Annotated in this window: 50 protein-coding genes and 7 tRNA genes (1 of these 57 running past the window's edge); 39 read left to right on the top strand and 18 right to left on the bottom strand. The window is 56.7% G+C overall.

Annotation, left to right across the window (positions count from 1 at the left end; genetic code table 11):
- The first annotated feature begins 130 nt into the window (after window positions 1–130).
- The 7 genes from J1G35_RS14750 (at window position 131) to J1G35_RS14780 (ending at window position 3,547) form a co-directional block, all read left to right on the top strand.
- A tRNA-Glu gene (locus J1G35_RS14750) sits at window positions 131–206 on the top strand.
- 49 nt (window positions 207–255) lie between these two features.
- A tRNA-Ala gene (locus J1G35_RS14755) sits at window positions 256–331 on the top strand.
- Window positions 332–411: 80 nt separating this feature from the next.
- A tRNA-Glu gene (locus J1G35_RS14760) sits at window positions 412–487 on the top strand.
- Window positions 488–669: 182 nt separating this feature from the next.
- Window positions 670–1,209: a TetR/AcrR family transcriptional regulator gene (locus J1G35_RS14765; RefSeq protein WP_053128830.1), complete on the top strand. Its 540-nt coding sequence runs from the start codon at window positions 670–672 to the stop codon at window positions 1,207–1,209.
- A 15-nt stretch (window positions 1,210–1,224) separates the two neighbouring features.
- On the top strand, window positions 1,225–2,058 hold the full coding sequence (locus J1G35_RS14770) for an alpha/beta fold hydrolase (protein ID WP_223015282.1): 834 nt from the start codon (window positions 1,225–1,227) through the stop codon (window positions 2,056–2,058).
- Window positions 2,059–2,097: 39 nt separating this feature from the next.
- Complete coding sequence (locus tag J1G35_RS14775; protein ID WP_053128832.1) at window positions 2,098–2,532, top strand: thioesterase family protein; 435 nt, start codon at window positions 2,098–2,100, stop codon at window positions 2,530–2,532.
- A 55-nt stretch (window positions 2,533–2,587) separates the two neighbouring features.
- Complete coding sequence (locus J1G35_RS14780) at window positions 2,588–3,547, top strand: tRNA-dihydrouridine synthase family protein (protein WP_223015283.1); 960 nt, start codon at window positions 2,588–2,590, stop codon at window positions 3,545–3,547.
- A gap of 622 nt (window positions 3,548–4,169) precedes the next feature.
- On the opposite strand, the gene J1G35_RS14785 is transcribed toward J1G35_RS14780, so the two are convergent.
- Complete coding sequence (locus J1G35_RS14785) at window positions 4,170–7,448, bottom strand: EAL domain-containing protein (RefSeq protein ID WP_223015284.1); 3,279 nt, start codon at window positions 7,446–7,448, stop codon at window positions 4,170–4,172.
- A 66-nt stretch (window positions 7,449–7,514) separates the two neighbouring features.
- Window positions 7,515–8,405, bottom strand: coding sequence for a LysR family transcriptional regulator (locus tag J1G35_RS14790; RefSeq protein ID WP_053128837.1), 891 nt, complete (start codon window positions 8,403–8,405; stop codon window positions 7,515–7,517).
- A gap of 140 nt (window positions 8,406–8,545) precedes the next feature.
- Between J1G35_RS14790 and leuC the strand changes: the two genes are divergently transcribed.
- The 19 genes from leuC (at window position 8,546) to J1G35_RS14885 (ending at window position 27,429) form a co-directional block, all read left to right on the top strand.
- Window positions 8,546–9,964, top strand: coding sequence for a 3-isopropylmalate dehydratase large subunit (gene leuC, locus J1G35_RS14795; RefSeq protein ID WP_053128838.1), 1,419 nt, complete (start codon window positions 8,546–8,548; stop codon window positions 9,962–9,964).
- Window positions 9,965–9,974: 10 nt separating this feature from the next.
- Window positions 9,975–10,619: a 3-isopropylmalate dehydratase small subunit gene (gene leuD, locus J1G35_RS14800; RefSeq protein ID WP_053128839.1), complete on the top strand. Its 645-nt coding sequence runs from the start codon at window positions 9,975–9,977 to the stop codon at window positions 10,617–10,619.
- Window positions 10,620–10,746: 127 nt separating this feature from the next.
- On the top strand, window positions 10,747–11,511 hold the full coding sequence (locus tag J1G35_RS14805) for a class I SAM-dependent methyltransferase (protein WP_223015285.1): 765 nt from the start codon (window positions 10,747–10,749) through the stop codon (window positions 11,509–11,511).
- Window positions 11,512–11,563: 52 nt separating this feature from the next.
- The gene (gene leuB / locus J1G35_RS14810; protein ID WP_017530190.1) at window positions 11,564–12,646 is read left to right on the top strand and encodes a 3-isopropylmalate dehydrogenase; all 1,083 of its coding nucleotides are present in this window, start codon (window positions 11,564–11,566) and stop codon (window positions 12,644–12,646) included.
- 64 nt (window positions 12,647–12,710) lie between these two features.
- On the top strand, window positions 12,711–13,823 hold the full coding sequence (asd, locus tag J1G35_RS14815; protein ID WP_027604071.1) for an aspartate-semialdehyde dehydrogenase: 1,113 nt from the start codon (window positions 12,711–12,713) through the stop codon (window positions 13,821–13,823).
- Window positions 13,824–14,072: 249 nt separating this feature from the next.
- Entirely contained in the window at window positions 14,073–15,083 is a 1,011-nt protein-coding gene (locus tag J1G35_RS14820) for an aspartate-semialdehyde dehydrogenase (protein WP_223015286.1), read from the top strand.
- 163 nt (window positions 15,084–15,246) lie between these two features.
- Window positions 15,247–17,811, top strand: coding sequence for a FimV/HubP family polar landmark protein (locus tag J1G35_RS14825; RefSeq protein ID WP_223015287.1), 2,565 nt, complete (start codon window positions 15,247–15,249; stop codon window positions 17,809–17,811).
- A gap of 150 nt (window positions 17,812–17,961) precedes the next feature.
- Entirely contained in the window at window positions 17,962–18,786 is an 825-nt protein-coding gene (gene truA / locus J1G35_RS14830; RefSeq protein ID WP_053128844.1) for a tRNA pseudouridine(38-40) synthase TruA, read from the top strand.
- Window positions 18,787–18,850: 64 nt separating this feature from the next.
- Window positions 18,851–19,483, top strand: a complete 633-nt coding sequence (locus tag J1G35_RS14835; RefSeq protein ID WP_223015288.1) for a phosphoribosylanthranilate isomerase — start codon at window positions 18,851–18,853, stop codon at window positions 19,481–19,483.
- A 243-nt stretch (window positions 19,484–19,726) separates the two neighbouring features.
- On the top strand, window positions 19,727–20,647 hold the full coding sequence (accD, locus tag J1G35_RS14840) for an acetyl-CoA carboxylase, carboxyltransferase subunit beta (RefSeq protein WP_027604076.1): 921 nt from the start codon (window positions 19,727–19,729) through the stop codon (window positions 20,645–20,647).
- Window positions 20,644–21,951 (top strand): bifunctional tetrahydrofolate synthase/dihydrofolate synthase, encoded by a 1,308-nt coding sequence (folC, locus tag J1G35_RS14845; RefSeq protein WP_223015289.1) that lies wholly within the window; start codon window positions 20,644–20,646, stop codon window positions 21,949–21,951. Before accD ends, folC begins: the two co-directional genes overlap by 4 nt.
- The gene (locus tag J1G35_RS14850) at window positions 21,935–22,594 is read left to right on the top strand and encodes an SPOR domain-containing protein (RefSeq protein WP_027604078.1); all 660 of its coding nucleotides are present in this window, start codon (window positions 21,935–21,937) and stop codon (window positions 22,592–22,594) included. The genes folC and J1G35_RS14850 overlap by 17 nt, the downstream gene beginning before the upstream one ends.
- Before the next feature lie 181 nt (window positions 22,595–22,775).
- On the top strand, window positions 22,776–23,333 hold the full coding sequence (locus J1G35_RS14855; protein WP_003192538.1) for a CvpA family protein: 558 nt from the start codon (window positions 22,776–22,778) through the stop codon (window positions 23,331–23,333).
- Between the two features lie 41 nt (window positions 23,334–23,374).
- Window positions 23,375–24,880 carry an amidophosphoribosyltransferase gene (gene purF / locus J1G35_RS14860; protein WP_027604079.1) on the top strand — a complete coding sequence of 502 codons (1,506 nt, stop codon included), beginning with the start codon at window positions 23,375–23,377 and terminating at the stop codon, window positions 24,878–24,880.
- Window positions 24,881–24,945: 65 nt separating this feature from the next.
- Complete coding sequence (locus tag J1G35_RS14865; protein WP_053128853.1) at window positions 24,946–26,157, top strand: O-succinylhomoserine sulfhydrylase; 1,212 nt, start codon at window positions 24,946–24,948, stop codon at window positions 26,155–26,157.
- Window positions 26,154–26,933 (top strand): SDR family oxidoreductase, encoded by a 780-nt coding sequence (locus J1G35_RS14870; protein ID WP_223015290.1) that lies wholly within the window; start codon window positions 26,154–26,156, stop codon window positions 26,931–26,933. The genes J1G35_RS14865 and J1G35_RS14870 overlap by 4 nt, the downstream gene beginning before the upstream one ends.
- Before the next feature lie 107 nt (window positions 26,934–27,040).
- A tRNA-Val gene (locus J1G35_RS14875) sits at window positions 27,041–27,116 on the top strand.
- Window positions 27,117–27,171: 55 nt separating this feature from the next.
- Window positions 27,172–27,248 (top strand) — tRNA-Asp (locus J1G35_RS14880).
- Between the two features lie 104 nt (window positions 27,249–27,352).
- Window positions 27,353–27,429, top strand: a tRNA-Asp gene (locus tag J1G35_RS14885).
- A gap of 157 nt (window positions 27,430–27,586) precedes the next feature.
- On the opposite strand, the gene J1G35_RS14890 is transcribed toward J1G35_RS14885, so the two are convergent.
- Window positions 27,587–28,870 carry an FAD-binding oxidoreductase gene (locus J1G35_RS14890; RefSeq protein WP_053128857.1) on the bottom strand — a complete coding sequence of 428 codons (1,284 nt, stop codon included), beginning with the start codon at window positions 28,868–28,870 and terminating at the stop codon, window positions 27,587–27,589.
- Window positions 28,871–29,054: 184 nt separating this feature from the next.
- Here J1G35_RS14890 and J1G35_RS14895 point away from each other — a divergent pair.
- The 3 genes from J1G35_RS14895 (at window position 29,055) to J1G35_RS14905 (ending at window position 35,585) form a co-directional block, all read left to right on the top strand.
- Window positions 29,055–29,131, top strand: a tRNA-Val gene (locus J1G35_RS14895).
- Window positions 29,132–29,702: 571 nt separating this feature from the next.
- A complete protein-coding gene (locus J1G35_RS14900; RefSeq protein WP_223015291.1) occupies window positions 29,703–33,641 on the top strand; it encodes a hypothetical protein in 3,939 nt (1,312 codons plus the stop codon).
- A gap of 402 nt (window positions 33,642–34,043) precedes the next feature.
- Complete coding sequence (locus J1G35_RS14905) at window positions 34,044–35,585, top strand: AAA family ATPase (protein WP_223015292.1); 1,542 nt, start codon at window positions 34,044–34,046, stop codon at window positions 35,583–35,585.
- Window positions 35,586–35,831: 246 nt separating this feature from the next.
- Here the strand turns inward: J1G35_RS14905 and J1G35_RS14910 are convergent, their stop codons facing one another.
- The 8 genes from J1G35_RS14910 to J1G35_RS14945 all read right to left on the bottom strand — a co-directional run bounded on the left by J1G35_RS14910 (window position 35,832) and on the right by J1G35_RS14945 (window position 42,850).
- Window positions 35,832–36,119: a helix-turn-helix transcriptional regulator gene (locus J1G35_RS14910; RefSeq protein WP_223015293.1), complete on the bottom strand. Its 288-nt coding sequence runs from the start codon at window positions 36,117–36,119 to the stop codon at window positions 35,832–35,834.
- A gap of 907 nt (window positions 36,120–37,026) precedes the next feature.
- Window positions 37,027–37,596, bottom strand: coding sequence for a recombinase family protein (locus J1G35_RS14915; protein ID WP_198712308.1), 570 nt, complete (start codon window positions 37,594–37,596; stop codon window positions 37,027–37,029).
- Between the two features lie 137 nt (window positions 37,597–37,733).
- Window positions 37,734–37,955 carry a hypothetical protein gene (locus J1G35_RS14920; RefSeq protein ID WP_223015294.1) on the bottom strand — a complete coding sequence of 74 codons (222 nt, stop codon included), beginning with the start codon at window positions 37,953–37,955 and terminating at the stop codon, window positions 37,734–37,736.
- Between the two features lie 1,028 nt (window positions 37,956–38,983).
- Entirely contained in the window at window positions 38,984–39,817 is an 834-nt protein-coding gene (locus J1G35_RS14925; RefSeq protein WP_223015295.1) for a helix-turn-helix domain-containing protein, read from the bottom strand.
- 65 nt (window positions 39,818–39,882) lie between these two features.
- Window positions 39,883–40,170: a hypothetical protein gene (locus J1G35_RS14930; RefSeq protein ID WP_223015296.1), complete on the bottom strand. Its 288-nt coding sequence runs from the start codon at window positions 40,168–40,170 to the stop codon at window positions 39,883–39,885.
- A 50-nt stretch (window positions 40,171–40,220) separates the two neighbouring features.
- Window positions 40,221–40,697 carry a hypothetical protein gene (locus tag J1G35_RS14935; RefSeq protein WP_223015297.1) on the bottom strand — a complete coding sequence of 159 codons (477 nt, stop codon included), beginning with the start codon at window positions 40,695–40,697 and terminating at the stop codon, window positions 40,221–40,223.
- Window positions 40,697–40,924 carry a hypothetical protein gene (locus tag J1G35_RS14940; RefSeq protein ID WP_223015298.1) on the bottom strand — a complete coding sequence of 76 codons (228 nt, stop codon included), beginning with the start codon at window positions 40,922–40,924 and terminating at the stop codon, window positions 40,697–40,699. Before J1G35_RS14940 ends, J1G35_RS14935 begins: the two co-directional genes overlap by 1 nt.
- 969 nt (window positions 40,925–41,893) lie before the next feature.
- Window positions 41,894–42,850, bottom strand: a complete 957-nt coding sequence (locus J1G35_RS14945; RefSeq protein WP_223015299.1) for a site-specific integrase — start codon at window positions 42,848–42,850, stop codon at window positions 41,894–41,896.
- A gap of 282 nt (window positions 42,851–43,132) precedes the next feature.
- Between J1G35_RS14945 and J1G35_RS14950 the strand changes: the two genes are divergently transcribed.
- Window positions 43,133–43,567: a hypothetical protein gene (locus J1G35_RS14950; protein ID WP_223015300.1), complete on the top strand. Its 435-nt coding sequence runs from the start codon at window positions 43,133–43,135 to the stop codon at window positions 43,565–43,567.
- Between the two features lie 30 nt (window positions 43,568–43,597).
- Here the strand turns inward: J1G35_RS14950 and J1G35_RS14955 are convergent, their stop codons facing one another.
- Entirely contained in the window at window positions 43,598–45,028 is a 1,431-nt protein-coding gene (locus J1G35_RS14955; RefSeq protein WP_223015301.1) for a DHA2 family efflux MFS transporter permease subunit, read from the bottom strand.
- 428 nt (window positions 45,029–45,456) lie between these two features.
- Here J1G35_RS14955 and J1G35_RS14960 point away from each other — a divergent pair, with 428 nt between their 5' ends.
- The 4 genes from J1G35_RS14960 (at window position 45,457) to J1G35_RS14975 (ending at window position 48,515) form a co-directional block, all read left to right on the top strand.
- A complete protein-coding gene (locus J1G35_RS14960) occupies window positions 45,457–46,173 on the top strand; it encodes a DUF969 domain-containing protein (protein WP_223015302.1) in 717 nt (238 codons plus the stop codon).
- The gene (locus J1G35_RS14965; protein WP_223015303.1) at window positions 46,170–47,120 is read left to right on the top strand and encodes a DUF979 domain-containing protein; all 951 of its coding nucleotides are present in this window, start codon (window positions 46,170–46,172) and stop codon (window positions 47,118–47,120) included. The genes J1G35_RS14960 and J1G35_RS14965 overlap by 4 nt, the downstream gene beginning before the upstream one ends.
- Window positions 47,121–47,127: 7 nt before the next feature.
- Complete coding sequence (pcp, locus tag J1G35_RS14970) at window positions 47,128–47,733, top strand: pyroglutamyl-peptidase I (protein ID WP_223015304.1); 606 nt, start codon at window positions 47,128–47,130, stop codon at window positions 47,731–47,733.
- 104 nt (window positions 47,734–47,837) lie between these two features.
- Window positions 47,838–48,515 (top strand): HAD-IA family hydrolase, encoded by a 678-nt coding sequence (locus J1G35_RS14975; protein WP_223015305.1) that lies wholly within the window; start codon window positions 47,838–47,840, stop codon window positions 48,513–48,515.
- 18 nt (window positions 48,516–48,533) lie between these two features.
- On the opposite strand, the gene J1G35_RS14980 is transcribed toward J1G35_RS14975, so the two are convergent.
- The 3 genes from J1G35_RS14980 to csrA all read right to left on the bottom strand — a co-directional run bounded on the left by J1G35_RS14980 (window position 48,534) and on the right by csrA (window position 49,582).
- Entirely contained in the window at window positions 48,534–48,830 is a 297-nt protein-coding gene (locus J1G35_RS14980; RefSeq protein WP_053128870.1) for a hypothetical protein, read from the bottom strand.
- Between the two features lie 99 nt (window positions 48,831–48,929).
- Window positions 48,930–49,175, bottom strand: a complete 246-nt coding sequence (locus J1G35_RS14985) for a hypothetical protein (RefSeq protein ID WP_053128872.1) — start codon at window positions 49,173–49,175, stop codon at window positions 48,930–48,932.
- 212 nt (window positions 49,176–49,387) lie between these two features.
- The gene (csrA, locus tag J1G35_RS14990; RefSeq protein ID WP_003192511.1) at window positions 49,388–49,582 is read right to left on the bottom strand and encodes a carbon storage regulator CsrA; all 195 of its coding nucleotides are present in this window, start codon (window positions 49,580–49,582) and stop codon (window positions 49,388–49,390) included.
- A gap of 263 nt (window positions 49,583–49,845) precedes the next feature.
- Here csrA and J1G35_RS14995 point away from each other — a divergent pair, with 263 nt between their 5' ends.
- Window positions 49,846–50,211 carry a hypothetical protein gene (locus tag J1G35_RS14995; RefSeq protein ID WP_053128873.1) on the top strand — a complete coding sequence of 122 codons (366 nt, stop codon included), beginning with the start codon at window positions 49,846–49,848 and terminating at the stop codon, window positions 50,209–50,211.
- Between the two features lie 31 nt (window positions 50,212–50,242).
- Here the strand turns inward: J1G35_RS14995 and J1G35_RS15000 are convergent, their stop codons facing one another.
- From J1G35_RS15000 to J1G35_RS15010, 3 genes are all read right to left on the bottom strand, one after another.
- Window positions 50,243–50,932, bottom strand: a complete 690-nt coding sequence (locus J1G35_RS15000) for an endonuclease I family protein (RefSeq protein WP_223015306.1) — start codon at window positions 50,930–50,932, stop codon at window positions 50,243–50,245.
- A 4-nt stretch (window positions 50,933–50,936) separates the two neighbouring features.
- Entirely contained in the window at window positions 50,937–51,188 is a 252-nt protein-coding gene (locus J1G35_RS15005; RefSeq protein WP_223015307.1) for a DUF1654 domain-containing protein, read from the bottom strand.
- A gap of 191 nt (window positions 51,189–51,379) precedes the next feature.
- Window positions 51,380–52,468: an asparaginase gene (locus J1G35_RS15010; protein ID WP_053128876.1), complete on the bottom strand. Its 1,089-nt coding sequence runs from the start codon at window positions 52,466–52,468 to the stop codon at window positions 51,380–51,382.
- Between the two features lie 553 nt (window positions 52,469–53,021).
- Between J1G35_RS15010 and J1G35_RS15015 the strand changes: the two genes are divergently transcribed.
- The 4 genes in view from J1G35_RS15015 to J1G35_RS15030 are tightly spaced (at most 57 nt apart) and all read left to right on the top strand, a layout consistent with a single transcriptional unit that may run on beyond the window.
- Window positions 53,022–53,981, top strand: a complete 960-nt coding sequence (locus J1G35_RS15015; protein WP_053128877.1) for a sugar ABC transporter substrate-binding protein — start codon at window positions 53,022–53,024, stop codon at window positions 53,979–53,981.
- Window positions 53,982–54,038: 57 nt separating this feature from the next.
- Entirely contained in the window at window positions 54,039–55,592 is a 1,554-nt protein-coding gene (locus J1G35_RS15020; RefSeq protein WP_053128879.1) for a sugar ABC transporter ATP-binding protein, read from the top strand.
- The gene (locus J1G35_RS15025; RefSeq protein WP_053128881.1) at window positions 55,589–56,566 is read left to right on the top strand and encodes an ABC transporter permease; all 978 of its coding nucleotides are present in this window, start codon (window positions 55,589–55,591) and stop codon (window positions 56,564–56,566) included. The genes J1G35_RS15020 and J1G35_RS15025 overlap by 4 nt, the downstream gene beginning before the upstream one ends.
- A 3-nt stretch (window positions 56,567–56,569) precedes the next feature.
- Window positions 56,570–56,768: the 5' portion of a LacI family DNA-binding transcriptional regulator gene (locus J1G35_RS15030; protein ID WP_223015308.1), read on the top strand. The gene runs 824 nt beyond the window's last position; only the first 199 of its 1,023 coding nucleotides appear in the window; its start codon is at window positions 56,570–56,572; its stop codon lies off the right edge, out of view.

Genomic DNA, 56,768 nt, shown 5'->3' on the forward strand with positions numbered 1-56,768 from the left:
CGCTTGCATGGCATGCAAGAGGTCAACGGTTCGATCCCGTTTAGCTCCACCAATTTACAGGTTCAAGGTCTGGCCACACCGTCCTTGAATCGATCAGGTCTCAGCTCTGATCAGATGTACAGAAGGTTTTGTCCCCTTCGTCTAGTGGCCTAGGACACCGCCCTTTCACGGCGGTAACAGGGGTTCGAGTCCCCTAGGGGACGCCAGTTTCAACAAGCAGTTCGAAAGGTCTGCTGCGCCGCGAGGCGAAAATCCGGGGCTATAGCTCAGCTGGGAGAGCGCTTGCATGGCATGCAAGAGGTCAACGGTTCGATCCCGTTTAGCTCCACCAATTTACAGGTTCAAGGTCTGGCCACACCGTCCTTGAATCAGATCAGGTCTCAGCGCTGATCAGTTGTATAGAAGGTTTGTGTCCCCTTCGTCTAGTGGCCTAGGACACCGCCCTTTCACGGCGGTAACAGGGGTTCGAGTCCCCTAGGGGACGCCACGATTACCCGCTCTGCGGGATTTTTAAGGGTCATTCAATTATTGAATGGCCCTTTTGTTTGTCTGGCGTTTGGCCAATTCTCTCCTCTATTCCCTTCTTCTGTTCTGACCAATGGTCATGCCTGTCGCTTGCGAAATATTATTATGGTAATAATATTCAACCCATGAAAGACGGAGGCAACGATGAACGATAAAAAAGCGCAAACCCGCGAACGTATTCTGCAAGCCGCCAGCGCCGCGTTGATCCAGCGCGGCCCGGCCGAGCCGAGCGTGGGTGAAGTCATGGGCGCGGCGGGGCTGACCGTCGGTGGTTTCTACGCGCACTTTGAAAGCAAGGACGCGTTGATGCTGGAGGCGTTCAGTCAGTTGCTGGCGCAGCGCCGCGCATCAATCGACGACATGGACGACCAACTCACCGGCGAGGAGCGCCGTACCCTGGTGGCGGCTTTCTATCTTTCCCGCAAACACCGTGATTCCACTTCCCAGGCCTGCCCCTTGCCGGCAACGGTTGGCGAGATGGGGCGCTTGCCGGATGCGTTTCGCGAGGTATTGAGCGAGCACGTTGAGTTGATGGCCGCACAATTGGCCGGCAGCCCTGAAGACACCGATAAGGCCCTTGCGGACATGGCGTTGATGGTGGGTGGCCTGACTCTGGCGCGGGCGCTGGGGCCCGGCGAGTTATCGGATCGTGTAATACGTGCGGCCAAGTCAGCGGTGCGTTAACGGAGGGTTTGCATGATGGGTGCGCTGACTTGGATTCGTCGCTTCAACGGCACTGTTGGCCGTCTGGCCCCGCACGCGGTCGCCAACAAGATGCGTCGTGCCTTCATGACGCCACGCGACCTGCCACCACGCGACTGGGAACTGCCGCTGCTGGCGCAATCGGAGCGCATCACCTTGCGTTTCGGTCTGTCGGCGCTGCGCTGGGGCCAAGGCCCTGCGGTGTTGTTGATGCACGGCTGGGAAGGCCGGCCAACCCAGTTCGCCAGCCTTATCAGTGCGCTGGTGGACAACGGTTATTCCGTGATCGCCCTGGACGGTCCTGCCCATGGCCGCTCGCCGGGACGTGAAGCCCATGTGCTGCTGTTCGCCCGTGCCATGCTGGAGGCGGCTGCCGAACTGCCACCGCTGCATGCGGTGATCGGCCATTCCATGGGCGGCGCCAGTGCGATGCTGGCGGTGCAACTGGGACTGCGCACTGAGGCGTTGGTGAGCATCGCCGCACCGTCACGCTTTTTGGATGTGCTGCGCGGTTTTACCCAGATGGTCGGTCTGCCGGCGCGTGCACGCTCGGCGTTTATCCAGGAGGTGGAGTTGACCTTCGGAATGCCGCTCAAGCACTTGGATGTGGCTCACTACCAGATGAATATCCCCGGGCTGATCGTGCACGCCGAAGACGATACCTTCGTACCCGTCAAAGCTGCGCAGGCCATCCACGAAGCCTGGTTCGACAGCCGCCTTCTGCGCCTGGAGCAGGGCGGTCACCAGAAAGTGCTGGCTGATCCCCGGGTGATCGAGGGGGTGCTGGCGCTATTGGCCGGCCGTCGTTTACAGGACCGGCAAACCGCCTGATACACTCCCCAGCCGACATTAATCGACTGGGAGCAAGGCATGGGCTGGGATTTGGCAACGCCGTTTATCATCGATCTGCAGGTTGCCCCTGAAGACATCGACGGCCTGGGGCACGCCAATAACGCGGTGTACGTGTCCTGGCTGGAGCGCTGCGCCTGGCGTCATTCCCAGCGCCTGGGGCTGGACCTCACCGAGTACCGCCGCCTGGACCGCGCCATGGCGGTGGTGCGTCATGAAATCGACTACCTGGCGGCGGGCTACGAAGGCGACGAGCTGCAGCTGGCCACCTGGATCGTCGATTGGGACCAGCGCTTGAAGATGACACGTCGCTTTCAACTGGTACGCCCGCGTGACGGTGCGACCTTGCTGCGCGCGCAAACCACCTTTGTCTGCATCGAACTGTCCAGCGGTAAACCCAAACGCATGCCAGCGGAGTTTCTCGACGGTTATGGTCCCGCCCTGACAGGGGGTTAACGGTTGCCGTGGGAAACCCAGTAAACTGCGCCACGATTTTTGTTGAGTGTTTTCCATGCAAATTGCTTTGGCGCCCATGGAGGGGTTGGTCGACAACATCCTGCGGGACGTGCTGACCCGCGTGGGCGGTATCGACTGGTGCGTGACCGAGTTCATCCGCGTCAACGACCGCCTGCTTACCCCGGCGTATTTCCACAAGCTCGCCCCGGAACTGCTGCACGGTGCCCACACCGCGGCCGGCGTACCGTTGCGCGTGCAACTGCTCGGCTCCGACCCGGTGTGCCTGGCGGAAAACGCTGCCCTGGCCTGCGAGCTGGGCTCCGAGGTCATCGACCTGAACTTCGGTTGCCCCGCCAAGACAGTCAACAAGTCCCGTGGCGGTGCAGTGCTGCTCAAGGAGCCGGAGCTGCTCAATCAGATCGTCGAGCACGTGCGCCGTGCCGTGCCTGCGCATATCCCGGTGACCGCCAAGATGCGCCTGGGCTTCGACAGTCCGGATGGCGCGCTGGTGTGTGCAACGGCCCTGGCCGAAGGCGGCGCGGCGCACATTGTGGTGCATGCGCGGACCAAGACCGATGGCTACAAGCCGCCCGCCCATTGGGAGTGGATCCCGCGGGTGCAGGACGTGGTCAAGGTGCCGGTGTTCGCCAACGGGGATATCTGGAGCGTTGAGGACTGGCGCCGGTGCCGGGAAATCAGTGGCGTTGAAGACATCATGCTTGGTCGTGGCCTGGTGGCGCGCCCCGACCTGGCGCGGCAGATCGCTGCTGCTCGGGCGGGCGAAGAGGTGGTCGAAATGACCTGGGCGCAGTTGCAGCCGCTGCTTCAGGACTTCTGGGTTCAATCGGTGGCGCAATTGACTGAGCGTCAAGCGCCCGGCCGTTTGAAACAGTGGTTGGCAATGTTGACGCGCAACTATCCGCAAGCCGTAGAGTTGTTTACCGCTCTGCGTCGCGAGACTGATCTGCGGCAAGTTAGTTGTATGCTCGGTATAAAACATCCTGAGCGGGTTTAAGTTAGAGTTGGATAGCGTCTAAGTAGGCTCTGGTTGTATGAAATAACTGCTGTGAACGGTAGATAAGTACGCGCCTCTAATCATTTTAGTTAAAGGTGTTAGTGCAGAGTTAATCAGGAACTCTTTTGACGCGGTTGTTACTCAGGGGGTAGGCGGAATACAGTGACTCTATGCTGAACATTCAACAGTCATACGGACTTCCGCTTAAAACCCAGTCACTAAAGGATCGTTCCTATGTCTGACGTATCGCCGAGCAGCCGCTTTGTGCCCATGCCACTCGTAGACCCTTTCAAGGGGGTAGAAGGGAATCAACACTCCGGCGCTTCAGTTGTATCTCAAAGGATTACTTTTGGAGAGCCGGCTCAGGCGGGAGTAACTTTATCTTGTTACCCCGGCCCTCCGGCTTGTTCCACCCATCCGCCCGCTTGTTCCGCCCCAGCCCGACCTGTAAAGAAACAGGGGTTTTTTTCCAAGATCGGCGGTTTTTTTAAAAAGGCTTTTGGAAAGGTTGGCGAGGTATTCAGTGGAATCGGTAATGTACTCAGCGGAGTCGGTAACGTCCTCGGTACAATCGGCAAGATGTTGTGGGGGGCAAAATAACTGAACTCCTGATCGAGAAACATCACTTCAATAGTCGCCTGAAGTCTTCAGGTGGCAGGGGCTTGCTGTAAATGAAACCCTGGTACAAATGGCAGTCCAGCGCTTGCAGGAATGCCAGTTGTTCCGGGGTTTCCACGCCTTCGGCGATCACTTCCAGATTCAGGCTGCGGGCCATCGCCACAATCGCGCGGATGATTTCCGCATCATTGGGGTCGTGGGTCGCGTCGCGCACAAAGGACTGGTCGATCTTCAGCGCATCCACCGGCAGGCGCTTGAGGTACGTCAGCGATGAATAGCCGGTACCAAAGTCATCCATGGCGAAACTGACGCCGAGCTTTTTCAGGCGGCGCATCTTGGCCACGGTGTCGTCCAGGTTCTGAATCACGATGCCTTCGGTGATTTCCAGTTTCAGCAGGCCGTAGGGCAGTTGATGGCGCTTAAGGCTGCGCTCGACACGCTCTACAAAGTCGTTCTGGCGAAACTGCCGGGGGCTGATGTTCACGCACAGGCTGAAATTCAGCGGGTCCACCAGGCCTTCAGCAATAAACTTCGCAAAGGCGGCGCAGGCCTCATCAAGGATCCAGGTTCCCACTTCGAGGATCAGGCCGCTGTCTTCCAGCACCTTGATGAATTCGGACGGCGACTGCGCGCCAAGCTGCGGATGCTGCCAGCGCACCAGGGCCTCGGCGCCGACTATCTTGTTGCCGCGCGCATCCACCTGGGGTTGGTAATGCACGCTGAACTCGCCGCGCGACAGGGCCAGGCGCAGGTCGGTTTCCATGCGCAGGCGCTCGCTGGCGGCTTTTTGCATGCTGTTGTGGAACATCTGCGTGGCGTTGCGCCCCGAATCTTTGGCCCGGTACAGGGCGATGTCGGCACGCTTGAGCAGGTCCGCCGGGGTGGTGCCATGGTCCGGAATCAACGCCACGCCGATGCTCGGAGTGACCTGCAGGCGATGGCCATCGAGGAACATGGGTTCCGAGAGCAATTCGCGCAGGGTGTCGGCCAGTTCCTGCACCTGGGCGCTGACTTGCGCGCGGGTGCCGTCCAGACCGCTGAGCAGGACCACGAATTCGTCGCCGCCCAGGCGTGCCACCGTGTCCTCCATGCGCACGCTGGCTTCCAGGCGCGCGGTGACGATTTTGAGCACGGTGTCGCCCACCGGATGGCCAAGGGAATCGTTGATGTGCTTGAAGTGGTCGAGGTCAAGAAACAGCAAGGCGCCGCGCAGGTTATGACGCTTGAGCAGGGCTATCTGCTGGCTCAGCCGATCCATCAGCAGTGCACGGTTAGGCAGGTTGGTCAGCGGGTCGTGATAGGCCAGGTGACGGATCTGCGCCTGGGCGTTTTTCAACAGGCTCACATCCCGCGCGGTCAGCAGCAGGCATGGGGTTTCATTGAGGGTGATCGGTTCGACCGACACTTCCACCGCCAGCACTTCGCCACGCTTGTTGTGCCAGAGCATTTCCAGGTGATGGATGCGCCCCTTGATCTGCAATTCGGCGAGCAGCGCCGAGCGCTGGTTTTCATCGGCCCAGATGCCAATCTGGTACAGCGTCAGGCCGATGGCTTCTTCGGCGCGGTAGCCGGTGAGGCGGCAGAAGCCGTCGTTGACCTCCACATAACGGCCGGTATCACGCTCGGTGATGGAGATGGCGTCGGGGCTGGAATGGAAGGCTTTGGCGAATTTCTCTTCGCTGGCCTTCAGCGCGGCCTCCGAGCGTTGTTGCTGGGTAATGTCGCGCAGGGTGGTGACGATGCACGGTTGATCGCCCACTTTGATCAACCGGCTGGAAATCATGCAGGTCAGGGTTTGGCCGTTCTTGTGGTGCACCACGATGGCCACATTGCTCAGCGCCTGATCGCGGATCACCTGTTCGATGCGCTGCAGGCGCTTGCTTGACTCGTCCCACAGGCCGATCTGCTCGGCGCTCTTGTCGATCACCTCGGTCGCCGTCCAGCCAAACGTCTGGGTAAAGGCAGGGTTGATCTCGATGAACGCGCCGCTGTCCAGGCCAGTGACACAGATGGGATCGGGGCTGGCCTGGAACAGGCTGGCGAATTTTTCTTCGGAGGCGGTCAGGCGTTGCTCACGCTCCACCTGGTCGGTGATGTCCAGCAGGGTGCCGGCCATGCGTATCGGTGCGCCTTGCTCGTCGCGGTAGAGGCGGGCGCGGCTTTCCAGGTAGCGCGAGCTGCCGTCTTCCAGTTGCACGCGGTAAGTCAGCTGATAATTGCCGGCCGGGCCTTCGCGCAGGGTGCGATAAGCGTTGCGCATGTTCTCGCGCTCTTGCTTGGGCATGCCCTCGAAAAACGCTTCGAAGGATTCATGGAACGGCTCGGGTGGCAGGCCGTGCAGTTGCGCGGCGCGGGCCGAACCGTAGAGCATGCCGGTGGGAATATGCCAGTCCCAGGTACCCAGTTGCGCCGAGTCAAGGGCCAGGTCCAGGCGCTCCTGGCTGTCCTTCAGGGCCTGCTCGGCGTTTTTCCGTTCGGTCGTGTCGAGAAAGGTGCTGATCAAGTAGGCCTCGCCGTCCAGCTCGACCTTTTGCGCACTGAGGGTGCCATCGTGGATCTGGCCGTTGCTGGCGCAGAACTGCACTTCCATGGTGATGGGTTCGCCCTTGCGCTGGGTCGCCTTGACCAGCAGGGCGCGCTGTTCGGGGTGCCGCCACAGGCCCAGGTCCAAGGTGGTGCGGCCGATCGCATCGGTCAACGGCCAGCCGAAGAGCATCTCGAAATACTGATTGGCTTCGCTGATCAGTCCGTCGGACTGGCGGGTCAGCAACACCATGTTCGGGCACAGGTGAAACAACGTGGCGAAGCGTTTTTCGGAATGGCTGAGGGCGTGTTCCCGCTCGCGTTGGCGAGTGGTCTCGCGGATCACGCCGATCATGCGGCGTCGGCCAGCCTTGTCCGGTGCCAGGCTGCCATTGATCTCCAGCCAGTGATGAGTGCCGTCCGGCCATTGGATGTGATGGTGCATGGCCTGCTCGAACGGCTCGCCGGCCAGCACCGCATGAAAGGCTCGCACTACCCGGGCCCGATCCGACGGCGCCAGCAGGTCGAGGTAATCGAGGTCCTTGGGCAGCGGTTGGCGCGGGTCGAAGCCGAACAGCGCCTGGGTACCCCGTGACCAGCTTATTCTTCCGGTGTCGATTTCCCAGCACCACGCCCCCAGCCGCGCAGCATTGAGGGCTGCCAGCAGTTGCGGGGCACTGTCCCAGCTTTGTTCCGCCTGTTGAGGGTCTAGGGCGTAAATGCGGGGCAGGGGTGGCACAGGGTCGACGGGGTTGCGCATTATCAAAGGGCCTTGGCTCGATGGGCAAACAACGCGGTTTTACTCACAACCTGAGGCCGCACAGCGTCATGCCGGTACCGCTGGCAGATCCTCCTGTGCATCCAATAGGCTCATGAAGGCCCGCGCAGCGTTCGACAGCGTCCTTTCGGTGTGCACGATATAGCCTAGCTGGCGACTGAGTTGTATGCCTGGCAAAGCGATACTTGCCACCTGATCATCAAGCATGGTGCGCGGCAAGACGCTCCAGGCCAGGCCGATGGAGACCATCATCTTGATGGTTTCCAGGTAGTTAGTACTCATCGCGATGTTTGGCGTAAGGCCCTGGGCCTCGAACAGTCGGCTGACAATATGGTGGGTGAAGGTATTGCCGCCAGGGAAAACCGCCGGGTGGCCGGCAATATCGGCCAGGCTGACGCTGCCGTTGCCGGTGAGGCTGTGCTCCGGCGCCACCACGAAATCCAGCGGGTCGTCCCACACCGGGGTGGCACGCACCAGGTTGTGCGGATCGGGCGCCAGGGTGATCACTGCCACTTCGGCGCGGCCGTGGAGGATTTCTTCGTAGGCCACTTCTGAATCAAGAAACTGAATATCCAGCGCCACGTTCGGGTATTGCCGGGTGAAGGTGCGCAGGACCGGTGGCAAACGGTGCAGGCCAATATGGTGGCTGGTCGCCAGAGTGAGGCGGCCGCTGACTTCGCCGGTAAGGTTGGTGAGGGCGCGGCGGGTGTCATCCAGCACGTTAAGGATCTGATAAGCACGCGGCAGCAGGGCCCGTCCCGCTTCGGTCAAGCCGACCTCACGGCCCAGGCGATCAAACAGGCGCACCTTCAATTGTTGCTCCAGGCCGGCAATACGTTTGCTGATGGCTGGTTGGGTCAGGTGCAGGCGTTCACCCGCGCCGGAGAAACTGCCGGTCTCGGCGATGGCAATAAAGGCGTTGAGGTTGGCCAGGTCCATTGTGGTATTCCAGTTGGTAATCCAAAGCATAAAAAATATGAATTTGAGTTATTTAATGTAGCGCCATACCATCAGCCTCACAAGCCAAAGGGTTATTGAAAAGCCCGGCGCATAGAAATACCGCTGATGAGGACCGACTGATGGCCGGCAAAACGCTTTACGACAAGCTTTGGGATTCCCATGAAGTGAAACGGCGCGACGATGGTTCGTCGCTGATCTATATCGACCGTCACATCATCCATGAAGTGACCTCGCCCCAAGCGTTCGAAGGCCTGCGACTGGCCGGGCGCAAGCCTTGGCGCGTCGACTCGATCATCGCCACCCCGGACCACAACGTGCCGACCACCCCGGAGCGCAAGGGCGGGATCGACGCCATTGTCGACACCGTGTCGCGCCTGCAGGTGCAGACTCTCGACGATTACTGTGACGAATATGGCATCACCGAATTCAAGATGAATGACGTGCGTCAAGGCATCGTGCATGTCATCGGCCCGGAGCAGGGCGCCACCTTGCCGGGCATGACCGTGGTCTGCGGCGACTCCCACACCTCCACCCACGGTGCGTTCGGCGCCCTGGCCCACGGCATCGGCACCTCCGAGGTGGAACATGTGTTCGCCACCCAGTGCCTGGTCGCCAAGAAGATGAAGAACATGCTGGTACGCGTCGAAGGCAAGTTGCCGTTCGGCGTGACCGCCAAGGACATCGTGCTCGCCGTCATCGGCAAGATCGGCACCGCCGGCGGTAACGGCCATGCCATCGAATTCGCCGGCAGCGCCATTCGCGACCTGTCCATCGAAGGCCGCATGACCATCTGCAACATGTCCATCGAAGCCGGTGCCCGCGTGGGCATGGTGGCAGCGGACGAGAAAACCGTTGAGTACGTAAAAGGCCGTCCTTTCGCTCCGGCTGGCGCCGATTGGGACGCTGCAGTTGAAGCCTGGAAAGACCTGGTGTCCGACGCCGATGCGGTGTTTGACACCGTGGTCGAACTCGACGCTGCCCAGATCAAGCCGCAAGTCAGCTGGGGCACCTCGCCGGAAATGGTCCTGGCCGTCGACCAGAACGTGCCGGACCCGGCGCAGGAGGCCGACCTGGTCAAGCGCGGTTCCATTGAGCGCGCCCTGAAGTACATGGGCTTGAAGGCCAACCAGGCGATCACCGACATCCAGTTGGATCGCGTGTTCATCGGTTCCTGCACCAACTCGCGGATCGAAGACCTGCGCGCTGCGGCGGTGATCGCCAAGGGCCGTAAAGTCGCCTCGACCATCAAGCAGGCCATCGTGGTCCCGGGCTCAGGCCTGGTTAAAGCCCAGGCCGAAGCCGAAGGCCTGGACAAGATCTTCCTCGAAGCCGGTTTTGAATGGCGTGAGCCGGGCTGCTCGATGTGCCTGGCGATGAACCCGGATCGCCTGGAGTCGGGCGAGCATTGCGCGTCCACCTCCAACCGTAACTTCGAAGGGCGTCAGGGCGCCGGTGGCCGTACCCACCTGGTGAGCCCGGCCATGGCCGCTGCGGCTGCCGTCAACGGTCGTTTCATCGACGTTCGCGAATTGATCTGAGGAAAACCCGATGAGAGCTTTTACCCAACACACCGGTTTGGTCGCGCCGTTGGACCGTGCCAACGTCGACACCGACCAGATCATCCCCAAGCAGTTCTTGAAGTCGATCAAGCGCACCGGTTTCGGCCCCAACCTGTTCGACGAGTGGCGCTACCTGGACGTGGGCTACGCCTACCAGGACAACTCCAAGCGCCCGCTGAACAAGGACTTCGTGCTCAACGCCGAGCGCTACCAAGGCGCCAGCGTGTTGCTGGCCCGGGAAAACTTCGGTTGCGGCTCCAGCCGCGAGCACGCGCCGTGGGCCCTGGAAGAATATGGCTTTCGCAGCATCATCGCGCCGAGCTATGCCGACATCTTCTTCAACAACAGCTTCAAGAACGGCCTGTTGCCGATCATCTTGAGCGATGCGCAAGTGGATGAGCTGTTCAAGGCGGTGGAAGCCGATGTGGGTTACCAACTGACCATCGACCTGGCCGCGCAAACCGTGACCCGTCCGGACGGCAAGGTGTACCACTTTGAAGTGGACGCCTTCCGCAAACATTGCCTGATCAACGGTCTGGACGATATCGGCCTGACCTTGCAGGACGGCGATGCGATTGCCGCGTTTGAAGCCAAGCACCGGGCGAGCCAGCCTTGGTTGTTTCGCGACGCCTAAATTGATGTAGGCAGGACCGCCGCCATCGAGGGCAAGCCCCCTCCCACAGGGGAACGCATTCCAAATGTGGGAGGGGGCTTGCCCCCGATGAGGCCAGTGTTAACAACACACACCCAGGGGAAACACCATGACCAACACCGCCCACACCCAAGTCGTGCAAAAACAATTCGGCGAGCAAGCCTCGGCCTACCTGAGCAGTGCCGTGCACGCCCAAGGCACCGAATTCGCGCTGCTCCAGGCCGAGCTGGCCGGGCAGGGCGCTGCGCGACTGCTGGACCTGGGCTGCGGTGCTGGTCATGTGAGTTTCCATGTGGCGCCGCTGGTCAAGGAAGTGGTGGCCTACGACCTGTCCCAGCAGATGCTCGACGTAGTCGCTGGCGCCGCAGCGGATCGTGGCCTGGACAATATCCGCACCGTACACGGCGCGGCCGAGCGCCTGCCGTTCGCCGATGGCGAATTCGACTTCGTGTTCAGCCGTTATTCGGCGCACCATTGGAGCGACCTCGGCGTGGCCCTGCGCGAAGTGCGCCGCGTGCTCAAGCCGGGCGGCGTGGCGGCGTTTGTCGATGTCTTGTCACCGGGCAGCCCGCTGTTGGACACTTACCTGCAAACCGTCGAAGTGCTGCGCGACACCAGCCACGTGCGTGACTACTCCGCCGCCGAGTGGATGCGCCAGCTCAGCGAAGCCGGTTTGCATGTGCGCAGCAGCAGTCGCCAGCGCCTGCGCCTGGAATACACCTCGTGGGTCGAACGTATGCGCACACCGCCAGCGCTGCGCGCCGCGATCCTGGAGTTGCAGCAGGCGATGGGCCAGGAAGTGCGTGATTACTACGAGATTCAAGCCGACGGCACCTTCAGCACCGACGTGCTGGTGGTATGGGCCGAACGCTGATTAATTTTCCCGACCTGCCCACGGGCAGGTCGCTCGATGAAATGAGGAACCCATGAGCAAGCAGATTCTGATTCTCCCCGGCGACGGTATTGGTCCGGAAATCATGGCCGAAGCGGTCAAGGTCCTGGAACTCGCCAACAGCAAGTACAGCCTGGGCTTCGAACTGAGCCACGACGTGATCGGCGGCGCTGCCATCGACAAGCACGGCGTGCCCCTGGCCGACGAAACCCTGGACCGCGCCCGCGCCGCCGACGCGGTACTGCTGGGCGCCGTGGGTGGCCCGAAGTGGGACAAGATCGAGCGTGACATCCGCCCTGAGCGCGGCCTGCTGAAAATCCGCGCGCAGTTGGGCCTGTTCGGCAACCTGCGCCCGGCGATCCTCTACCCGCAACTGGCCGATGCTTCGAGCCTCAAGCCGGAAGTGGTCGCGGGCCTGGACATCCTGATCGTGCGTGAACTGACCGGCGGCATCTACTTCGGCTCGCCACGCGGCGTGCGTGAGTTGGAGAATGGTGAGCGCCAGGCCTACGACACCCTGCCGTACAGCGAGAGTGAAATCCGCCGTATCGCCCGTGTCGGTTTCGACATGGCCCGCGTGCGTGGCAAGAAGGTCTGCTCGGTGGACAAGGCCAACGTCCTGGCGTCCAGCCAACTGTGGCGTGAAATCGTCGAGGAAGTGGCCAAGGACTACCCGGACGTCGAGCTGAGCCACATGTACGTCGACAACGCCGCCATGCAATTGGTCCGTGCGCCGAAGCAGTTCGACGTGATCGTCACCGACAACCTGTTCGGCGACATCCTGTCCGACCAGGCCTCGATGCTCACAGGTTCCATCGGCATGCTGCCGTCGGCGTCCCTGGACACCAACAACAAGGGCATGTACGAGCCTTGCCACGGCTCGGCGCCGGACATCGCGGGCCAGGGCATTGCCAACCCGCTGGCGACCATCCTGTCGGTCTCGATGATGCTGCGCTACAGCTTCAACCTGAGCGACGCGGCGGACGCGATCGAGAAGGCCGTGAGCCTTGTGCTGGACCAGGGCTTGCGCACCGGCGACATCTGGTCGCAGGGTTGCACCAAGGTCGGTACGCAAGAAATGGGCGACGCAGTAGTCGCCGCGCTGCGGAATCTGTAATCTCTCGGGCCCGCTTGCAGTTGTTGCTGCAAGGCGGCCCACTTTTTAACAAGGTGTAGTTGCGATGAAACGTGTAGGTCTGATCGGTTGGCGCGGTATGGTCGGTTCCGTGCTCATGCAGCGGATGCTGGAAGAGCAGGATTTCGATCTTATTGAGCCGGTGTTTTTCACCACTTCGAACGTAGGTGGCCAAGGGCCGTCCGTGGGCAAGGATATTGCCCCGCTCAAGGACGCCTACAGCATTGAAGAGCTGAAAACCCTCGACGTGATCCTGACCTGCCAGGGTGGCGACTACACCAGCGAAGTCTTCCCCAAGCTGCGTGAAGCCGGCTGGCAGGGTTACTGGATCGACGCCGCGTCGAGCCTGCGCATGCAGGACGACGCCGTGATCATCCTCGACCCGGTCAACCGCAAGGTCATCGACCAGCAATTGGATGCCGGCACCAAGAACTACGTCGGCGGCAACTGCACCGTCAGCCTGATGCTGATGGGCCTGGGCGGCCTGTTCGAAGCCGGCCTGGTCGAGTGGATGAGCGCCATGACCTATCAGGCAGCTTCCGGCGCTGGCGCGCAGAACATGCGTGAGCTGATCAAGCAGATGGGCGCGACCCACGCCGCTGTCGCCGATCAACTGGCTGACCCGGCCAGCGCGATCCTCGACATCGACCGCCGTGTGGCCGAAGCCATGCGCAGCGATGCCTACCCGACCGAGAACTTCGGCGTGCCGCTGGCCGGCAGCCTGATCCCGTGGATCGACAAAGAACTGCCGAACGGCCAGAGCCGCGAAGAGTGGAAGGCCCAGGCCGAGACCAACAAGATCCTCGGTCGCTTCAAGAGCCCGATCCCGGTGGATGGCATCTGCGTGCGCATCGGCGCCATGCGTTGCCACAGCCAGGCGCTGACCATCAAGCTGAACAAAGACGTGCCGATCGCCGATATCGAAGGGCTGATCAGCCAGCACAACCCGTGGGTCAAGCTGGTGCCGAACAACCGCGACATCAGCATGCAGGAGCTGAGCCCGACCAAGGTCACTGGCACCCTGAATGTACCGGTGGGCCGTCTGCGCAAGCTGAACATGGGCACCCAGTACCTGGGCGCGTTTACTGTCGGCGACCAGTTGCTGTGGGGCGCGGCCGAGCCGCTGCGTCGCATGCTGCGGATTTTGCTGGAGCGTTGATCGCTTGAGGCAATAAGAGAAACCCGCGTTCTGGTGACAGGCGCGGGTTTTTTATTGTTCTTTCGGGCGCTATCGGGGGCAAGCCCCCTCCCACAGTGAACAGCATTTCAACGTTGGAATTCGGTCGAATGTGGGAGGGGGCTTGCCCCCGATAGCGCCATCAGCCACACCACAAGCCCCAGGTTAATTGCCTCACCCCCAGTCACCCGGTAAAGTGCCGCTCCCCCCGCAATGCCCGAGGCAGCCCCCATGACCCAGACCTTTGAAATTGCCGTGATCGGCGCCACCGGTACGGTGGGTGAAACGTTGGTGCAGATCCTCGAAGAACTGGCTTTTCCGGTGGGGACCCTCTACCTGCTGGCCGGTAATAATTCGGCAGGGGCTTCGGTGCCGTTTCGGGGCAAGAACGTGCGGGTCAAGGAAGTCGATGAGTTCGATTTCAGCAAGGCGCAATTGGCCTTCTTCGCAGCAGGCCCGGCGGTTACCCTGAGCTTCGCGCCGCGTGCCGTGGCGGCGGGCTGTTCGGTCATCGACTTGTCGGGCGCCTTGCCCGCCGAGCAGGCCCCCCAGGTGGTGCCGGAAGCCAACGCCCATATCCTTAAAGGCATGAAAAAGCCCTTCCAGCTCGGCAGCCCGAGCCCATCCGCGACCAACCTGGCAGTGGTGCTGGCACCGTTGCGCGGCGTGTTGGACATCCAGCGGGTCAACGTCACTGCCAATCTGGCGGTGTCTGCCCAAGGCCGCGAAGCGGTCAGCGAATTGGCCCGTCAGACTGCCGAGCTGTTGAATGTGCGCCCTTTGGAGCCAACATTCTTTGACCGGCAAATGGCCTTCAACCTGTTGGCACAAGTCGGCACGCCAGACGCCCAAGGTCATACAGCCCTGGAGAAACGTCTCGTACACGAACTTCGCGCGGTACTGGAAACTCCTTTGCTAAAGATTTCCGCAACTTGCGTTCAAGCCCCGGTGTTTTTTGGCGATAGCCTGACTGTGTCATTGCAACTGGGCGCGGCGGTCGATCTTGCCGCCGTCAATCGCGCATTGGAGGCCGCACCGGGTATCGAGCTGGTCGAAGAGGGCGATTACCCGACAGCCGTGGGCGATGCGGTGGGCCAGGATGTGGTGTATGTCGGTCGGGTTCGCGCCGGAGTGGACGACCCGGCGGAACTAAATTTGTGGCTGACGTCAGATAACGTACGCAAGGGGGCGGCCCTGAATGCCGTGCAACTGGCGCAGTTGTTGATAAAAGGCCTTGTGTAAAAGATACTTGGCGGCAATTTGTAGATTGATTCTAACCAAGCGCTATGCTTGGCCCCAAGCAGGAACAGTTGCGCGTCGGTGACCTATCGGCTCGCCATGCCTTATGGCAAGCGGTTACCAACCTTCTCGCAGGCCGGGGAGTGTTCAAACAAAGGATGAGGCTATGGTTCAAGTTCGCAAACTGGTGTTAGCAATAGCGGCCGCCTCGGCGCTGTCCTCCGGTATGGCGCAAGCGCTGCAGCTGGGGGAGATGACCCTCAAGTCGAAGTTGAACCAGCCGTTGTCGGTGGAAATCGAATTGCTCGATGTCGGTGGTCTCACGGCGTCCGAGATCACCCCGAGCCTGGCTTCATCCCAGGCATTTGTGGATGCGGGCGTTGATCGCCAGGCGTTTCTCAATGACCTGACGTTTACCCCGGTCATCAATCCCAGTGGTCGCAGTGTGGTGCGCGTCACCTCCAGCAAGCCGCTGCCGGATTCCTACGTACGTTTCCTGCTGCAAGTGCAATGGCCTAATGGCCGTTTGATGCGCGACTACAGTGTGTTGCTCGACCCGGCCAAGTTCGACCAATCTGCGTCCACCCCAGCAGCACCTGCACCGCGCGTGGGAACGCCGGCCAGCCCGGCGCCGGCGGTGAGCAAGCCGGCGCAGCACACCACCACCTCGCGCGACACCCTGTGGGAAATTGCCCAGAAGCATCGCAACGGTGGCTCGGTGCAGCAGACCATGCTGGCCATCCAGGCGCTCAACCCCGGCGCCTTTGTCGACGGCAATATCAACCGCCTGAAAACCGGCCAGGTGCTACGCCTGCCAGACACGGTGCAAAGCACAGCGTTGCCGCAACCTCAAGCGATCGCCGAAGTGACTGCACAGAATGCCGCATGGCGCCAGGGTCGACGCGCGGCCAGCAATCAGGCGGCGGGCAAGCAGCAACTGGACGCCACCCGGCGCACCCAGGCCGGCAACGCACCGTCGACCACCAATACCCAGGACAATTTGAGCCTGGTCTCGGCCGAAGCGGCCAAGAAGGGCGGCAAGGGCAAGGCCGCTGACAGTCAGGTCCTCAGCGACAAGCTGGCGATGACCCAGGAGCAACTGGACACCACTCGCCGTGATAACGACGAACTCAAGAGCCGTGCGGCAGATCTGCAAAGCCAGTTGGATAAACTGCAGAAGCTGATTCAACTGAAGAACGATCAATTGGCCCGTTTGCAGGCCGAAAAGGCTGACCCGGCCGCCCCGGCGACGGCGGCGATGCCCGCACAGTTGGCCGCCGCTCCGGCAACCGCTCCGGCGGCGCCTGCCGAGCCGGCCACCGCGCCAACGCCGGCCGCCCCGGCCGCGCAAGCAGCGGAGGAGGCCAAGCCGGTCGCAGCACCTGATAGCACGGAAGGCAAGTTCAATGACCTGCTGACCAACCCGGTTGTCCTCGGCGTGATCGGCGGCGCGGCTGGCCTTGTAGTGTTGTTGCTCCTCCTGCTGTGGGCGCGCCATCGCAACGCCCGCCGTGAACAGGAAAAGCACTTGCGCATGGCGCGGGCGCTGGCTGAAGAACCGGAATTTACCTCAAGTATCGAACAGGACCTGCCGTCGGACAGCTTCGAAGGCCTTGAAGTACCGCCGCCGAACGTCAAGCTGGCAGCCACTCCGGCACCTGCTCCGGTGGTTGCGCCGGCAGTGGCGGTTCCGACGGTTGCCTCCGTGCTGGCACCGCTGGCCGCTGCCGTGGCCCCGCAAAACGCCAACGATGCACTGGCTCAGGCCCAGTCCCATATCGATCGTGGCCATCTGAACCAGGCTGCCGACGTGCTCGAACAAGCGATCAAGCACGAGCCCAAGCGCAGCGACCTGCGTTTGAAGCTGATGGAAATCTATGGCCTGCAAGGCGACAAGGACGGTTTCGTCACCCAGGAGCGCCAACTGGTGGCCAATGGTGAAAACCATGCCCAGGTCGAGCAGCTCAAGTCGCGCTTTCCTGCGATGGCCGTATTGGCGGCGGGCGTCAGTGCAGCGGTTGCCGCAGCAGCGCTTGACGCTCAATACGTCAAGGACCTGCTGGAAGACAAGCCAGCGGCCCCGGCCCCCGAGCCTGCTGCACTCGACACCGATTTCGATCTGAGCCTGGATGAGCTGGAAGCGGCTTCACCGGCCAACCTGGATGACGAGAAGACGTTTGCAGCCCTCCTGGCGCAGCAATCCGCACCCGAGGCGGACGAGGAAAGCCTGTCGGACTTCGACCTGGATCTGCAGCTCGATACCCCGGCGTCGGGGCAATCCGACGACGATTTCCTTTCCGGTCTAGAGGATCAGATGAAGGACGCGGCGGCGGTCGAGCCACCGACGCTGACACCGGCGGCACTGGATGACTTCGATTTGCCGGAGGATTTCGATCTGTCCCTGGCGGACGAACCGGACGCAGCCGCCAAGCCTGATGCCTTTGCTTCGGAGCTGGACGATGTCAACGCCGAGCTGGATCGTCTGTCCCAGAGCCTGGAGCATCCACCCATCGAGCCGTCTTTCACTGCTGAAGATGCGGCCTTGGACAGCGATGAGCCGGAGTTCGATTTCCTGTCTGGCACCAATGAAGTCGCCACCAAGCTGGACCTGGCCCAGGCCTATATCGACATGGGCGATGTGGACGGCGCGCGAGACATCCTTTCGGAAGTGCTGACTGAAGGTGACGAGGTACAGCGCGGCGAGGCCAAGGAAATGCTCGGCAAAATCTGAGGGTTGGTGCAAGTCCAGTGTGGGAGGGGCGGTTGGCGTCAATCCCTAACAAAAGCGCACACCCCGCGACTGCCGCACTTATAATAGCCGCCTTTGCGTAACTCATCAGGCTCTCAGTTCTTGGCAAATATAGATAACCCGGCCGCCGAAATGGCGGCCGCTGGCTTTTACCGCATCGCCCTGGGCGTGGAATACAAGGGTTCGCGCTATCGCGGCTGGCAGCGCCAGGCGTCGGGCGTGCTGACGGTGCAGGAAACCCTGGAAAAGGCCCTTTCCAAAGTCGCCGATTCGCCGGTATCGCTGATGTGCGCCGGGCGTACAGATGCCGGCGTGCATGCCTGCGGTCAAGTGGTGCACTTCGATACCCAGGCCGAACGCACGATGAAGGCGTGGGTGATGGGCGCCAATATCAATTTGCCCCACGACGTCAGCGTCAGTTGGGCCAAGGTCATGCCGGCGCACTTTCACGCGCGCTTCAAGGCCATCGCCCGGCGTTATCGCTACGTGATCTACAACGACCAGATCCGCCCGGCGCACCTTAACGAAGAAATTACCTGGAACCACCGCCCGCTGGATGCCGAGCGCATGGCCGAAGCTGCGCAGCACCTGGTAGGCGTGCATGATTTCAGCGCCTTCCGTGCCGGCCAGTGCCAGGCTAAGTCGCCGATCAAGGAAGTCCATCACCTGCGGGTGACCCGTCACGGCAAGATGATCGTGCTGGATATCCGCGCCGGGGCTTTCCTGCATCACATGGTGCGCAACATTGCCGGTGTTTTGATGACCATCGGCACTGGTGAACGCCCGGTGGAGTGGGCCAGGGAAGTGCTGGAAAGTCGTGTCCGCCGTACGGGCGGCGTCACGGCGCATCCGTTTGGCCTGTACCTGGTGGATGTGGAGTACCGCGACGAGTTTGAACTGCCGCAACGCTTCATCGGCCCACACTTCCTCACAGGTTTCAGCGAACTTGGCGGCTGACGCCCGGAAAAGCTTTTGTTACCATCCGGGACTTTCTCGGTCCCACCCCTGAGGTTTCTACGACATGTCCGTCGTTCGCAGCAAGATTTGCGGGATTACCCGCATAGAAGACGCGCTGGCGGCAGTCGAGGCGGGGGCGGATGCCATCGGTCTGGTGTTTTATGCCAGGAGCCCGAGGGCGGTGAATGTGTTGCAGGCGCGGGCGATCATCGCCGCATTGCCGCCATTCGTGACCACCGTGGGTTTGTTCGTCAACGCCAGCCGCTGCGAACTCAATGAAACCCTGGATGCCGTGCAACTGGATATGCTGCAGTTTCACGGTGACGAAACCCCCGACGAATGTGAAAGCTACCAACGCCCGTATATCAAGGCGCTGCGGGTCAAGGCGGGTGATGATATCGCGGGTGCCTGTGCTGCCTATTCCAGCGCGCGTGGCATTCTGCTGGACACCTATGTCGAAGGCGTACCCGGTGGTACCGGCGAAGCGTTCGATTGGTCGCTGATTCCCGCGCAACTGAGCAAACCGATCATCCTTGCCGGTGGGCTCAATCCCGCGAATGTAGCGGCGGCCATTGAGCAGGTTCGGCCGTATGCCGTGGATGTCAGTGGTGGGGTGGAGCAAAGCAAGGGCATCAAGGATCACAGCAAGATTCGCGCATTCATGCAGGCCGTGCGCAACAGCAGTGGCGGGATGTGACGGCTGGCAGTCTGCCGCCGTCCATAACTACCACTGTGTAAAACAGCCCGGCGTCGCCTGAGGGAGGCCCGGAAATGAAGTGGCAACCTGCACTGGCAGGCTGTCTGGAAGGCTGAGGATGCAGGCTGGGAATGGCAGGTCGAACGTCTGACCCCGTCCAACCTGCGTCATCGCCACATATGAATTTAGCTCAAGGGCATACGCGGGGCTGTGTTCAAGCCACCGGTACTGGAGAAAGAAAGCATGAGCAACTGGTTAGTAGACAAACTGATCCCTTCGATCATGCGTTCCGAGGTGAAGAAAAGCTCGGTTCCTGAAGGTCTGTGGCACAAGTGCCCATCCTGCGACGCGGTGTTGTACCGCCCCGAGCTGGAAAAGACCCTGGACGTTTGCCCCAAGTGCAACCACCACATGCGTATTGGCGCCCGCGCCCGCATCGACATCTTCCTTGACGCCGACGGCCGCAACGAGCTGGGCGCTGACCTGGAGCCGGTGGACCGCCTCAAGTTCCGCGACGGCAAGAAGTACAAGGACCGCCTGACCGCTGCGCAAAAGCAGACCGGCGAGAAAGACGCGCTGATCTCGGTCAGCGGCAAGCTGCTCGGCATGCCGGTGGTGGTCTCGGCGTTCGAGTTCTCCTTCATGGGCGGCTCCATGGGCGCCATCGTCGGCGAGCGCTTCGTGCGCGCCGCCAACTACGCCCTGGAAAATCGTTGCCCGATGATCTGCTTCGCCGCCTCCGGTGGTGCGCGCATGCAGGAAGCCCTGATCTCCCTGATGCAAATGGCCAAGACCTCTGCGGTATTGGCGCGTCTGCGCGAAGAGGGCATCCCGTTCATCTCCGTACTGACCGACCCGGTCTACGGCGGCGTTTCCGCCAGTTTGGCAATGCTGGGTGATGTGATCGTCGGCGAGCCAAAGGCCCTGATCGGCTTTGCCGGCCCGCGCGTGATCGAGCAGACCGTGCGCGAAAAGCTGCCGGAAGGCTTCCAGCGCAGCGAGTTCCTGCTGGAACACGGCGCAATCGACCTGATCATCCCGCGCGGCGAGCTGCGCCCACGCCTGGGCAGCCTGCTGGCACAAATGATGGGCCTGCCGACACCGGTTTACGTCGCGCCTAAAGTCGAGCCAATCGTTGTGCCGCCGGTGCCTGCGAACCTATGACCCAACGTACCCTGGGCGAATGGCTCGCCTACCTTGAGCAGTTGCATCCGTCCGCCATCGACATGGGCCTGGAGCGCTCGCAACAGGTAGCGGCCCGCCTTGGGTTGGGCCGGCCCGCACCGCGCGTGATCACGGTGACCGGCACCAACGGCAAAGGCTCAACCTGCGCCTTTGTTGCCGCGCTGCTGCAAGCCCAAGGGCTGAAAGTCGGCGTGTACAGCTCGCCGCATCTGCTGCGTTACAACGAGCGGGTGCAACTCAATGGCGTCGAAGCCACTGATGAGCAACTCTGCGAAGCCTTCGCCGCACTCGATGCCGGGCGGGGCGAGATTTCCCTGACTTACTTCGAAATGGGCACCCTGGCGGCGTTCTGGCTGTTCGAGCGTGCGCAACTGGATGTGGTCGTATTGGAAGTGGGCCTGGGTGGGCGCCTGGACACGGTCAACGTGGTCGATGCGGATCTGGCGCTGGTCACCAGTATTGGCGTGGATCATGTTGATTACCTGGGTGATACCCGCGAGTCCGTGGCCTATGAAAAGGCCGGGATCTTCCGCCAGGGCAAGCCTGCGCTGTGCGGTGACCTGGATCCGCCACAGCCCTTGCTGGACAAGGTGCGTGAGCTGGACTGCGGGTTTTTCCTGCGTGGCCGCGAATTCAATCTTGAGATCGGTGATCAGCACTGGCAATGGCGCGGTCGGGATGCGCGTGGGCTGGATGTAGAGCTGCGCGATCTGCCCTTGCTGAATCTGCCGATGGAAAACGCCGCGCTCGCGCTGCAAGCCTATCTGTTGCTGGACTTGCCTTGGCATGCTGAGCAGATTGCGGCGACTTTGCTGGCGACCCGCGTGGTGGGGCGTCTGGATCGTCGTGCGTTCGACTGGCACGGCAAGCGCCTGAACCTGCTGCTGGATGTGGGGCATAACCCCCATGCGGCGCAATACCTGGTACAACGCCTGACGCGCACACCGCCGGTGGGGCGTCGTCTCGCTGTATTCGGTTTGCTCGCCGACAAGGACCTGGAGGGTGTGGTTGCACCGCTGCTGGGCAGCGTCCAGGCTTGGGCGGTCGCGCCGCTGGATACGCCCCGTAGCCGTCCGGCCCATGAGCTTGAGATCGCGTTACAGAACCTTGGTGCGCCCGTGACGTCGTATGCAAGCGTGACTGCTGCCCTGGAAGCCCAGTGTGCGGTGGCGACGGCCGAGGACGAGATTCTGTTGTTCGGATCATTTTATTGTGTTGCCGAGGCGCTTGAGTGGTTGGCCCGGCGCTCCACGGAGGAAGCTGCACATGGCATTACTGGATAGCGCATACAAGCAGCGAATGGTTGGAGCCCTGGTGCTGGTGGCATTGGCGGTGATTTTCCTGCCGATGCTGTTTTCCCGCCAGGACGAGCAGCGCCAGGTGGTCGTTGAGGCTCCGGCTGCGCCCCAGGCGCCGGCGGTGCCGCAGGTGCAGGTCGAGCCGGTGGTGGTGCCTGAGCCGCAGGCGTTGCCGGAAGAAGAGCCGGTGCCGACCGATGATGAGGTGGCCGCGCAGCAGGCGCCGTCGATGCCGGTGCAGCCAAGCGTGCCGGTGGTCAAGCCGACACCTGCTCCGGCGGTCGCCGCCAAGCCAGCGACGCCTGCGCCTGCGCCCAAACCTGTAGCGCCACAGCCTGCCGCGCCGGGCAAGCCGGACGTGGGGCAGAGTCGTATCGATCCGAATGGCTTGCCGATCAGTTGGTCGATCCAGGTGGCCAGCCTGGGCAATCGCGAAGGCGCCGACGCTTTGCAGAAGAAGCTGCGTGCCCAGGGTTACAACGCCTACATCCGTAGCGCTGACGGCAAGAACCGCGTGTTTATCGGGCCGCTGATCGAGCGCGCCGAGGCGGATCGGCTGCGGGATTTGCTGGACCGTCAGCAAAACCTGAAGGGCTTCGTGACCCGCTTCCAGCCTGAGCGCGGCTGAGTCCGTGGAATGCAATCCAATGTGGGAGGGGGCAAGCCCTTCCCACATTGGTTTTGCAGTGGGGTTGAAATCGGGCTGCCTCGCCACAAACTATTGATTTGCAAAGCAGCCGCAATCACAGCTTACCGACAGCCCGACGCTCTGCTAAAATGCGCCGCCTTATCCGTCCGTAGGCTCAAACGTGCCATTTACCTGGGTTGACTGGGCGATCGTTGCAATCGTCGCCATCTCCGCTTTGATCAGTCTAAGCCGCGGCTTCGTAAAAGAAGCACTGTCGTTGCTGACCTGGATCATCGCAGGAGTCGTAGCCTGGATGTTCGGCGGTTCATTGTCGGTCTATCTGGCCGGATACATCGAGACACCTTCGGCTCGCGTCATCGCGGGCTGCGCCATCATGTTCATCGCCACGCTGCTGGTGGGGGCAATGGTCAATTATCTTATTGGCGAGTTGATACGTGTTACCGGCCTCTCCGGGACCGATCGATTTCTCGGCATGGCCTTCGGCGCTGCGCGTGGCGCGTTGCTGGTGGTCGTAGCGGTCGGGCTGTTGAGCCTGGGGCCGGTACAGCAGGATTCGTGGTGGCAGGAGTCGGTACTCGTGCCAAAATTTCTATTGGTTGCAGATTGGTCCAAGAACCTCATATTGGGGTGGAGCAGTCAGTGGCTGGCCAGCGGAATCAGCGTACCCGCTGATCTTCCGTTCAAGGAACACCTCTTGCCGGCCAAAACGCCGCAGTAAGCTGTGTTCAGTCAAGATTCATTAAGTAGGGGTTGCGTCGCATGTGTGGCATCGTCGGTATCGTCGGTAAGTCGAACGTCAATCAGGCGCTGTATGACGCGCTAACCGTCCTCCAGCACCGCGGCCAGGACGCTGCCGGTATTGTGACCAGCCACGACGGCCGGTTATTCCTGCGCAAGGATAATGGCCTGGTACGTGACGTGTTCCATCAGCGTCACATGCAGCGCCTCGTCGGGCACATGGGCATTGGTCATGTGCGTTACCCGACTGCTGGTAGCTCGACTTCGGCCGAAGCTCAACCGTTCTACGTCAACTCGCCTTACGGCATTACCCTGGCGCATAACGGTAACCTGACCAACGTTGAGCAACTGGCCAAGGAGATTTACGAATCTGACCTGCGCCACGTTAACACCAGCTCCGACTCGGAAGTGCTGCTCAACGTGTTCGCCCACGAGCTGGCCCAGCGCGGCAAGCTGCAGCCGACCGAAGAAGACGTGTTTGCCGCCGTTATCGACGTGCACAATCGTTGCGTCGGCGGTTACGCCGTCGTTGCGATGATCACCGGCTACGGCATCGTCGGCTTCCGTGACCCGCACGGTATTCGCCCAATCGTGTTCGGTCAGCGTCACACCGACGAAGGCGTCGAGTACATGATCGCGTCCGAAAGCGTGTCCCTGGACGTGTTGGGCTTCACCCTGATCCGCGACCTCGCGCCGGGCGAAGCGGTGTACATCACCGAAGACGGCAAGCTTCACACCCGTCAGTGCGCCGTAGCGCCGAAACTCACCCCGTGCATCTTCGAACACGTCTACCTGGCGCGTCCGGATTCGATCATCGATGGCGTTTCGGTGTACAAGGCGCGCCTGCGCATGGGCGAGAAGCTGGCCGACAAGATCCTGCGCGAGCGTCCCGAGCACGACATCGACGTGGTGATCCCGATCCCGGACACCAGCCGCACTGCTGCGCTGGAGTTGGCCAACCACTTGGGCGTCAAGTTCCGCGAAGGCTTCGTGAAAAACCGTTACATCGGTCGTACCTTCATCATGCCGGGCCAGGCTGCGCGTAAGAAGTCGGTGCGTCAGAAGCTCAACGCCATCGAGCTGGAATTCCGCGGCAAGAACGTGATGCTGGTGGACGATTCCATCGTGCGCGGTACCACCTGCAAGCAAATCATCCAGATGGCCCGTGAAGCCGGTGCGAAGAACGTGTACTTCTGTTCCGCAGCGCCTGCCGTGCGTTACCCGAACGTGTACGGTATCGACATGCCGAGCGCCCACGAACTGATCGCACACAACCGCACCACCCAGGACGTGGCCGATCTGATCGGCGCCGATTGGCTGATCTACCAGGACCTGCCGGACCTGATCGAAGCGGTCGGCGGTGGCAAGATCAAGATCGAGCAGTTCGACTGCGCCGTGTTCGACGGCAAGTACGTGACCGGTGACGTCGACGAGGCCTACCTGAACAAGATCGAGCAGGCGCGTAACGACTCGTCGAAGATCAAGACCCAGGCGGTCAGCGCGATCATCGATCTGTACAACAACTGAGTAGACACCGGCCCTGAGGGGCCGGTTTTGTATCTTAAATAAAGAATTGAGTAAGGAGTCGCAGCATGAGTCAGGAATGGGATGCCGGTCGGTTGGACAGCGACCTCGATGGCGTAGCTTTCGATACCCTGGCTGTGCGCGCCGGCCAGCACCGTACCCCGGAAGGTGAGCACGGTGACCCGATGTTCTTTACCTCCAGCTACGTGTTCCGCACGGCGGCCGACGCTGCTGCGCGCTTTGCTGGCGAAGTGCCGGGTAACGTTTATTCCCGCTACACCAACCCGACTGTACGCGCGTTTGAAGAGCGTATTGCGGCGCTGGAAGGTGCAGAGCAGGCGGTGGCAACGGCCACCGGCATGGCGGCGATCCTGGCGGTGGTGATGAGCCTGTGCAGTGCCGGCGACCACGTGCTGGTGTCGCGCAGCGTGTTTGGTTCGACCATCAGCCTGTTCGAGAAGTATTTCAAGCGCTTCGGTGTTGAAGTGGACTACGTGCCCCTGGCGGATTTGTCCGGCTGGGATGCGGCGATCAAGTCCAATACCAGGTTGCTGTTTGTCGAGTCGCCGTCCAATCCGCTGGCCGAACTGGTGGATATCGCCGCATTGTCCGAAGTGGCTCACGCCAAAGGCGCGATGCTGGTGGTCGACAACTGCTTCTGCACGCCTGCCTTGCAGCAGCCGCTGAAGCTGGGCGCGGACATTGTGGTGCACTCGGCCACCAAGTTCATCGACGGCCAGGGTCGTTGCATGGGCGGTGTGGTTGCCGGTCGCAGCGAGCAGATGAAGGAAGTGGTGGGCTTCTTGCGCACCGCCGGCCCGACCCTGAGCCCGTTCAACGCCTGGATCTTCCTCAAGGGCCTGGAAACCCTCAGCCTGCGGATGAAGGCCCATTGTGCCAACGCCCAGGCACTGGCTGAGTGGCTGGAGCAGCAGGACGGTATCGAGAAGGTGCATTACGCCGGCCTCAAGAGCCATCCACAACACGAACTGGCCCAGCGTCAGCAGCGGGGTTTCGGCGCTGTGGTGAGTTTCGAAGTGAAGGGTGGCAAAGAGGGCGCGTGGCGCTTTATCGATGCGACCCGCCTGATCTCCATCACTGCCAACCTGGGTGACAGCAAGACCACCATTACCCATCCGAGCACCACGTCCCACGGACGCCTGGCGCCGCAGGAGCGTGAAGCCGCCGGCATCCGAGACAGCCTGATCCGTATCGCGGTAGGCCTGGAAGACGTCGCTGATCTGCAGGCTGACCTGGCTCGCGGGCTGGCTGCCTTGTGATCGAGTGGTCCACGGAGGCCGCAACGGCCAGTAATGGGCGCGTCGCCCTGGTGACGGGCGCGGCGCGGGGCATTGGCCTCGGGATTGCCGCGTGGCTGATCAGCGAAGGCTGGCAGGTGGTCTTGACCGATCTGGACCGCGAGCGCGGCTCCAAGGTGTCCAAGGTGCTGGGCGAGAATGCCTGGTTTATCACCATGGATGTGGCTGACGAGAAACAGGTGGCCCAAGGGGTCGCCGAAGTCCTGGGGCAATTCGGTCGTTTGGACGCGTTGGTCTGTAACGCTGCGGTGGCCGATCCGCACAATATCACCCTGGAAAGCCTTGACCTGGCTTACTGGAACCGCGTGCTGGCCGTTAACCTCAGTGGTCCGATGTTGCTGGCCAAGCACTGTGCGCCTTACCTGCGTGCCCACGGCGGCGCCATCGTCAACCTGGCGTCGACCCGGGCCCGTCAGTCGGAGCCGGATACCGAGGCTTATGCGGCGAGCAAGGGTGGCCTGTTGGCGCTGACTCACGCCTTGGCGATGAGCCTCGGGCCGGAAGTGCGGGTGAATGCGGTCAGCCCTGGCTGGATTGATGCCCGTGATCCAGCTGCGCGGCGTGCCGAACCTTTGACTGATGCCGATCATGCCCAGCATCCGGCGGGCAGGGTGGGTACGGTAGAGGACGTGGCGGCGATGGTGGCGTGGCTGCTGTCGCGCCAGGCCGGGTTTGTCACGGGGCAAGAGTTTGTGGTGGACGGTGGCATGAGCAAGAAGATGATTTACAGCGAGTAGGGCGGGTAGCCGTCTTGAAGCAATTTTGTCTTTTTCAGAAAAACTTCAAGCAGGCTATTGACTTAGGTCCGCTACCTGCGTAAATTTCGCGGCCTCAACGAAGCAAAGGGTGATTAGCTCAGCTGGGAGAGCATCTGCCTTACAAGCAGAGGGTCGGCGGTTCGATCCCGTCATCACCCACCACTTCTTGAGAGTTTTGCCTTCGGGTAAGACGCAACGTTAAAGGTTGCACCGACGCGCAGCGGTAGTTCAGTCGGTTAGAATACCGGCCTGTCACGCCGGGGGTCGCGGGTTCGAGTCCCGTCCGCTGCGCCATATTTTCCAGGTTCGATTCGTCGGGCTTGAGATTGAACAGCCAAGCTGATCGATCAGAAGTTAAAAGACGGTTGAGGCGGTTTGCTCGGCCGGTCAAGCGATACGCAGCGGTAGTTCAGTCGGTTAGAATACCGGCCTGTCACGCCGGGGGTCGCGGGTTCGAGTCCCGTCCGCTGCGCCATATCTGCCTCAAGGCCCACTGAACGCCTTGAAGCACAAAGAAAGCCACTGGCTGCTTTGATCCGATAGCAAAGACCCTGGTCGAAAGACCGGGGTTTTTTGTGTCTGCGATTTGGCCATTTTTTGCGAGAGCCGGCGAACCGGCTCCCATTGATTTGTCAGAAGCCCAGCTTATCCCGCAGCCCATAATACCAAGCCCCCAGTGCCGCAAACGGTGTGCGCAACAGTTGCCCGCCTGGGAATGGGTAGTGCGGCAGGTCGGCAAACGCATCAAAGCGCTCTGCCTGGCCTCTCAGCGCTTCCGCCAGGACCTTGCCCGCCAAGTGGGTGTACGTCACGCCATGGCCGCTGCAGCCCTGTGAGTAGTAGATGTTGTCGCCCAGGCGACCGACCTGCGGCAAGCGTGACAGGGTCAGCAGGAAGTTGCCGGTCCAGGCGTAGTCGATCTTCACATCCTTGAGTTGCGGGAAGGCCTTGAGCATCTTCGGGCGGATGATTGCTTCGATGTTCGCCGGGTCGCGCGCGCCATACACCACGCCGCCGCCGAAGATCAGGCGCTTGTCACTGGTGAGGCGATAGTAGTCGAGCAGGTAGTTGCAGTCCTCTACGCAGTAATCCTGCGGCAGGAGGGTCTTGGCCAGCTCATCCCCGAGTGGCGCGGTGGTGATCACCTGAGTGCCACAAGGCATCGACTTGGCCGCCAACTCCGGCACCAGGTTGCCCAGGTAGGCATTGCCCGCGACGATGATGAACTTGGCCCTGACCTTACCTTCGGCCGTATGTACCACCGGATTGGCACCCCGCTCGATGCGCACCGCCGCCGATTGTTCGTAGATCGTACCGCCCAGGGACTCCACGGCTGCCGCTTCACCCAGCGCCAGGTTGAGTGGATGGATGTGGCCGCCACTCATGTCCAGCAGTCCGCCGACATAGTTGTCACAGGCCACTACCTCGCGAATGCGGCGCTCGTCCAGCAATTCCAGCTGCGTATGGCCGTAGCGTTCCCACAAGCGCTTCTGCGACTCCAGGTGGCCCATGTGCTTGCTGTTGAGTGCCGCGAACACGCCGCCGTCCTTCAGGTCGCACTGGATCTGGTATTTGGCCACCCGCTCGCGAATGATCCTGCCACCCTCGAACGCCATCTGCCCCAGCAACTGCGCCTGCTGGGGGCCGACGCTGCGCTCGATCACATCAATGTCACGGCTGTAGCTGTTGACGATCTGTCCACCATTGCGGCCCGACGCGCCAAAACCCACCTTGGCAGCTTCCAGCACCGTCACGCGAAAACCGTTCTCCAGCAGAAACAGCGCGCTGGACAGGCCGGTATAGCCGGCGCCAATCACGCACACATCGGTTTCGACGTCCCCTTGCAACATTGGGCGCGGCGGAACGGCATTGGCGGAAGCGGCGTAATACGACTGGGGGTAGGGGGTGTTCGCCATCCTGGAACCTCTGTTTTATATTTTTTACGAGTGCTCCGATCCTACCTGAGTTGAAAATTGCCTGCCAGCCACCCGAAAAAGCGCGGCGCACCGGCCACAAATAAAAAATTCGCATATTCATAGGCTTAGCTGCAAAAAAGATGTTGACACCCCTTCGGAATTCCGTAGAATGCCGCCTCACAGCAGGCACGTAGCTCAGTTGGTTAGAGCACCACCTTGACATGGTGGGGGTCGTTGGTTCGAGTCCAATCGCGCCTACCAAACAAAATCCGCTCTGCTGGGCGGTCTAGAAGGGCTCACCGAAAGGTGGGCCCTTTTTTGTTGTCTGCGATTTCTACAAAACGTTCACAAAATATCTGGTTCATTCACACAGGGCAATGTGAACGCCCGGGGAAGGTTGTTTTAGCTCGAGCCTTGCATTTCAAATGATGCTGGAATAGGTATTGGCTGCGATTCTAAATATGCTTACCTAGTCTCATGTTTTTAAAAGAGTTTTTAAAAAATTCTCAGCATTTATCTCGCATATTTCAGGGCATAAGTAGAACAACTCATAGACTTGTGGTATGCACCGAGTGCCACATGACCATTAGAAATGGTCACAGAACGTACCGGTAACCAAAGCGATAATTTCCATATCGCACCTCTGGGTGACATATAGCTTCACGCTATCTGCGTATTCCTACGAGCTGTAGGCTTTCGTAGTGGTGCTAGAAACAGTAAAAGTTGCCATACTCAAGCGCTACTCACGTGTATGACCACTAATGAAGTCCACTCGAGTAACCTTTGGGTCTCCAAGCCTTTTGTATTTTATGCTGAGCAGGAGCATGGAAGCATGTCTGATTCATACGATCTCTCGCAACTAGATTCAAACTCTTTTGAACATTTGGTCAACTTTCTCGCGTTAAAAGTTTTGGGGAAGGGCGTTACTGGATTTGCACGCGGGGCTGATGGTGGTCGGGATGGCTATCTAGTAGGCGAAGCTCCTTATCCAACGGAGTCCGAGCGATGGCGGGGGAGCTGGTATATTCAGTCAAAGTTCCATAAACCGCACCTGTCGAAAAATCCTCAAGCTTGGTTAGTTAATGAAGTGAAAAAAGAGCTGGAAAGTTATTCAAAGTCGGAAAGCAGGGTTGTTCCCGATATTTGGATAATAGCGACAAATATAGAGCCATCTGGAAATATTAAGACCGGGTCTTATGATGCTGTTAAGGAGTTGGTTGAGGAACATTTTGGGGTCGGGTACAAAGTTGATATCTGGGGCGGGCGAAAAATACTAGATTTTCTGGCTCAAGATCCCAATGCTGCGTCATATTACGGGCATTTTTTGACGCCGGGAAATGTCTTAACGACTGTTTATAATCAAGTTGGTGACGCTAGTGCTCAAGTAAAAAGTATAATAAATAACTTGATCCTAGATCAGTTCAATGATCAGATTTATACTAAGTTAGAACAGGCAGGCTCTCTAGGTGTCAGGCCGAAAATTAATGAGCTGTTTGTTGATTTGCCTGTGGAGTGTAATTTTCACAGTGAGTTGGCAGACGTAATGGAAACTTTAGTTGCTACCTCTGCTAACGTCCATAAAGCTACCGTGTGGAATTCTTTTGGTGATGGCTGGAGAGATTGGTCTACTGTTCCTAAGAGAGCGCGTGTAATTTTATTGAAGGGCGGGCCGGGCCAAGGTAAATCTACCGCTGGGCAGTTTTACGCTCAAGTACAAAGAGCAGCTCTGCTACTTGAGCCGCATGCTCCAATTGTCATGCCTGATATACTGGAAGTGGCGAGAGATTTTGTCAAAACTGCCGACGGGTTAAACTTTCTGCCGGTCAATGCGCGTATACCCGTTAGCGTAGAGTTAAAAGATTTTGCTTCTTGGTTTGGGGCTCGTAGCAGTAGCGAATCTCGAGGAGTAATTACATACCTCTGTGAGAAAATCTCACTAAAGATAGATCAAAAAGTTGAGGGTGGTACTCTAAAAAGAGCTATAGCATCGCGAGGATGGTTTTTTAACTTCGATGGGCTTGATGAAGTTCCAAATGATGTAAAGGACGATATTGCTAATGAAATAATCCGTTTCTCTAATTTAGTACTTCCAGAACTCGATGCAGACGCGTTGATACTCTGTACTACACGGCCTCAAGGTTACTCAGGACAATTTGAAAATTTAAATGCGTCTGTGTTGGAACTTTCATCTTTGTCTCCAAGTGTGGCGATGAAATGCGCTGAAGGGGTATTGAAATTTGGTCGTAGTGCTACAGAGAGCGCTGGATCAATAGAAGTCTTACAGTCGGCAATGGAATCTGCTCAAGTTCGTGAGTTGATGACCACTCCTTTACAATCACACATTATGGCAGTAGTAGTCAGGGATGGGGGAAGGCCGCCAGAGAAAAGATGGGAGCTCTTTGATAATTTTTATCAGGTAATGAAGAAAAGAGAAAGCCTTAAGAATTTTCCGGATATTAGAATTTCTAAGTTTCTAAGGGAAAACACAATTCTATTGAAGGCTATACACTCGCGTCTAGGTATAACGCTCCATGCAAGTGCGGAAACAAGTAATGGAGCAGACACTACATTAAAGCGCGAGCAATTTTGCGAACTGGCTCGGCAGACGACAAAGCTCTATGTTGAAAAAAATGTTGACGAGTTAGTCGATACTCTCATGGAGGCTACTGTTGAGAGGTTAGTATTTGTTAATACACCTGAGAGCAGTACTACTCTTCGATTTGATATTCGTCAGCTTCAAGAGTTTTTCGCTGGTGAGTTTATATACTCAAACATAGATCCTTTAGTGCTACGTTCTAGGTTAGAAGTAATTGGTGCGGATTCTCATTGGCGTGAGGTCATGCATTTTGTTATCAGTGCGCTAGTGGTGAATATGAGACCTACTGAGCTTTCTGTAGCTTTGCAGGTCATATGTAAGATTGATGATAGCGATGTCTCGCATTACGCACGGGTGCTACGCCGTAGGATGGGGGTAGGCGCTATTTTAGCACTTCGTCTGTTGTGTGAAGGGGTGCTAGAGCAGGATAGATCAGTAAGAATGAAGTTTAAAGAGTCTCTTGTGCCTCTTTACGCTATGACAGATATTAATGTGCTAAGTCATGTTGCTACTATGTCTCATGAGGCGTCTTTGGAATGGCTCTTAAATTGTATGATAGACGCCTTATTTGAATATAGTGAACCAGAGCAAATTGGAGCGGCAGTTGGCTTAGTGATGAGACTGCCAGATTCCCATGAGCGAGTAGGGGAGGTAAAGTCAAAGCTTTTCGGGGCATCTAATCAGTATCTGAATAGAGTGTTTAGAACTTATCTTTCTTATAATATTTCGAATTATAGAGGGCGACAAGAGCTAGTGTCGTCTAGCTGGTTTCTAGAGGGAATTGTAAGTTTGTTTGCAAGTGATACGCTTGGTGACATTGATGTAATGGTCATCCTTCGAATTTTGCGACAAAATGAAAATATTCAAAGTCGATTTGCTCATTTGGGTATGCAAAAAGATGAGGTTGAGCTTTTTTCACTACTTTTTGAAATTGAGGTGCCTGGTCAAGAAGTAGAAAGAGATTTGATCAAGCTTGACTGTATTACACTTGTTAAAAATGTGCATAGTTGGCAGTCAAAAACTATCCCTAAGCAAATTACTAATACAGGAGAAAAGATTTTTGTAGGTGGATCTCCAATATTGAATATGCTTTCTGCGGTTATGAGGTTTATTCGTACTCAGCGGATAGATGATTTACTTATTATTTTGCGAACTCATGTTAAGTACGATTTGAACGAAGGTTTTTTGGCAAGCCATATTCATCCTCTGCTGCCAATCAAGTTTGACGATGAACCAATGCGTTCACAGTTAAAATTTTATAATGGTGTGACTCAGGAAGAGCTTGACCGTTTGCTTTCCGGAGGTAGCTCTCCTGTTTATAAAATGCCCTCTGTTTTTAGTATTGTTGATATCGGAACGGTAGATAGCTGGGAGCGAGCTAATGAATTGTCTAAATATCACTGTGAGGTCGCGCTCTCTTTTTTCATGCCTCCGGCCTACTATTGTGATGTTGATATTTTTTATGCTGATGAAGAAAAGAGGTTAGGAGTATTTGAGCTAATAAAAAATAATATCCATGTTATGTATTATCATTTTTCAGTATGGGGGTACGTTTTTGAAAAGCTTGATAAATATGCTGCTGAATTGCGTGAGCTTCTGGTGATAAATGCATTAAATGAGCAATTACATATTGATGCACTCGCAGTTTATCCTTTTGTAGTGAGCCTGCCTAGCGAGAATAACTTCCTTCCTTTGTTAGCTAATTTTATTCCGCAAAATTTAGGGCGTAACATATTGGGTTTAGAGGAAAGTTCAAGTGTATCTGATGTGTTGTCGTTATATGGTCTTGATAGTAAGGCGCTTGAGGCTGTTTACCAGGATGAAAGCAATTCCGACTTAATTCGTGCAGCTGCATTTGGATGCTACGTTTGTCATGCAAGAGAGAGTGATAGTGAAGTTGCTCTCGAGTTTTTTACACGTAAATTAGATGATGTTGTTATTTATTTTGCGGAGTTACAAGTTCCAGATTGGTATGTTAGTTGTTTGGTATATGCATTTGAGTATTTTGATCTCAATGATCGAAAGGTAGTTGATTTCGCTGGTAGAATTATTCATACCTATAGGGAAAATTATAATGCTAGGAGCATACTAAATATTTTACTGTCGAAATGGAGGGAGCGATCGAGCGCACCTGTGCAATCAAGAGCCGTTTTAGAACACTGGCTGAAAGAATGATTTAATATTCATCGGAGAGGAGGGAAGTGCTGATTCTCTTCTCTTTTTCTAAAGGTGCGATAATTAAATTGATCGGAGCGGCAGGATCAAGGAATTTGATATGGTTGTAATCTGGTCTGTAGTCCATTAGTTAGTTAACTATGTACGAGCGATGCGTTAATGTGATCTAACCTGAATAGCTACTTTGGTTTCTTTGTAAGATTGTGATATTGAACTGTTTTGATTTAAAAGTTTTCTCTGGTTTAAGCTAAAGGTCTCGATGGTCTGCGAAAGCTTATTTAGATGCATTTGTTGGTCATTAGGCGGGCAAAGTATAGTAGCAGGGGCTCTATTGTAATTCCTAGGTCTACTCAAATCCGATAGACTTTCAATTAGGTGATACTTAGCTAGGACGCGCGAATCATGAAGTACCGTGAGAGTCAACTGGATAAAAGTCTTAGACAGTGGTTTGCTAATGATAATTCGAAAGCTTTATTGAGGCATATTCGGTTAGTTTCTGGAGGAATGAGAGGATTAACACCATTCCAAGTCGATCTCGAATATCCTATAAGTGCGTTCGCTGGTGTAAATGGATCTGGAAAATCTACACTTCTAGCTCTGGCATGTTGTGCGTACCACAATGATGTAAAAGCGTTCAGGTTGCCAAAGCGGAAGATAAGTTACTATACGTTTTCAGATTTTTTTATTCAGCATACTGAAGAAATTCCTCCTCAAGGAGTAATTATTTCTTACGGTCTGGCTCATGATAATTGGCGAAGTATACCTGTCGGGATTGGTTATCAGAATAGGATAAAGAAGCAAGGCGGTAAATGGAATGATTATGATGTTAGGGTCAAGAAGACTGTTGTATTTTTAGGGATTGAGAGAATAGTTCCTCATGCGGAGAGAAGCCAGTCTCGTTCCTACTCTCGCTCATTCAGAGATGTTAAGGTTAAAGGGTGGGAGGATAATGTTAAGGATGTGGTTGGTTACATTCTTGGGAAAAAATATGATGACTATCGACATTTAGAATATACGAAATATAGTTTGCCGATCGTAAAGGTTGGAGGTGTTACTTATTCTGGTTTTAATATGGGGGCGGGTGAAAATGCTCTGTTTGAAATTTTCTCAACTATCTACTCTTGTGGTCAGAACTCCTTGCTGGTGTTGGATGAAATAGAATTAGGGCTTCATTCAAAGGCGCAGCGGCTTTTCATTGAGAAGCTCAAAGAAGTTTGCATGCAGACTCATACTCAAGTGATATGTACTACGCACTCTAAGGAAATATTCCAATGCCTCCCAGACGATGCAAGATTTTTTATAGAGACAGTTGGTGGAAGAACTAAGATTACGGCGGGAATATCTTCGGAGTTCGCTTTTTCCAAGCTTGGTGCTTTGGATCAAAAAGAACTCGACATTTTTGTAGAGGATCAGGTTGCTCGTACAATTATTCAAACGGCGCTAAGTGCGGCTGTGCGCTCGAGAGTTACAATCAGAGTGATCGGATCTGCATCTGCTATATCCAAACAACTTGCGGCTTTATATGTGCGGGGAGAAGAAAAACAAACACTAGCGATTTTTGATGGTGATCAAAAATCTCTAAAGTCCGATAATTTAAATTTTGCTTTAAGAATGTCTGAAAAACCTGCTGAAGGTTTTAAGTTATGGTTCAATAGTAAGGTCTCTTATCTGCCAGGAAGTACTTGGCCGGAGGCATGGATAGTACAGATGAGTAAAGGTGCTCCTGACGCCGTTGCTTCTGTGTTAGGTATCGAGGTCGAGCAATGTTTGGAGGTGCTTGAATATGCGTTACAGGCAGGGAAACATAATGAGTTTTTTGAAATATCTCAACATGTTGGGCTTGATAAGGATCAGTGCTTGAGTCTGCTTTGTGGTGTTGTTTGTCAAAACTTTCCAGATGAGTTCAATGATTTACGAAAAATGATAATTTCAAAGTTGACTTAAATATTCTTATGCTTTTCTTTTGGTTGCTTCACTTACGTGCTCTTATGGTCGAAAAGTGTGAGCGTAGAGTTAGTCGTTTTTTTTATAGGGTTGATACTTGAATGACTTACAGTCAGGAGGGTGCGCTGTTGCTCTTACGACATTGTTGGATGCTTCGCCACCAGTGACCTCATCTGTTCCCACAGCGTGGCATTCCGCTCCCCCTACCCGATGGATTCCAAACCGGTTCAGAAAGTTTTTTGTTCTCTAAACCTTGCTTGATTCGTTCCACGCGCTTGCCGTGCTGTTATCCGCCGACAGAGATTTTTCAAACTCGGCAATCAGGTCTTGAAGTCCAACGCCCAGCACGGTGCACAAATCACGCAGTTGTACGATGTCCAAACGGCGTGTCCCGCTCTCCACATCGCTCATAAAGGATTGAGGTCGGCCTAGTGCCTTTGAGCACTCAACCTGAGTCAGCTTAGCGGCTTTCCTGTACTTCTTCAGCAAAGACAGAAGCGCGGCGTGTTCAGGTCTATAGATCGTCTTAGGCATGGCTGGACAACTGCGAGATGAGCAGTCGCCAACCTATATCTGGTTTTCAGATATCTGAATTTGGGATAATCTGGTTCGCTTCAACGGGTGCTGGTCAATTTCAAGGGAAATCGCTATGCGGTATTTTGGTTATTTTGCGGTCGTAGTAGGGATGCTTTGCTTGGTAGGTGCGATGGCTATGGACGTTTCGGTGTCGTCGGGAGCTAGGCGTGTCAACAACATCGGTTTGATGGCGGAACGGCAGAACTTCATTCTTATTGGCGGCTTATTGCTGCTTGTAGGAGTGATCATGGCAGTTGCTGGCAAGCGCAGAATCGATGCATTCGATAGCTCTAGCGAGTACCGAGCACGTCCTAGCTGTGCTGAGGCAATTCGATGTGCAGCTGTGAAATGTAAACACTGCGGATCAAGCGTAGATAGCGTCAACAACAGGTTGGGGTTTGACGCTGATGTAGTGGTAGAGCCTACGGAAAAGGAAAGGAGAATGCTTTGGGTTGCTCGCGGGATCTTGTATTCAATTTTTGCAGGATTTGTCGTGTTCTCTCTACTAGGCAGGTAATAAACCTCTGATCTATATGGGCGTATTCGCATGGGCGAACGCGAATAGATTTCTCAAGAGCGTAGGGTAGGTTTTTCCCGTGTCCCCTGAAATCAGAATTGGTAACCTGATTGTGAGCTCCATCTTGATTCTGCTGGAATCCAGGGTAAGCGTTGGATATCGATCAGGCATATCCAGCCGGTACGGCATTCAGGGATGGACCTATGCCAAGCTTTCGCCAAATCCGATGGTGATGATCTAAATATGGCCTGACGTCGCGCAGGGTCGTGTATGGGAAGGTTTAACCGAGTAGGGGGCCACAACCCCGCTTTGTCGTCGCTCCTGTGAGCCTTAACGAGCGTTGCTGTATTACGCTTTATTCCAGTGACGTTTAACTGTAGCAATACCAATTTTGAGGTCAGCGGCTACTTCAGCCTGAGTCATGTCCTTGGCCTTGAGGCGTTGTACTGCTGCTGTGGTGTCGGTTGCTTGTGGACGTCCCAGCTTCTTTCCCTCGGCTTTCGCACGGAGCAAACCTTGTTGGGTGCGTTCGATCAGTAGGTCACGTTCAAACTCAGCGACAGCCCCAAGCACCTGCATTGTCATTTTGCCTGCTGCACTGGTGAGGTCTACGCCGCCAAGGGCGAGGCAGTGAACACGGATTCCTGTGGTTGCAAGGTGCTCCACAGTTTGACGGACATCCATAGCGTTACGGCCCAATCGGTCCAGTTTGGTAACGATCAGTACGTCTGACGACTCCATACGCTCAAGCAGTTTCTGAAAGCCGGGACGCTCAATAGCCGCGATGCTGCCAGAAATGGTTTCCTCTACTACTCGGCTCGCCTGTACCTCAAAGCCAGCGGTTTTAACTTCATGCACTTGGTTTTCGGTGAATTGAGTCGAGGTGCTGACACGGCAGTACAGGAAGGTGCGTGACATGGTGAAGGCTCCGTATCGTTTAACGTGGTATCAGTGTGCCTTGGTATCAACAATGTATGAAGCCTATTTTGATGGTGCGCCATACCGTCTGTCTGGAGGGTATCGTTTAACGGTCGTTTGATGATTCCCACGATCAACTACGCCAACTCACGTATCTTGAGAATGCCAGCGGTAATGACCGATGCGTTTCCATCGATGGTTTCCAATGCTCCGATCACGTTGCCGTGCGTTATGGGTGAACCTGTTGACCTGACCCATACGGCAAGCTCTTCAATTGCAGCAGCAAGCGCGTGCTGGTTATGCAGTAGAAGTGTTAATACATCTGCCGTGGCTATATTGGCTTGGTTGTTGTCTGTCATGACCATAGTCCTTGTGGGTTACAAAGATCGTAGCTCAGACGCTACCGAATGACGTAGGGTGGTATTGCAGGCGATACCGACATCATCCATAGGGTTGACGCTAACGACGTGCAGCGGAGGTCGCAGAAGGCTTACGGCCTCTCTTTTTTCTTAATTTCAACCAGATTGCATTGCCTGTGAAGAAATCAGGGAGAATCGGAATCGTGCTTGAAACGGGAAAAGCGGGAGACCAGTAAAAATCAGTGTTTGCGACCATGTTAGTCTTTCATCTGAAACTGTAAGGGAATGATTGCAACCTGATAGCGCTCCTGATAACTATCGAGTATCAAGACGCTATTGGATTCTTCGTCAAGACTGTGTGAAGTGAATGTGCAAAGCTTGTTCGCTGTTGCTCTCCTCCCTGGATGCTCACCAAGTCTATTTCTGTGTGTACACACAGGAGATTGATAACATGTCTGATTGATAATCAGAAATGACTTATAGAATTTTTAACTCTCCAATATAATCAGTGTCAGCAAGTGAGCCGAAGGTGAATGCTTTTAGAGATGGGTAAGCGAAGCCCATCAGATCTTTGATCTTTTCTAGAGTCATTACTCTATCGTTTACGATAGAATATACATATCTTGAATAACTATCCTGTGGGTTTACCACAGAGGTATTATAATTTCTTTTTTGGTCCCTTCGGTCTCCTCTCTACCTATTTTCAAATGCATCACTGTGGTAAACCACAGAAGTGCAACCCATTTAAAGCTTCGCTTTAAGTCATTCGCTTACGCTCACTGCTCTATGATACATGCGGCCGTATTATGACCCACCCCCAAAGCTTCGCTTTAATAGTCACTCGCTTACGCTCGCTATATATAATAAAACTTTCTCGGCACCTTTGATCTACGTGGCTTGCAGGTTATTTCTTGCGTGTTTTTTTTAAAAAAGTTACGTGAAGCTAAGCGGCTATGCCCAGCATACTATTAGGCCACTTCGCTGACTCTATAGTAATAGTATTGTGGGCAACCTCAGCGAAAACCCCATTAGGCTGCCAATGCTGGTGTTTCGGTCTGCCATCTGCGGACGGTTTTCCGTGGTACGCCTGTCAATCGTTCGATCTCAGACTGGGAAACTCCCTGCACCAACATGCCCATCACTTCAGCTTTCTTTGGGTGTTGGTTGCGAACAGGGAACGTAATCACGTTGTTAGGCTTGCCTGCCTCTTCAGTTTCATACTCTTCAGCAGTAGCATATTCAGTAAAAGTACGAAGGTCGTAATGCAGCTTGGCCAGCTCAGCGGCTGTTGGCTTTTGTAGATCGTCCAAGTTTTCCCATTTGATTGGCTTGGGCTCAGGCTCAATACCTTCCATCTCATTACGGAGAAAGAGCGGGCGATTGCCCACCATCCTTGGGATTATCAGTTTGATTGCTCTGAAATAACGTCTTGCGTGCCTTTCCTCCAGCTGGAGTAAATCTTCCACTGCTTCGTTGGTGATGGTTGGCAAACACTCTATAATTATTGCAATGTGACGTTTAGACAGCGGCATACTCTTACCACCAGCACCGATAGGACGATCATGCCAATCTAGACGAACAACACCCTCAATGATGTCAATTGCATAATCAGGGTAACGACCCTCATCAGTTAGACAGCCGTAAAACCGATAGAATGGATTATCAATAGCTTTCGGCTTGGGGCCACTCATACCCTTTGGTTTACGTTGTCGCTTAGTCTTTGGTGCATTGTCTGTCAACCACTGATCGGCGTTAGCAGCGATACGTGCGTTCAATGCTTCCAATCCTGCTGATGAAAGCAGATCGGAAAAGTGGAGGGACTTACTGGTGGTAGGCGAATTAGTGGCAAGCGGGTACGACATGGGGTGATTGTCCTTTTTTCAAGTTCATTTCATTTGGCAATGCCTCTCGGTAGCTGCCAGTGGTTCTAAATGAGTTGTAGGCGGTAAAAATTACTCGTTTTCCCGAGGAATCGAATGGGATCATTTTCTAAAAAAAGCGTCAAGCGTCTTTCTTTTTCTAAGTGAAAAAACTGTTTTCTAAAGCAATAATAAGCTTCTAGATGAATTTCTTCTGCTTTCATCTGGAGCTCATTCTGGTGACAAGTTACATCGGCGCTTAACTCATTCGCCCAGCCTGCACGGCTTAAGTGACGCCCACGACAGCCCCGTACAGCGATAGGCGCTGCCGGAACCAGTGAGGTATTACTTTTCATTTAAAAACGCTCAGAATCTATTGCAGGAGTTTACAGTGGTCGTCCTTAGGTTATGCTGGGGTAACCAATTCACCGAGCGCGTTGGAAACTTCCTTCTCTATTTCTTTCAATAGCTTTGCTTTCTTCTCTTCCTCTTTCTTCTTCTCTTTCAAGTCAGCGGCCTGTAGTAGTTGTGCGGTGAGTAGGTCTTTGTACTTCTGATGCTGATACTCCAAGTCGGCGATGTAGCTTTGCTTGACTTGCTCATCAAGCGCTTTAAGGTCAACTTGTTGGATTGCATTAGGCTTACGCATGTGTGCGCAGTAGGACATTGGGTCAGTGGTAATCGGGTACTTGCTGCTCAATTCATACCCTTGCTCAACAAAGTTGATTACATTCGTAAGAAACTCAAAGGCGATTTCACCCCGTACAAGGCAGTGACTTTCAGATGTCAGATGATATTGGTTGTGTCGTGCTGCTTGACGCTGCTTCAAAACTTGTTCGTCAAACTTTGGTGGGGCGCCTTTAATCGTGATCTTGTCAGTCATTATTTTGTTCCTTTTGATTTAATGTGGATAATCATCTTTTTTATTGTGGTTTGTCTGTACTGCTCATCCGAGTGAATGATCGGATCGTCTTGCGAATCAATATTGTTTGCGACGATTACAGGTTCAGCACTTACACTTTTGCCAACTAATACTTTATTTTTGGATTGTATTTTTGCTCTTGCTAATGCTCTTGCTATACCCTTTGTAAAACGATCAAGATTGCTCACTCGCCTTCTCCTTGTGCTTTTTTAGGTCAGCTCGCCTTAGATTCTTTGCGATGGTCGATATCATTACTTGGATGCAATGCTGCTGATTTGAATACCCAGCACGATCCATAATGAAGCCAAGTTGATTGATTGCCTCAATATTCAATTGAGTTCTCATTGTTTTAAGCCTGCAACTGCTTGAGCTTGTAGGTAATCAGTGACAGACTCGCCAGCAGCTTCGGCGCTACCTCTAATAAGCTCATAGCTGGCTTTGCTAAGCATTAGCTTAACTTGCACTCTAGATGATTGCTTAGCTTGCCACACTCGCCAGCGGCAAGTACTTGAACAAGTCCGTGCGTGACATCTTTTGTTAGCTAAGCTGGTTCCACAACTGGAACAGTTTTTTGTTTCAGGCATAGTTAATCCTCCATTGAGTTGGTGGTAATAAATTTTTGGTGGTTGTTAAACCTTTTTTCTAGGCAATAAAAAAGGTCTAACTGTGAAGTAAGACCTTTTGAATTTAATGGAGAAAAACTAATACAGTCACTGATGGCTAGAAGGAAAATCTATCGTCAGTGGGGCGCAGGACATTCGAGAGTACTGAGCATGCACGGAATATTTTTTCTCCCAAGTGATTATAATAATACACTAATTGGCGCTTTTTGTCAATGCTGTTGGTCAATTAGTCAAGCGCTTTCTTAGATTATTTCGCAACTAAAAGTAGATATTTTTAATTGCTTCAAACATCGCTTTGATAGGAATGCGGCTACCATAGATGCCGAAGATTACGGCGGCGTCTTAATGCCTAGCGATGCGCTTGACCAAGGAGTCTCTCACCCATACCTACCTCACCCGTATATCATTGTGTTGCGGAAGCTGTGGAAGGTTTTCGTGGTTTGGTGGCCCAGCACTTTGTCCTGTATCTGCCGAGCCATGTAGATGGGGAGGGGCAGCCAGCTCTAATTCAACATGACGGGCCGCCCGGTTTGATTAGTCGATCAGGTGCAATACGTCCCTCACGTTTAGATGGGAGTATCGCGCAACGGATCGTGTATCACGGTGCCCAGATACGATCATGATCTGAGCGTTGTTGAATCCCTTTTTCGCAACGTTCGTGATCCTGGTGTGCCTGAGCTGATGCAGTCTGACGCTACTATCTAAACCTGCCTTTACGCGTGCCAAGCGCACAGCCTGAGTTACGGCGTGCGGTGTGACGGTGAACACTTGACCGTTCGGGTGACGTCCCACAGTGGCCCAAAGTTGGGCAAGTTGGAGGATTTCAACAGCACGGTGGGTGAGGGGGACAGACCGTGTGCCGTTCTTCCCGTCGATCACATCGGCTATGCGATCACTGAGGTGCAGGCAGTCTTTCGTTAGCTTCAGGATTTCAGAGCGTCGCATCGCAGTTTCGTATGCTAGTTCAACGATGAGCTTCATGGTGGGAGAGAGCTTTTCCAGCAAGCGCTCAAGCTCACTTGCCCTGACCACCTTGTCTGAAGACCGGTCTGGCTTTGGAAGTGCGATGTCACTCACCGGATTATGAATGTCGATCAGCAAGCCGCGTTTGGCGAATCGGTAGAACCTCGACATGAATGCGAGCTGGGTTCTGCACGTGGAAGGCTTCACCTTCCTCAATCGCATGATCTTGAAGTCGTTGATCATTTTCGGCGTGATTTCGTGAATGGGCTGAGTGAAGTGCCTACCTAGATGTTCGACGATTTTCAGCGCGTGGACGTAGCTACTTTTCCCCTTAAGCATGGTTTCGCAGTAGTTCATGCCCAACGTGTAGATGGTGTGGTGCTTGCGATCCATCGTCACGGCTTCAAGCTGATTGGCCCATGACTGAGCTTCGGCTTCGGTGCTGAAGGTTTTCGACTGGGGAGCTTTACCTTTAACCCGAACCTGAGCGTTCCAGTTGCCAGACGGAAGTAAGCGAATATTGGCCATTTTTGACGCCTCATGATGTGAATGGGCGTTCTGTGAAATCCAAGAGCAGCAGGGCTGGGAGCTTGCTCCTAGCAGACCTTGACATGGTGGGGGTCGTTGGTTCGAGTCCAATCGCGCCTACCAAACAAAATCCGCTCTGCTGGGCGGTCTAGAAGGGCTCACCGAAAGGTGGGCCCTTTTTTGTTGTTCGCAATTTACGGCTATCAAAAAATCAACACGCCCCTAAAGTAATCGACGCCCAGGCCGATGCAGTCGCAAATCTTCAACTCTCGGACATTTGGCATGCTTATCAACATCAGCACTACCTCTTCCGTAGCAAGTACTCCCAGCCTTGTCAGCTCGACTGATACCACGGCCACGGCCAGTACGAACAGCGCAGGCGGCATGACCGTCAACATGAAAGCTGACTCCAATAGCGCGGCAGGCGTGGGTGGCGGTAGCCAAGCCTCATCGATCTCGAAGGAGTCCGATACCGTCAAGGCGTTGAAGAAGCAGATCGAGCAGTTGCAAAAGCAGCTTCAAGCGCAGCAGCAGGCCTTGCAGGAAGTCCAGTCCAGCGACCAGAGTGCAGAGGCTAAAGCCGCGGCAGTAGCAGCGGCGCAAACACAGATCGCGGGCACTGCGGCGGCCTTGCAAACGGTGACTTCCGCGCTGTTGCAGGCGGTAACGGATGAGGGCAACAGCACCTCCGGATCGATGGTCAATACCACCGCCTGATAGCCGCAACAGTGTGTTGAACGGCAGCCGTCAGTGTCGATTCAACACACTTTCTCCCGCTCCTACCGGCAACCGGTACACATCCACCAGCGCCAACACCCCCAGCAACGCCACCCCGATGAACGCCACGCGAAAATCCGCGACCTGCGCCTGAATCTCATGCCCTTGTACGCTCATGGATGCCCGCAGCAGCAGCGCCGCGACCGTCACACCCATCCCCATGGCCAGTTGGAATGACAGGCTGAACAGCGCCGACGCCTCGCTCATGCGTGCCTTGGGTACGTCCGCAAAGCCGATCGAGTTGTAGCAAGTGAACTGCATCGAGCGTGAAAGGCCGCCCACGAACAGCACGCTGGCGATCAGTGCAAATGGCGTCTGCGCGGTGAAAAACGCGCAGGCTGCAATCGACATCACCCCCATCACCCCATTGACCAATAACACCTTGCGAAAGCCGTAGCGCTGCATGATGGCTGTGGTAAAGGGCTTCATCGCCAGGTTGCCGGCGAATACTGCCAGTACCAGCAGGCCGGCATCCACTGGTGACAAGCCGAACGCTACTTGAAATAGCAGTGGCAGCAAGAAAGGCAGTGCGCTGATGGCCAGGCGGAAGAGCGACCCGCCGTAGACGCTTACGCGAAAGGTCGTGATGGACAGGGTGTCGAGCGGCAGTAACGGCTCACTGTAGCCCTTGCAATGATGCACGGCCCATACCGTCAGCAGGAGTCCCGCCGCAACCAGCATGCCGCCAGGAATGAGCATTTCGCCTGACTGGCTGCCCAGCCATTCCAGCCCGCCCAGCAGCGCTACGCAGGCGCCTGCCAGCAAGACAAACCCCTTTGCATCGAACCTGCGCACGTTCGTCTCGCGGCCTTCCGGCACCAGCCATAGGGCGGCGATCAAGGCCAGGGCGCCGAGTGGCAGATTCACGTAGAAGATCCATGGCCACGACGCATGGGTCACGATCAAGCCGCCGGCCAATGGCCCGAGGATAGGCGCCACCAGGCCGGGCCAAGTGATCACCGCGATCATCTTCACCAAGTCTTTCTTGTCGGTGTTGCGCAGCACCGCCAGGCGCCCGACGGGCACCATCAGTGCGCCGCCGATGCCTTGCAGGACACGGGCAACTACGAACATCTCGAGACTCTGGCTAAGCCCGCAGAGCAGCGAGGCGAGGGTGAAGACGATGATCGCGCCGGCAAATACGCGGCGTGCGCCAAAGCGGTCGGCGATCCAGCTGGACAGGGGGATGAAGATCGCTACGGCGAGGATGTACGCGGTGATGCCGATGTTCATGTCAACCGGCGTCACCCCGAAGGCGGTCGCCATGGTCGGTAGTGCCGTGGCGATAACGGTGGCGTCAAGGTTTTCCATGAAGAAGGTGACGGCGACCACCAGGGCAATCAGGCGGGTTTGCAGGCTGAGGCTGGTTTGCGCGGCTGAATCTGGAGTGGGTGAGGTCACCGATGCAGCCCCTTCCGATGCCGATGATGACGTGTCGTCAGTGCGCGAACCGATCGGCGCGCCGGTTTCAGTCCGGTGCGGGAGTGTGCGCTGAGGGTTTTTTCGGTTTTCACTGAATGTCCGTATCCACAACAGTGATGGGGAGCCTGGTCAATCGGCGACGCTACGATGCGCGAATCCTGCGTAGCCTGTCTACACCTTGTTACCTGCGCCGCCTTCAATTGCCCACAAGATTTATTGGTTTGCAGCAACAATTTTTCTTGTTGGACACCTCCCGCTTCCACACAGCAAAGTTGCCGCCACTGACGCTCGCCCTGACGGGTCAACAATAAAAAAACGAGCCGACTGCACGCCACTTCCTGCTGTGAACCCTTTGTTCACATCCTGCTGTAATGGCGCCGCAGCGCGCACTTAAGGACCTTTCCGCCATGCAAACTGTTGTGAACTTATGGCCGTTAATCGGCGTACTTGTGATCGTGGTTGGCTTTGTTTTGCGCTTCAATCCGTTATTGGTGGTTACCGCCGCCGCTATCGCCACTGGGTTTGCCGCCCATTTCCCGCTGGAAAAAATCCTCGCCACCATGGGCAATGGTTTCCTGCAGACCCGCGCCCTGCAATTGATCCTGTTGTTGCCCCTGGCGGTCATCGGCCTGCTGGAACGTCACGGCTTGCGCCTGCATGCGCAGAACTGGATTGCGCGGTTTGAGCGCGCTACGGTCGGGCGCCTGTTGATTATCTATCTGTTTGTGCGTGAAACCACGGCTGCCATGGGCTTGACCAGCCTCGGCGGGCACCCGCAGATGGTACGCCCGCTGCTGGCACCGATGGCCGAAGGCGCGGCGGAAAAACGCTACGGCAAACTGCCGGATAAACTGCGTCACAAGGTGTTGGCCATGTGTGCCGCCACCGACAACGTCGGCCTGTTTTTTGGTGAAGACATCTTCGTCGCCTTCGGTGCGATCGCGTTGATGCACACCTTCCTGCTGGGGGCGGGAATCGACGTAGAGCCGCTGCACATTGCGATGTGGGGCATTCCCACGGCGATTTGCGCGTTCATCATTCACGCGATCCGACTTCATCGCTTTGACCGAAGGCTGACCCGCGAGATGACGTCCGTCGCCACCCCAGTGGAGGTCGCGCAATGATCATCTCGATTCAATACCTGTACTGGCTCGCCGGGGTTCTGCTGCTGATTACCGCGGGCATGATCCTGTTGGATCGAACCCACCCCAAGCGTTGGTCAAGCGCACTGTTCTGGCTGCTGTTCGCCATTCCATTCCTGGTGGGGGAGCGCCTGCCATCGGTGGTGGTCGGTGTGGGGGTAGTGGTGATGGCGCTGATCGCAGGTTTGGGCGGCGTTGGTCGTGGCACCCATGCGCAGTTGCATGACAAAGCTTCGCGTGCCAGTGCCGGTCGCCTCGGTCACAAGCTGTTTATCCCGGCGCTGGCCATTCCCCTGACCACGGTGATCGGTTCGGTCTTGCTCAAGCACACCGAGATTGGCGGCGTATCGTTGCTGGATCCGAAAAACACCACCTTCGTGTCCCTCGGCATCGGCTGTTTGATCGCTCTCGGCCTGGCCTGCTGGCTGACCCGCGATACGCCAGTGCAAGCCTTGCGCGAATCCCGGCGCCTGACCGAAGCCTTGGGTTGGGCCATGGTGTTGCCGCAGATGCTGGCGATGCTTGGGTTGTTGTTCAATGAGGCCGGGGTCGGCACGGCGGTCGCGCACGTCACCACCACTTACATCAACCTGGATTTCAAGCTGGTGGCGGTGATGGTCTATGTGTTGGGCATGGCGCTGTTTACGGTGATCATGGGCAACGGTTTCGCGGCGTTCCCGGTGATGACCGGCGGCGTGGGTGTGCCGGTGCTGGTGGGTATCTACGGCGGCAATCCGGCGGTGATGGCGGCGATTGGCATGTTCTCCGGCTACTGCGGAACGCTGATGACGCCGATGGCTGCCAACTTTAATATCGTGCCGGCGGCGTTGCTGGAGTTGCCAGACAAAAACGCGGTGATCAAGGCCCAGATGCCGACGGCCTTGATGATGCTGGTGGTCAATATTGTCCTGCTTTACTGGTTGATGTGAGGTCCAGATGCGAACCGTACTGCTGACGGGGTTCGAGCCCTTTGATCAAGACGTGGTGAATCCTTCCTGGGAGGCGGTGCGCCAACTGGATGGCGTGCAGCTCGACGATGATGTGCAGATTGTTGCGCGCCGACTGCCTTGTGCATTTGCCACGGCAGGTGAGTGCCTGGTCCAACTGATCAGTGAATTGCGCCCGGCGATGGTCATCGCCACTGGATTGGCACCTGGGCGTAGCGAAATATCCATCGAGCGAGTGGCGATCAACATCAATGACGCGCGCATTCCCGATAACCTCGGCGCACAGCCTATTGACACGGCGGTAGTGGTCGGCGGCCCTGCGGCATACTTCTCAACGCTGCCGATCAAGGCGATGGCCAAGGCGGTTCGGGAGGCGGGGATTGCGGTGTCGGTGTCGCAGACGGCGGGTACATTTGTTTGCAACCAGGTGTTCTACCGTTTGCAGCACGAACTCGCGGGCTCGGGTGTACGCAGTGGCTTCATCCACGTGTCGCGTGAGCTTGGAGCGGGCCTGGTCGATGGGCTGCGCATTGCGGTGTCGACGGCATGGCATACCCCGGTGGACGTGGTGGAAGTGGGCGGACAGGTGAGTTGACGCCGCAGTGTTTTTTGCAGGCGTCGTGAGCGTTTACAAGCAACCAGGTGATCCGTAGATTGCATGCGCCGATTATTCGTTTCAGCTCACGAGGAAACCCCGCAGTGTCCATCCGAGGTTCAGCCGTATTTGCCCGCCCTTACCGTGCCTTCCTGTTCGATATGGACGGGACCCTGCTCAATTCAATTGCTGCCGCCGAGCGGGTGTGGAGCACTTGGGCTGAACGCCACGGGCTGGATGTGGCGAGGTTTCTGACCACCATCCATGGTGCGCGGGCGATCGACACCATCACGCGCCAGGCATTGCCCGGTGTTGATCCGCAGGTTGAGGCGCGGTGGATCACCGAGGCTGAAACCAAGGATGTGGACGGTGTCGTTGCGATTGCCGGTGCCGTCGAGTTTCTCAGCCGTTTGCCTGGTGATCAGTGGGCGCTGGTCACCTCTGCACCCAGGGAGCTGGCGTTGCGTCGGCTGCAAGCGGCAGGTATTACACCGCCGGCGGTGCTGGTCACGGCTGAAGACGTGGCCATCGGCAAGCCGAACCCCGCCTGTTATGTGCTCGGTGCGCAGCGTCTGGGGGTGTCGGTGCAGGACTGCCTGGTGTTTGAGGATGCCAAGGTGGGGATTCGTGCGGGGGAGGCGGCTGGGGCGGATGTGATGGTTGTGACGTCGACGCACCTCAAGCCCATGGTGACGGAGCATCCTTCGATTGATGGGTATGAACAGCTAAAGGTACAGCGCAGCGCTGATGGCTTGTTGTGCTTGGAGCGAGCGGCGGGCTGATACAGAAAGCCAGGCCCGTTACTGGCCTTGGCTTGCGTCGCTGGCGGCTGGTTCAGGCGATGCCTGCATTCGATCACTGCGCATGCCTTGGCGGGACAGCACCATCTCCCTGAGAATCTCGTTGGCGAGCCGGGCAATTGCTTCGGCTCCGCGATAATGCGCGCGCACGATTCCGGTGATTGCGAAGTGGTCGGTTTCCGGACCGCTGAGTACGGCCGAGAGCGTGCCGTCGGCGTGCAGTGTGCAGGTGACCGCGTAGCTGGGCAGGCGGGCTGCCAATTCAGATTCGATTTGAGTTTTAGTGAGCGTGTCCATCTGTTTCTGCGCCTTTACTGGCTGTACAAACACACTCAAGAATAGGTCTTGCTACGACGCTGTAAACACCGGTGATCTGATAGTGAATCAGGGGGGGCGTCAGCGTGCGGTTTTGCGGAGGGTTCGCTGGCACAACTTGTGCTGCACGGCCATCTGGATGGGCTTGAGGCAGAACATGAACAAGTAGCCACACAGCAGCAGTACCAGGTCCAGCCGCGAACGGGGGGCCTCAGCGCCTTCTATTTCAAGCTTCAGGCCATATTCCAAACCGACGAAGACCAGCCCTATCAGCAGGGCAATCATCCAGGATGTGGAGAAAAATGGCCGCGCAGTGCCAGGCATCATCGACGTGCTCCCAGGTGCACACGGATGGCGGGATGTCAGTCAGGGGATTTGGTTGCAGAGGGTGTAATAAGTTCCAGGCGTGAAGATAGTTTCATCTTGACGAATAGATGAGTGTGCCGAAAAAACAGTTCGCGCAACTAAAGACAAAAGCAGTCCGAGGAAGTTTTCGCCAGCCGTAACAGTGAACGAAAGGGCTGGCTACTGAGGGGGCTTCAAGGCGTCTGGTTTTTGTCCGGAGCGGTCAGGCCGGCCTGGATGCGCTGGTAAATTTCCTCGCGATGCACGGCAACATCCTTGGGTGCGTTGATGCCGATTCTTACTTGCTGGCCGCTGACGCCCAGGATGGTGATCGTAATGTCATCACCGATGTTTATGCTTTCACCGACTTTGCGGGTGAGTATAAGCATGGACTTCTCCTTGATTACTTTTAAGGACACATGTTTCAGACAGGGCAGGTGTCGTATGTGTGTAGCTTACTGCTAAGCGCTTCCCTGTGACTGCCTCTTTTAGGACGCATAGAGGCGACATTAATTCCCATGGCGGCATCATACAGGTCTGGGATACATCATTCGCATTGTTTAAGCCAACGTTTATGACGGCCAGAATAGACAGTGAATGATAAAGTCGCCTCTTTATCCTTTGAAGGAGCAGGGCAGTGCGTAAAGTAGCGATGGCAATTGCGGTGTTGGCGTTGGCCGGTTGCGGTGAAGGCAAGCGTGTCGATGCCCCCAAGGCCAAGCCTGCCGTGACCGAAAACCAGCCACAAACCGGCGCGATTGCCGCCCAGGAGTGGGATCTGCGCGTAGGCCCACCGGACCACAAGTTGCAGGCAATCACGGACCTGACCGCCTGGTTGCTCGAGCACGGGTTCAGTTTTTATATCGTGAAGGTCGACGGCAAGGACGAAGTTCTGCTGGGGCCGTTTGCAACCAGGGCAGAGGCCGAGGCCAAGCAGACACTGCTCAACGAAAAGATGGCACGGGCCAAGAAAAGCGACACGGTGTCCGAGATCATCGAGCACACGTCCGCGCAGTAACGGGCTGATTGGGCGGCCGTGCCGCCCATCTTCAACTGCAGGCTTTCAGGTTTACCGGGCCGACAAATTCATTGCCACGGCCCATCACGCACGCCACCGTCTGGTTACGTTGGCGCTCCCAGGCTTGTACCGGATAGGTCTTGTTCCAGGCTTCGTACAACTGGCGATCCTGTTTTGACAGGCGCAAGCCGTACTGCTTGCTCATGTAGAAATAAGTGCGTGCGATCATCCCGCGAATAGACGGGCGTGGCATGACCTTCTTGGCCTTGAAGTCCACCTGGGTCAGGCATGAACCGTACTGCCCACTTTGCACCGGCAGCCAGCCAAAACTGAAGTTGCTTCGGTCGCCATTGACCTCGCCGATGCTCGGCACCAGATTGTGCAAATCCGCTTCGGCACGCTTGAACACATCGTCATGCCGCGTGCAGTTCTTGCGTCCACCGTTCTGCCAGCATTGGCGCTGATGTCCGATCTGCCAGGCCGGAACAATGTGCTCCCACTCGATACGTGCAGCACGATTGGCGTTTTTACGTGGGATGTAGCCACAGGCTTTGAGGTCAACGCGATTACCGGTGTATTTGCAGCCGCAATAGAACTCAGTGGATTGTGGCGCATAGAGCGTCCAGGCGACCTTCTTGGCTTCGCTGAAAGTTCGGGGTGCTTGGGCATGGGCAGAGACAGCGAACAGCAGGCAGCACACAGCAATAAAACGGGCACTCATTGACTCAATCTTCCTTCGGCACAACCCAGAAAATCTGCACGCCGCCGTCATCCCGATAGGCGAGGGTGACGTTGTCGTTCTCTGCGATTTCCTCCAGCAAGCGCTGCCATTCGTCCTCTGGTTCTTCCGGCAAGCGGAAGATCAAGGCTGCCTTGGCTTTCTGAGCGTTAGTGGAGTTGATGATTTTTTGCACACGAATGGCCAGGCGTTCGTAGGCATCGGGTGGGGTTGGCGCTGCGGAAGAGGACTTTGCCACGGAGTATTCCTTAATAGGCTGTACGTGCATACAGTATTTAACTGTAGGCAATTTCGCAACTGCTTAAATTTCAAGAAGTTCGTCTGACAGCGGTTTAAGTGGTTCGGTGTAAGGCGGGGAGGTGTTGGTTGCGGGATTTACAGATGAAGTAGAGGCGGGTAAACCCGCCCCTACAGAGATGTCAGCAGGAATCAATATTCCCAGAACATCCGTTGCAGCTCTTTGCTGTCCTGGGTCTTGGTCAGGGCGACCATTGCCAGAATCCGCGCTTTCTGCGGGTTCAGGTCGAGGGCGGCGACCCAGTCGTACTTGTCGTCTGGCTGTTCGGCATTACGCAGCACCATGCCCCCGGCATTTACGTGGGAAGAACGGATGATCTGCACACCTTGCTTGCGCAACTCCACCAGCGCGGGAACCACTTTGGACGACACCGAACCGTTGCCGGTGCCAGCGTGGATGATGGCTTTGGCGCCAGCCTGGGCCAGTGCCTTGTAGGCGGTGTCGCTTACGTTGCCGTAGCCGTAGGCGATTTCAACATCGGGCAAGCTCTTGATGTTCTTGATGTCGAATTCCGAGTCCATGGTGTGACGCTTGGCTGGCAGGCGGAACCAGTAGGACTTGCCTTCAACGACCATACCCAGAGGGCCCCACGGGCTCTTGAAGGCTTCGGTCTTGATATTGATCATCTTGCTGACGTCGCGACCCGATTGGATCTCGTCGTTCATGGTCACCAGTACGCCTTTGCCGCGCGCATCTTTGCTGCTGGCCACGGCTACGGCGTTGTACAGGTTGAGCATGCCGTCTGCCGACATGGCGGTGCCTGGACGCATGGAGCCGACTACAACGATGGGTTTGTCGGTTTTTTCCACCAGGTTCAGGAAGTAGGCGGTCTCTTCCAGGGTGTCGGTACCGTGGGTGATCACGATGCCATCCACGTCTTTGCTGTCTGCCAGTTCAGCGACGCGGCGTCCCAGCTGCAGCAGGTTTTCGTTGTTGATGCTTTCGGATGCAATTTGCATCACTTGCTCGCCACGCACATTCGCGATCTGACTAAGCTCAGGAACACCGGCGATCAATTGCTCGATGCCAACTTTAGCTGCCTGGTAGGTGGCGCTATTGGCTGCGCTGGCGCCCGCGCCAGCAATGGTGCCGCCGGTGGCGAGGATCACCACGTTGGACAGTTTGGTCTTGGATTCGACGTCCTTTGCCTGAGCGGCAACAGGGAACAGCAGCAGAAGGGCTAACGCGCCCGGAACAAAGTTCTTCAATGCAGATTTCATTATTTTTCTCTCTGGTTTTTGATGAGTGCTGTAGCAGGTTCATCTAGAGCGCCCGGGCGGTTCTGAACGCCGCGAGGTGCTGGGTAAGAGCAGGATTTGTACCAGGCTGATTGTGTGCGTTGATTTAAAATAACTTATTGATTTGTAAAGACTATTGTCATTGGCTTGGCGCGTCTGGTGATGTGCGCGTCCGGCTTTCCGAACAAGTGGCGAGATTGCGTTCGGTTGTCCGAAAATGATCACGAAAAATCCTGGCCTGTACGCTGACGCCTGTCGTTTCAGAGAACGAAACTGTCGGGGGGATGTTTAACAACGTGCTTCACAAGACGGGAGAGGGCAGGGGGTAGACGCCTCGCATGAAAGGCGATGCTCAACCGTTGACAAATCTCGACAAGGTTCTCATAGTTTGATTAACGCAAACGTTTGCGAGATGTTTCACGGAGCACTCCTTGAGTCTCCTGCCAGCTCGTATCAGTCGCCCGGGTGGGACGGCTGCCGAAGCAGTCTTCGGTGCAAGCGTTGCTCACAATAATCATAAGATCGGAGTGAACCCATGAAGCTGCCATTCGCTGGACGTCTTCTTGCTGTCGCTGTGCTTGCTGCCGCATCCGCCGCCTTACCCCTTTCCTCTGCATTCGCTGATGACACCGCCACCAAACCCAAGGTCGGCCTGGTGATGAAATCACTCGCGAATGAATTCTTCGTCACCATGCAGGACGGTGCCAAGGCGTACCAGAAAGACCACGCGGCTGATTTCGACATGATCACCAACGGGATCAAGAACGAAACCGATACCAGCGCGCAGATCGATATCGTCAACCAGATGATCCTCGCCAAGGTCAACGCCATCGTCATCGCGCCAGCAGACTCCAAGGCGCTGGTCACCGTACTGAAGAAAGCCTCGGATGCCGGCATCAAGGTCGTCAATATCGACAACCGCCTTGACCCGGACGTGCTGAAAAGCAAGAACCTCGACATCCCCTTCGTCGGTCCCGACAACCGTAAAGGCTCCAAACTGGTGGGTGACTACCTGGCCAAGCAACTGGCCGCGGGCGATAAAGTCGGCATCATCGAAGGCGTGCCAACCACCACCAACGCCCAACAGCGCACCGCAGGCTACAAGGATGCGATGGACGCTGCCGGCATGAAGATCGTTTCCACGCAATCGGGCAACTGGGAAATCGACCAGGGCCAGAAGGTGGCTTCCGCCATGCTGAGCGAATACCCGGATCTCAAGGCGCTGCTGGCGGGTAACGACAACATGGCGCTGGGCGCGGTCTCCGCCGTGCGTGCGGCCGGCAAGGCCGGCAAAGTGCTGGTCGTAGGCTACGACAATATTGCCGCCATCAAGCCGATGCTGCAGGACGGCCGCGTCCTGGCGACTGCCGACCAGGCTGCCGCGCAGCAAGCCGTGTTCGGTATCCAGAACGCGCTGAAGCTGGTCAAGGGTGAGAAAGTCGATGCCAAGGACGGCGTGATCGAAACCCCGGTCGAACTCGTCCTCAAGAAGTAATCCTGGCAGCACCCAACAGCGCCCGCTCGTCCTGAGCGGGCGCCTGGAGATTTTCCTATGTCATCTTCCGCCCCGAACGCTGTCCTCTCGGTCAGCGGTATCGGCAAGACCTATGCCCAGCCGGTTCTGTCCGACATCACCCTGACGCTCAATCGCGGTGAAGTGCTGGCGCTGACCGGTGAAAACGGCGCAGGCAAAAGCACCTTGTCGAAGATCATCGGCGGGCTGGTCACGCCGACTACCGGGCACATGCAATTCAACGGTCAGGATTACCGGCCGGGCAGCCGTACCCAGGCTGAAGAGCTGGGGGTGCGCATGGTCATGCAGGAGCTTAACCTGCTGCCTACGTTGACCGTGGCTGAAAACCTGTTCCTGGATAACCTGCCCAGCCACTGTGGCTGGATCAGCCGCAAACAGTTGCGCAAAGCCGCGATCGAAGCCATGGCCCAAGTCGGCCTGGATGCGATCGACCCGGATACATTGGTTGGCAGCCTGGGTATCGGCCACCAGCAAATGGTCGAGATCGCCCGCAACCTGATTGGCGATTGCCACGTACTGATCCTCGACGAACCCACGGCCATGCTCACTGCCCGTGAAGTCGAGATGCTGTTTGAGCAAATCACTCGCCTGCAGGCCCGGGGCGTGGCGATCATTTACATTTCACACCGGCTCGAAGAGCTGGCCCGTGTCGCCCAGCGCATTGCGGTACTGCGCGACGGCAAGCTGGTGTGTGTCGAGCCGATGGCCAACTACAACAGCGAGCAACTCGTTACCTTGATGGTCGGTCGCGAGCTGGGCGAGCACATCGACCTGGGCCCGCGGACTATCGGCGGGCCTGCGCTCACGGTGAAAGGCCTGAGCCGCTCGGACAAGGTCCGCGACGTGTCTTTCGAAGTGCGCGCGGGCGAGATCTATGGCATCTCCGGTCTGATCGGCGCCGGCCGCACTGAGTTGTTGCGCCTGATCTTCGGCGCCGACCTGGCCGACAGCGGTACCGTGGCGCTTGGCTCTGCGGCCCAGGTGGTGAGCATTCGCTCGCCAGTGGATGCGGTGGGCCATGGCATTGCGTTGATCACCGAAGACCGCAAGGGCGAAGGCCTGCTGCTGAGCCAGTCCATCAGCGCCAATATCGCCCTGGGCAACATGCCGGAAATTTCCGGCGCCGGTGTGGTGAATACGCGAGATGAGGCAGCATTAGCCCAGCGCCAGATCGATGCCATGCGTATCCGCAGTTCCAGCCCGGCGCAATTGGTGTCGGAGCTGTCCGGCGGCAACCAGCAGAAAGTGGTGATTGGCCGCTGGCTGGAGCGCGACTGCTCGGTGATGCTGTTCGACGAGCCTACCCGCGGCATCGACGTCGGTGCCAAGTTCGACATTTATGCCTTGCTCGGCGAGTTGACCCGCCAGGGCAAGGCGCTGGTGGTGGTGTCCAGCGACCTGCGTGAACTCATGCTGATCTGCGACCGCATCGGTGTGCTGTCCGCCGGACGCTTGATCGAGACCTTCGAGCGCGACAGTTGGACACAAGACGAATTGCTTGCCGCCGCCTTTGCCGGTTATCAGAAACGTGATGCGCTGCTCAACGACGCAGTGCTTAGGGATACCCCATGAAAACAACAACTTCCCCCGGTAAGACTGGCGGCAACTTCTATGGCCTGGGTACCTACCTGGGGCTGGCGGGTGCGTTGCTGGCGATGATTGCGCTGTTCTCAGTGCTCAGTGATCACTTCCTGTCCTACGACACCTTCAGCACCCTGGCCAACCAGATCCCGGACCTGATGGTGCTGGCGGTGGGCATGACGTTCATCCTCATCATCGGTGGCATCGACCTGTCGGTGGGCTCGGTGCTGGCGTTGGCAGCGTCGGCTGTCAGTGTGGCGATTCTCGGCTGGGGCTGGAGTGTTTTACCGGCCGCCGTGCTCGGCATGGGCTGCGCCGCGTTGGCCGGCACCATCACCGGCTCTATCACCGTGGCCTGGCGTATTCCATCGTTTATCGTGTCCCTCGGCGTGTTGGAGATGGCCCGTGGCGTGGCTTACCAGATGACCGGCTCGCGCACCGCCTATATCGGTGACTCCTTTGCGTGGCTGTCCAACCCGGTTGCCTTCGGTATTTCGCCGTCGTTCATCATTGCTTTGCTGGTGATTATTGTCGCCCAACTGGTATTGACCCGTACCGTATTCGGTCGCTACCTGATTGGCATCGGCACTAACGAAGAAGCCGTGCGCCTGGCTGGTATCAATCCCAAACCGTACAAGATTCTGGTCTTCAGCCTCATGGGCCTGCTGGCCGGTGTGGCAGCGTTGTTCCAGATTTCGCGCCTGGAAGCGGCAGACCCGAATGCCGGTTCCGGCCTGGAACTGCAAGTGATCGCCGCAGTGGTGATCGGCGGTACCAGCCTGATGGGCGGGCGTGGTTCGGTGATCAGTACCTTCTTCGGTGTGTTGATTATTTCGGTGCTGGCCGCGGGCCTTGCGCAGATCGGTGCTACGGAGCCCACCAAGCGCATCATCACCGGCGCCGTGATCGTGATCGCTGTGGTGCTGGATACTTACCGCAGCCGTCGCGCCAGTCGGCGAGGCTGAACCATGGCGACGATCAAGGATGTAGCAGCGCTTGCAGGTATTTCCTACACCACCGTGTCCCATGTGGTGAACAAGACGCGCCCGGTGAGCGAGCCGGTACGGATCAAGGTCGAAGCGGCGATCAAGCAGCTCGACTACGTGCCCAGCGCCGTCGCGCGTTCGCTCAAGGCCAAGACCACGGCCACTATTGGATTGCTCGTGC

Source organism: Pseudomonas sp. SH10-3B (assembly GCF_019891415.1).
GTDB lineage: Bacteria > Pseudomonadota > Gammaproteobacteria > Pseudomonadales > Pseudomonadaceae > Aquipseudomonas.

What these genes read in the sequence shown, in the direction of transcription:
- J1G35_RS14905 (WP_223015292.1), top strand. Translation starts at nt 34,044, where the DNA reads ATGAAGTACCGTGAGAGTCAACTGGATAAAAGTCTTAGACAGTGGTTT.
- folC (WP_223015289.1), top strand. Translation starts at nt 20,644, where the DNA reads ATGACCCAACGTACCCTGGGCGAATGGCTCGCCTACCTTGAGCAGTTG.
- J1G35_RS14890 (WP_053128857.1), bottom strand. Translation starts at nt 28,870, where the DNA reads ATGGCGAACACCCCCTACCCCCAGTCGTATTACGCCGCTTCCGCCAAT.
- J1G35_RS14980 (WP_053128870.1), bottom strand. Translation starts at nt 48,830, where the DNA reads ATGGACACGCTCACTAAAACTCAAATCGAATCTGAATTGGCAGCCCGC.
- J1G35_RS14775 (WP_053128832.1), top strand. Translation starts at nt 2,098, where the DNA reads ATGGGCTGGGATTTGGCAACGCCGTTTATCATCGATCTGCAGGTTGCC.
- J1G35_RS14950 (WP_223015300.1), top strand. Translation starts at nt 43,133, where the DNA reads ATGCTTATCAACATCAGCACTACCTCTTCCGTAGCAAGTACTCCCAGC.
- J1G35_RS15025 (WP_053128881.1), top strand. Translation starts at nt 55,589, where the DNA reads ATGAAAACAACAACTTCCCCCGGTAAGACTGGCGGCAACTTCTATGGC.
- J1G35_RS14995 (WP_053128873.1), top strand. Translation starts at nt 49,846, where the DNA reads ATGGCAATTGCGGTGTTGGCGTTGGCCGGTTGCGGTGAAGGCAAGCGT.
- J1G35_RS14805 (WP_223015285.1), top strand. Translation starts at nt 10,747, where the DNA reads ATGACCAACACCGCCCACACCCAAGTCGTGCAAAAACAATTCGGCGAG.
- J1G35_RS14920 (WP_223015294.1), bottom strand. Translation starts at nt 37,955, where the DNA reads ATGACAGACAACAACCAAGCCAATATAGCCACGGCAGATGTATTAACA.
- J1G35_RS14965 (WP_223015303.1), top strand. Translation starts at nt 46,170, where the DNA reads ATGATCATCTCGATTCAATACCTGTACTGGCTCGCCGGGGTTCTGCTG.
- purF (WP_027604079.1), top strand. Translation starts at nt 23,375, where the DNA reads ATGTGTGGCATCGTCGGTATCGTCGGTAAGTCGAACGTCAATCAGGCG.
- J1G35_RS15000 (WP_223015306.1), bottom strand. Translation starts at nt 50,932, where the DNA reads ATGAGTGCCCGTTTTATTGCTGTGTGCTGCCTGCTGTTCGCTGTCTCT.
- csrA (WP_003192511.1), bottom strand. Translation starts at nt 49,582, where the DNA reads ATGCTTATACTCACCCGCAAAGTCGGTGAAAGCATAAACATCGGTGAT.
- J1G35_RS14780 (WP_223015283.1), top strand. Translation starts at nt 2,588, where the DNA reads ATGCAAATTGCTTTGGCGCCCATGGAGGGGTTGGTCGACAACATCCTG.
- leuC (WP_053128838.1), top strand. Translation starts at nt 8,546, where the DNA reads ATGGCCGGCAAAACGCTTTACGACAAGCTTTGGGATTCCCATGAAGTG.
- accD (WP_027604076.1), top strand. Translation starts at nt 19,727, where the DNA reads ATGAGCAACTGGTTAGTAGACAAACTGATCCCTTCGATCATGCGTTCC.
- J1G35_RS14770 (WP_223015282.1), top strand. Translation starts at nt 1,225, where the DNA reads ATGGGTGCGCTGACTTGGATTCGTCGCTTCAACGGCACTGTTGGCCGT.
- J1G35_RS14820 (WP_223015286.1), top strand. Translation starts at nt 14,073, where the DNA reads ATGACCCAGACCTTTGAAATTGCCGTGATCGGCGCCACCGGTACGGTG.
- J1G35_RS15015 (WP_053128877.1), top strand. Translation starts at nt 53,022, where the DNA reads ATGAAGCTGCCATTCGCTGGACGTCTTCTTGCTGTCGCTGTGCTTGCT.
- J1G35_RS14790 (WP_053128837.1), bottom strand. Translation starts at nt 8,405, where the DNA reads ATGGACCTGGCCAACCTCAACGCCTTTATTGCCATCGCCGAGACCGGC.
- J1G35_RS14985 (WP_053128872.1), bottom strand. Translation starts at nt 49,175, where the DNA reads ATGATGCCTGGCACTGCGCGGCCATTTTTCTCCACATCCTGGATGATT.
- J1G35_RS14850 (WP_027604078.1), top strand. Translation starts at nt 21,935, where the DNA reads ATGGCATTACTGGATAGCGCATACAAGCAGCGAATGGTTGGAGCCCTG.
- J1G35_RS15020 (WP_053128879.1), top strand. Translation starts at nt 54,039, where the DNA reads ATGTCATCTTCCGCCCCGAACGCTGTCCTCTCGGTCAGCGGTATCGGC.
- asd (WP_027604071.1), top strand. Translation starts at nt 12,711, where the DNA reads ATGAAACGTGTAGGTCTGATCGGTTGGCGCGGTATGGTCGGTTCCGTG.
- J1G35_RS14835 (WP_223015288.1), top strand. Translation starts at nt 18,851, where the DNA reads ATGTCCGTCGTTCGCAGCAAGATTTGCGGGATTACCCGCATAGAAGAC.
- J1G35_RS15010 (WP_053128876.1), bottom strand. Translation starts at nt 52,468, where the DNA reads ATGAAATCTGCATTGAAGAACTTTGTTCCGGGCGCGTTAGCCCTTCTG.
- leuB (WP_017530190.1), top strand. Translation starts at nt 11,564, where the DNA reads ATGAGCAAGCAGATTCTGATTCTCCCCGGCGACGGTATTGGTCCGGAA.
- J1G35_RS14960 (WP_223015302.1), top strand. Translation starts at nt 45,457, where the DNA reads ATGCAAACTGTTGTGAACTTATGGCCGTTAATCGGCGTACTTGTGATC.
- J1G35_RS14915 (WP_198712308.1), bottom strand. Translation starts at nt 37,596, where the DNA reads ATGTCACGCACCTTCCTGTACTGCCGTGTCAGCACCTCGACTCAATTC.
- J1G35_RS14825 (WP_223015287.1), top strand. Translation starts at nt 15,247, where the DNA reads ATGGTTCAAGTTCGCAAACTGGTGTTAGCAATAGCGGCCGCCTCGGCG.
- J1G35_RS14765 (WP_053128830.1), top strand. Translation starts at nt 670, where the DNA reads ATGAACGATAAAAAAGCGCAAACCCGCGAACGTATTCTGCAAGCCGCC.
- J1G35_RS14900 (WP_223015291.1), top strand. Translation starts at nt 29,703, where the DNA reads ATGTCTGATTCATACGATCTCTCGCAACTAGATTCAAACTCTTTTGAA.
- J1G35_RS14785 (WP_223015284.1), bottom strand. Translation starts at nt 7,448, where the DNA reads ATGCGCAACCCCGTCGACCCTGTGCCACCCCTGCCCCGCATTTACGCC.
- J1G35_RS14925 (WP_223015295.1), bottom strand. Translation starts at nt 39,817, where the DNA reads ATGTCGTACCCGCTTGCCACTAATTCGCCTACCACCAGTAAGTCCCTC.
- J1G35_RS14865 (WP_053128853.1), top strand. Translation starts at nt 24,946, where the DNA reads ATGAGTCAGGAATGGGATGCCGGTCGGTTGGACAGCGACCTCGATGGC.
- leuD (WP_053128839.1), top strand. Translation starts at nt 9,975, where the DNA reads ATGAGAGCTTTTACCCAACACACCGGTTTGGTCGCGCCGTTGGACCGT.
- J1G35_RS14945 (WP_223015299.1), bottom strand. Translation starts at nt 42,850, where the DNA reads ATGGCCAATATTCGCTTACTTCCGTCTGGCAACTGGAACGCTCAGGTT.
- J1G35_RS14935 (WP_223015297.1), bottom strand. Translation starts at nt 40,697, where the DNA reads ATGACTGACAAGATCACGATTAAAGGCGCCCCACCAAAGTTTGACGAA.
- J1G35_RS14910 (WP_223015293.1), bottom strand. Translation starts at nt 36,119, where the DNA reads ATGCCTAAGACGATCTATAGACCTGAACACGCCGCGCTTCTGTCTTTG.
- J1G35_RS14930 (WP_223015296.1), bottom strand. Translation starts at nt 40,170, where the DNA reads ATGAAAAGTAATACCTCACTGGTTCCGGCAGCGCCTATCGCTGTACGG.
- truA (WP_053128844.1), top strand. Translation starts at nt 17,962, where the DNA reads ATGGCGGCCGCTGGCTTTTACCGCATCGCCCTGGGCGTGGAATACAAG.
- pcp (WP_223015304.1), top strand. Translation starts at nt 47,128, where the DNA reads ATGCGAACCGTACTGCTGACGGGGTTCGAGCCCTTTGATCAAGACGTG.